Consider the following 52650-nt stretch of genomic DNA (forward strand, 5'->3'; position numbering starts at 1 on the left):
CCTGCCCCCCCCCCGGAAGACCAATCACTCCAATCACATGCAATGCCTCAGATGCCACCTGCGGCTGTCGTGGGGCCGAAATCGGCATAGGATCGTCTTGCTGCTGCCGGTATTGCGCCACGTCTTTACGATAGTCGGCGATCAACTTATGCTCGTGTTCTTGAGCAAAAACTTGCTGTAGTTGCCATTGCTCTATGTCGCTCGTGGCACAGCCTGCCAAGGTCCCGTAATGCACCAGTCGCTCGAAAGGCCAAGCCCGGTTCGGCAACAGGCAGGCGCACGTAGAGAACGCCGCCAGCGCCGCTGCACGTTCATTCAGTTTCCAGAGTGCCTGAGCAAAGAGCTCGTGGGCAAACGGATTGGCGTAATTTACCGACACCACTTGTAAGGCCTCGTCGCGCGCTTCCTCCCAGTGTTCCAGGGCCAAGTGAGCACGGGCTGCAGCCAAACAACGACGTTCCTCTGGCAGCTTTTCCGAATCGCGCTCGATAAGCGAAAGCACGGTGCCCCACTCCTTAAAATACTCATAAATCTGCACCACGCGCAGTTTGTTCGCTACATCGCCGCTGAGGGCTTCGACTTCTGCCAGAAGCTCCAGAGCTTTTGCCCGATCGCCTAATGCAGCGTAGGCAGACGCTAACAGGAGCAAGGGGTCGGGATCATCTGGTGGCGTAGCGTCAACCGCATCTAAAGCGACTTCCAATGCCTCTTCGAAGAGTTCGGCCCGCAATAATATCTCCGCCAGCACCTTGATCATCTCCGTCTGATTGGGATAATCGCGAACCTGCCGCTCCACGATTGGCAATGCCTCCAGATAAGCGCTGTGGCTTACGAATGAACGAAAAAGCGTCAGGTTCCATTCTGCCTTCCAAGCCAACAGTTGTTCATTCGTGAAAAATGCACGCGGATTAATCCCTGGCGGATTGAGCAGATCAAGGCTGGCTAACTCGGCGGCTGTAGGTGCAGGACCAGCCGACGGACTCCATTTGGCACGAAAATAACGGGAGCCAGCTAATGCCTCAGGGCGCAGGATTTCCAAAAGCGCGCGGCCAGGATATTTCAGTTCCGTAAACCCGGCCAGGGACCAGATTGTCGGTGCCAGATCCAGCGCACTAGCTCCACAGGTTTGCCCTGGCTGGAAATCTGGCCCATGAAACAGGACCTTGCCCTTGCTCAAGGGATTCGCCCCCATCGGCAAGCTAGCGAAAATGAGGTTTGTTTCCGTCGACATTGACGCAAGGATCGCCAAGAGCATTTCTTCAAGCACGACCAGCACCTGAGTTTCGACTTCCGCAAAAGCATCGTCGCCTTCACTTTGTGCCGCCAAACGAGCCAATTGCGCGGGCAGGCTTAGGTGAAGCGTCCCTACCTTCCAATCAACTGACTGAATCAGCTCCACAAAGGCCACCTGTCGAGAAATATTTTCCGCTAGAGCCGCTGCGAGCTGACCGAATCGATTGCCTTTGTAAGCTGCTTTTTCGGCAATGCGCGGTACAAGTGCTTGCAGGACTTCTGTGGGCAATTCATGGGGTCTTACCCAAGCCTCGAACAGAGACTCAGCGCCCTTGCCCGAAACGGCGTCTCGAAAAACTGCGGATGGCAGACTGATTTCACTGGAGCCAAAGGCAGCGTCGATTACCTCGACATGGTTGCCTGCTTGTGTGGGCAACGCATAGGGCCAGCCAACTGATACCACAGACTGCCCCTCTAGCGCTAGTCGCTCCCAGAATGTAGGGCGCTGACGGTCATGCCCGCTCGCCGCACGAAAAGTGCCAGCTTCCGAATCATGAATTTGCGGCAATAAAACGCCATGCTGGTCTGGCCAAAGCCCTGTCATAATCGAGGTCAGTGTGGCGGCAGCCTTATCTTGCAGCGGGAAGCTTAAAGGGCCCGAAACAGCGTCTTGGAGACGTTCCGCAAGGGCTCCACCTTCGCGTTCCAGAAGATGCTCCATCTGCCCGGCGGACAAACCAGAAACGTAAACAAACAAAGTCTGACGGCGAGGCATCCCAGTAAACTCGTAAAACGACGCGTTTAAATCAAGCCGACATGCTTCGGGCCATGCGAACACATTGGGCAATTTCGGCACCGCCGAACTGTTGACACATGTAGCGGGTCTCCAAATGAGCGGCCTCATCCCCCTTGAACCGAATATGTCTCACCTCCTGATGACGCTGATAGCCCTCTTGCAGGCTGTGAATCATGAGGCGGGCGTTGACCCAGGAGTTTCGATGGCTCGGGGCGACCCAACGGACTGGGATTTCGCCGTGAGTGCCATGATATACGGCCAAGAAAAAGCCAACCAGCTTCCCGTTTTCAAATGCCAGCGTAGTGCCATGGGGATGAAGTTCCATTGGCGGGCCGGGCGTCATGATCGAGTCTAGGTAGGCCGTGTCGGCCAACGACTCTGCTAAAGCGATCCGCCGCACTTCCGCCCGGCGCTCTGGCTGCCACGAAGTCACCTGCTGCCCTGGCTCAAGAGGCCGTAAGCGATCCAACGCTTTGCCGACACGCTCCAAGCGTTCACAAACTTTCTCCATCGGAATGTCGTAAAAGTAGCCGCTATCGCACACTTGGAAACCGATGCTCTCCAATGCATGACATTCTGGAGAATCTGCGGGCGTCCAGTTTCGCTGGCGAAAATCCCCTGACTCCACTTGCTGAGCCAATTCCATCGCCACGGCTTCACCCTGACGGGCAGAGCGACTGACGGAAAACACCAGAAATGGCGGCTCACCGGTTGCTGGATAAAGCCAAACGACACACCCCAGAATGACATGACGGCCTGGAGTCACTGCCACCCATCCACAATGCACAGCGTCGCCAACGTAAACGCCCGACCATGCGGCGTGCGTTAAAAGCTCCAACCAATGCGGATCAACCGCCTTAATCAGGATACGGTGATCACCCAAAGCTTAGGCCGTCTTCTCCTTCTTACGTGCACGCAAACGGCGCACGCCGAGCAGGCCACCGGTCAATATACCACCCAGGACCATCATGACTTCGGAAGACTCTGGAATTGCGCCAACAGTCACCGCTAGGTCTGGTGTTGTTTCAAAGACAATCGTACCCACATTAACATCGGTCCCATTGTAGGAATACTTAATCCACCCGTAGTAGGTATCACCGAGCAAGGGGGAATACTGCACACCAAGAAAGCCGTTTGGCTTATTCTCCAGCTCAGAGACGGTGTCAAATGTATCACCCGAATCAACAGTATCACCTAGGCTTGTAAGAAGCGTTTGATATGTAAGATTGGTTCTCGCTTCTCCATCCCGAGTCTCAGGAGAGCCAACAATCGGCTTAAACTCATAATTCGGGCTGACCGTCAAAGTATTAAGAGTGGTCGCATTGGTGGTATTAACACGACTATAATTGATCTGTCCAAGGCCTGGATCAAAGCTGATGTTTGCGCGATCTACAGACTGAGAAGAGCCGTCTCCCGCCAAGAAAGAGTCACCCACTGGGGTGTAATTGATTAAAACGCCTTCAGTAACCGCCGTTGTCGCTAACGTTGCCCCGACAGAGTATGCCGTGATCAATGCCTTATTAGTAGTAGTGGACATGCTAATGTATAAATGAATGATCTGACCAGTTGTCGACAAAAATTTTACGCTTTGTTTACCCGCCGAAATGACATACTCAGCCTAAAGACAGCTTCTGTTTCTTGACCGTGAAATAGCATGAGAAAAATTGTCCCCCCCCCCGATAATGCCCGCCAAATCAAGCTTCCAAGGCTCCGGTACCGATGCGTAAGCAGTCCACTGGCAACTTGACATTGCTTTTGACCCCTTAACTCGTTTTACTCAAAACCCAGAGTGGAAGGTCTCCCTAACAATCTACGGATTCCAGATATTTGGCAGCAAGACGCGGTAAATCAACTCCTGGCAGGACGAGATGTCGTGGTCAACGCCCCAACAGGGGCTGGTAAGACCTACATCTTTGAACTTCTTGTTGAGCGTGGGCTGCGAAGTCAGGCAATCTACACGGTGCCCACCCGCGCCCTCGCCAACGACAAGCTATACGAATGGCGTGGCAAGGGGTGGAACGTCGGTCTGTGTACGGGGGACTTCGCCGATAAGCTTGATGCCCCGATTGTGGTCGCCACGCTCGAAACTCAGAAAGCAAAATTTCTCCAAGGCCGAGGCCCGGGCCTGCTCGTTATTGACGAGTATCAGATGCTTGCCGACGCCCGCCGTGGCATTAATTACGAACTCGCGATTGCCCTAGCCCCCCCCGGCACCCAACTACTCCTACTCTCTGGCAGTGTAGCTAACCCAGAAAAACTCGTCGGCTGGCTCCAGCAAATTGGCCGTGACGCCGTGCTCGTCGAGCATACGGAACGTCCAGTGCCGCAAGACGAAATCCAGCTCCAGGCCCTACCAGACGTTGGCTCCAACAATGTGCGCGGCTTTTGGCCGCGCATGATCGCCCGTGCGCTCGCGGAAGATTTTGGCCCAATTCTCGTCTTCGCTCCTCAGCGCCGTGAAGCTGAAAACTTGGCCGCTAAACTCAGCGCTGCCCTGCCCCTCCCAGAGTGGTTGGAGCTGACTGCTGAGCAGCGCGCAATAGCTGGAGACGACCTTGCCAAGTTGCTCCGGAATCGCATCGCCTTCCACCACAGCGGTCTTAATTACCGACAGCGGGCGGGGCTCATTGAACCACTGGCCAAGGCTGGTCAGCTCCGCCTTATCATAGCGACCACGGGCTTGGCGGCGGGCATCAATTTCGCCATGCGCAGCGTGCTCGTCACCGAACGCGAATATCATCACAGCGAGCGTAGTTTCCAAGTCCGGCCCGACGAACTACTCCAGATGTTTGGCCGGGCTGGCCGCCGAGGACTAGACGATAAAGGGTTTGTGCTGGTTGCGCCGGGCAAACCACGTATGGCTGAGGCTCGCCCACTCAGCCTCAAGCGCGCTTCAACCGTCGATTGGCCGAGCTTTTTGGCTGTTATGCATGAGGCTGATAAGGCCAGCGAATGCCCCGTCAAGGCGGCTGACGAGCTAGCCAATCGCCTTTTTACGGATCAACGCTTGCGCTTAGGGCTACGCCGTCTGCCCACGCCGGGTAAGAAACAACCGGCGAAGCCCGCAACAAAGCCCGCTTCCCACCAGCCCCTCCCCACCGCAGAAATCGCGAAAACCAAGGCAGGCGATTCATTTGAGAATGCCTTGGGCGAATTTCATTTCCGCGAACCGGAGGCGAAAAAAATCAAAGAAATGCGCAATGCTGAAGGCGAATGGGAACGCCTGCGCGCCCCAAGTAAAGCCCGCCTTGGTGACGCCTTACTTTACATCAACGGCAACTGGAAACCCGCCCTCGAAACGCCTGAAAGCCTTCAAGGCGTGCAAATCGGCAATCTCTGTCGCCTCAAGGGCAAAGGACGCCGCCTTTACGGTCGTCAAGTGCCATTAGCCACCTTTCCCAATGAAGAACGCAAAGGCCGAGTGTCCCTCGTCAAGTGGTTCCACCGTGCGCTCAAGGATCACTTCCTCAAAGAACGACCGGACGACCGAACTCCCGGCCGTCTGTGCACACTTGAGCGTCTGGAGGAGGTTTATGCGCCGCTACTGCCCTACTTCACTCAGGGAGGACGTCTGGTGGACCTCGTCCCGCAAAACGACACCATTTCGGCGCGCCTTGACTATTCTCAGGCGATGGTTTTTGCTCGGGTGGACGCCAGCGGCGAAGCACTGATCAACCCTCCTCAGCGCGAAGTCGCCCCAGCACCCTTCCCGAGTTTCGCTGAATTCGCGGCTAGTGGCGCAGAGACTGCCAAGCGCACACCAGCGGAAATCTGGCTGCAACTCGGCCTAATAGACAATTACAAACGCCCAACCCGTCGTGGCGTCATTTTCAGTTTTTTCAATCATGGTGAAGGCCTGGCCATCGCCGCTGCACTTGAAGACAAAAGCTACGACCTTTATGATCTGCTTTTCGACGTCGCCAACCTACGCGCTGGCTATCGCTTTGAGCATTTTGATAATACCAGTGGTCGCCTCGGAAATCTGTGTCGTTTGACGTATCGTGGGCTCACGGCCCCAGGTTATCTCGACGGCGGTATGCCGCCCGGCTATGGCAACGGTGCGGCAGAAGTTATTGCTGCGCTAACGGAATCTCCTGAGGCCGCGCACCGCTTTCTGGGCGACGAGCTTCGCCACGGCGACATCGAGCGTGCTTCATTGGAATGGCGCAGCATTCTGAACCACATTGCCTTTGCGCCCGATTTCTATTGGGATCGCTGGATGGACTTCAAGGAGCTCACCCGTCAATATGTCCTTTCGCACTTCGGCATCATTCGTCTTGCTGAAATGCCCGCTCTTACCCCTCAACAGCGCACGCGCTTCGAGGGGTCGCTGGCGGTGTAGATTGACTCGAATTCGATGCTCCACTCATCACGAAGCAACCACAGCACTTTGCTCAACGAGTGAGATGATGCCTGGGAATTGTTTATCAAACTCTTCACTCCGCAGGGAGTTCAGGCATTTGGCACCGTCAACGCGAGTGTAGATCAACCCGGCCTCACGCAGCACCGCCATGTGATGGGTCAGAGTGGCCTTAGCGACCTCTACGGGCAGTTCGTTGCAGGCCAGTTCCTCGTGTTTCAGCAAAGCATGGACAATCGAAATCCGGCAAGGATCTGACAAGGCTTGCATAACGGCCGGCAACGCGACGTCCGACAAATCTGGGTGCTGATAAATCTTCATTCAGTAAAAAATATACGGCAATGTTCGAAAAAATGCGAACACCAATTTGACAGGATCAATACCTCGGCATATTGTTCGATAAATCTAGAACAACTATTTATTATGAGCCAAACAACTACTGAGCGATCGATTCTCCAAACCCCCATTCGCATTGGCGCTTGGGATTTGCCTAACCGCATGATCATGGCACCACTCACGCGCTGCCGCTCCAGCGAAGGCCGTGTGCCGAACGCCCTGATGGCCGAGTATTACGAACAACGCGCCACTGCGGGCCTGATTATTTCGGAGGCAACCTCAGTCGACCCGATGGGCGTGGGCTACCCGGATACGCCCGGCATCTGGACAAACGAGCAAGTAGAGGGTTGGAAGCTCATCACCAAGGCTGTCCACGCCAAGGGTGGACGCATCATACTGCAACTGTGGCATGTCGGTCGCATTTCTGACCCGCTTTACTTGAACGGCAAGCAGCCCGTCGCGCCCAGCGCCATCGCCCCAAAGGGGCACGTGAGCTTAGTGCGGCCATACAAAGACTTTGTCACCCCGCGTGCGCTTGATCTGAAAGAAATTCCAGCCATCGTCGAGGCCTATCGCCGCGGTGCCGAAAACGCCAAGCGCGCTGGCTTTGATGGCGTGGAACTTCACGGAGCTAACGGTTACCTGCTCGACCAATTTCTGCAAGACTCCACGAACCACCGTACGGACGAATACGGCGGTCCAATTGAGAACCGCGCCCGGTTAATGCTGGAAGCCGTGGACGCCGCGATTTCTGTCTGGGGCGCTGATCGCGTGGGCCTGCACATCGCGCCCAAATGCGATACGCACGACATGGGCGACTCCGATCCCGCAGCAACCTTTGGCTACGTCGCCCAAGCAATGCGCGAGCGTGGTATCGCATTCATTTTTGCCCGGGAATCAAGCGATGAGCCTTACCAAACGCCCAAGCTCAAGGAAATCTTCGGCGGGCCATTCATTGCCAACCAGCAACTCGAACAAGCGACCGCCGAATCATTGGTCTCCTCCGGTCAGGTGGACGCCGCTGCTTGGGGCAAGCAGTTCATTGCTAATCCCGACCTTGTCCGCCGTTTCGCTGAAAACCTTCCTCTCAATAAACAGCGCAGTGACACATTCTATGGCAGTGGAGCCGAGGGCTACACCGATTATCCATTCGCAAAATAATCATCACCAGAAACGCACACCCATTATTTAATCCATGAACTTACAACTGGAAAACAAAACCGCACTCGTCTCCGCATCCTCCTCGGGCATCGGCTTGGCCATCGCTCAATCTTTGGCTGCCGAGGGTGCCCGGACCATCATCAACGGTCGCTCCGACGCAACCGTCCAGAAGGCCATTGCAGAAATCAAGCAGGCCGTGCCGTCCGCGCAACTTGAAGCACTGGTGGCCGATAACTCTACCGCCGAGGGCTGCGCTCTGACAATCGCCGCCTGGCCCGAAGTCGATATCCTCGTCAACAATCTGGGCATCTATGAAGCCGTCGGCTTTTTCGATGAAAGTGATGCTGACTGGAACCGGTTATTCGAAACCAACATCATGAGTGGCGTTCGCCTATCGCGGCATTATTTGCAGGGCATGATCAGCCGTCAACAGGGCCGCGTTGTGTTTATTTCGAGCGAATCAGGCGTCAGCCCTGCACCGGAGATGGCTCATTACAGTGCTACGAAAACGATGCAGCTGGGCATTTCTCGATCCTTGGCGGAGCTTACTCAAGGCACGGCAGTAACCGTCAACAGCGTGCTCCCCGGCCCAACCCTGACCGCTAGCGTGGAAGCATTTGTGCAAGATGTTTACCCGACCCTCGAACCGGTAGAAGCGCAGAAGCAGTTCATTAAGAACAATCGACCGACTTCGCTTATTCAACGCTTCATCGACCCGAAGGAAATCGGTAACGTCGTGGCCTTCGTTTGCAGCCCACTGGCCTCAGCGATAAATGGCTCCAACATCCGAGCAGAAGGCGGATTGGTCCGTAGTGCCTTTTAAACGCAATGCCCCGCAGCCAATTCGCTAAATATAATACATCGGCCCGGCGTCGCGGGGCATGAGATCGCGGATGGAAATCTCCTTGGCTCTTTCCTCAAAGGATGCGCCAATTTTATTCAATGCCTCAGCGACAAGAGAGCCGGACTGGCCAGCACGGGAAGGCTCGTTGGCGAAGAGACCTGGGTCGATGACTCGCATTACGTCGAACAGAGACACCGCTTCTGGCTCGTTGGTGAGTGCATAGCCGCCTTGCTTACCGCGTCGGCTGGTGATCACTCCACCATTGCGCAATTCGTTGAGAATCTGCACCAAGTAGTTTGACGGCACATCCTCGGCCTCAGCGAGGTCTTCGATGTGCGCGAGCTGTGGCCCACCATGGTAGCGACCCAGTTGGGCAAGGACACGGAGGGCATATTCGACTTTAAGGGAAAGCTTCAACGTTGCTAAAGTTGAGTTCTTTACCCAACTTTGGCAACGAAAACGATTAGCCATGGACGAAGAAATCAAACAGGTCAGCGAAAGCGCCCAGTACGTAACGCAGTTTTTAATCGATAACGGAGCCAAGATTTTCTCCGCAATCTTCGTATTAGCGCTCGGCTACTGGCTCTCCGGCTGGCTGCGCAATCTACTGCTGCGCATGATGGAAAAGAAGGGGATGGACATCACCTTGGCCAAGTTCGTCTCGGGCTGCGTCCGATTAATCATCCTCATGATGGCCGTACTGTTCGCCATCGCTAAGTTTTACAGCATCTCGCCGCTGGTTGCACTTTTGGGTGCCAGCGCCTTCGGTCTGACCCTAGCCATCCAAGGACCAATCTCCAACTACGGAGCGGGCTTGATGATCATCATCACACGCCCGTTTGTGGTAGGCAATACGCTCACGGTGCAAGGGCAATATGGGCAGGTCAAAGAGATCACCCTCGCCTACACGCAGATGGAAAACGAAGATGGCGAGGTCATCACCATTCCCAACAAACACATCATGGGGGAGATTTTCATCAACTCGCATGAATGCCGCATTGTGGAGGGCGTGATTGGCATCTCTTACGCAAGTGATGCCGATACCTCCATTGAAGCCGTGCTAAAGGCCTGTCAGGGTATTGAAGACGTTACGCAAGATCCACCCCCACAAGTCGGCATTGACGCCTTTGCGGACTCCTCAGTCAATATTGGCTACCGCTGCTGGGTCCCGACTAAAACCTTCCACGCGACCCGCTTTAAGATCAACCGCGCAGTTTATCAGGCAGTTCAGGATTGCGGCGCAGACATACCGTTCCCGCAGCTCGATGTGACGGTGAAGAAGTAGTCTCAGCTTTTTTAAAGAAATATATATGGCAAAACTCGATGCCTTCCCTAAGCCGCGTATTTCGATGGGAACGAACGTCATTCAGAGCGATCCAATAACGTTCACTGCGAGAAAATACCATTCTTCAGCTCTGAAATTGTCAAAACGACGAAAATTGCTGCCAAACCGAACCAATGGAACCAGCCCAGCCAACTGAGCCAATGGAGCCATTGCCAAACACGGAAAACCTTAGTAAAATTGGGCCATGAAACCAACCTCCCCCCCCTTTATAATCACCCCTACGTCCGAGACTGCACTTTTATTACACGACAATGCATGCCTTAGCCTAAAGTCACTAAATACAGTGACGAAACCATCCGTTTGACCTATATATAGTGCTGCAAATGCGTGAATTTTTAGTTGGCCTTCTCCGAAAATACTCTTACTAATCTATAGATTTTATGGCATCGACAAATCCCGACTCTAACTCCCGAAAGAAGCCCACCGAATACACCGAAGATTCGCTCACGAAGCTCGAGGGCATCGAAGCCGTGCGCAAACGCCCCGGCATGTACATTGGTGACGTCACCAACGGCGGCGCGCTCCATCACTGCGTGTTCGAAATCGTTGATAATTCTGTGGACGAGCACCTCGCAGGCTTTTGTTCCCAAATCGACGTAACCATCCACAACGACGGATCTTGCTCTGTTGAGGACGACGGTCGTGGTATCCCCGTTAAAATGACCAAACACGGCAAGTCCGGTGTTGAACTCGTGTTGACCGATCTCCACGCGGGTGGTAAATTTGGCCAAGGTGGCTATAAGGTCTCTGGTGGTCTCCACGGCGTGGGTGCCAGTTGCGTAAATTTCGTCTCTGAGTGGATGGAAGCGGAAGTCCGCCGCGAAGGTGAAATCCACAAGATGTCCTTTGGCCGCGGTCTCGTTACTGAACAGCTCCATGTCGTCGGTGCCTCAAAGAAGACCGGCACGAAAATCTCCTTCCTATTGGATCAGGAAATTTTCGTCACGGAAAACGAATTTAAATACGACATTCTGGCCAAGCGTCTCCGCGAACTGGCCTTCCTGAATCCCGGCATCATTATCAATTTCCGGGATGAGCGCGACGAGAAGGGCGAAACCTTCAAGTTCGACCAAGGTGCCTCGCAATACGTATCCTGGCTCAACCGCAACAAGACCACCCTCACCTCCGAACCCGTCCAATTTACGGGTGAAATCGCTCCAAAGGATGACGAGCCGGATGACGTCATCACGGTCGACGTCGCGCTCCAATACAACGACACCTACAACGAGCAGATTTATCCTTACGCGAACTCGATTTACAACGGCGACGGCGGTTCACACATGTCGGGTTTCCGCACCTCGCTGACCCGCGCCGTCAACACCTACGCCAAGACCAATAACTTGGTGAAGGACAAGGACCCGCAGATTTCAGGTGAAGACGTTCGCGAAGGACTCACCGCAGTTATTTCAGTTAAGCTTTTCAACCCAAGCTTCAATAACCAGACCAAGGACAAGCTGCTCAATCAAGAAGTCGACGGTGTTGTCCAGCGCGTCATGGGCGACAAGCTTCGCTTCTACTTTGATCAGAACCCGCGCGAGGCCAAGCGCATCGTGGACAAGTGCCTCTCAGCGGCCCGCGCCCGCGAAGCCGCCCGCAAAGCCCGTGAAACCGTTCGTAAGAGCGTCATGAGCGGTGGCGGTCTGCCTGGTAATCTCGCTGACTGTTCCGAAAAAGATCCGTCACTGTGCGAAGTGTTTATTGTAGAAGGAGACTCTGCAGGTGGTTCCGCCAAGCAAGGCCGTGACCGTCGTTATCAGGCCATCCTCCCCCTCTTCGGCAAACCGCTGAATGTGGAAAAAGCCCGCTTAGACAAGATGCTTAGCAACAAGAGTCTTCGCCTGCTCATTACGGCGCTCGGCACTGGTATCGGTACCGACGGCGATGGCGCTTTTGACATTTCCAAGGCACGCTACCACAAGATCATCATGATGGCTGACGCGGACGTTGACGGCTCCCACATCATGACGCTCTATCTGACGTTCTTCTATCGTTTCATGCGTCCGTTGGTCGATGCTGGTTACATCTACATCGCGCAGCCCCCCCTCTATAAGATTAAGCGCAAGCGCCGTGAACAATACGTGGATAGCGACGCCGAGATGAACCGCATCCTGCTCGAACTCGGCAGCGAAGACGTCATCTTGACCCGCCTCCGCGACGGCCTCGAGTTCCCCTCCATCAAGGTGGACAAAATGGTCGAAACACTCAGCCGCATGGAAACCCTCCTGCGCGGTGTTACGCGCTACGGTTGCCCAGGCCACCAGTTCCTAGATCACCACGATCCGGAAACCATGGAACTTCCTAAGTTCATGGCCCGTATTCGCACTGGTAATCAGGAAGAATTCAAGTTCCTCAAGGACGACGAAGCGCGCAGCCGTTTCTATGTCGAAGAGAACATCACTGAAGACATGTTTGCCGGAATGGTCGTTCGCGAAACGGAGCTGAACGGCGTAACCATGCAGCAGCGTCTCACGGTGCATGAAATCTTCGAAGCATCGCAAATCACCAAGGTACTCAAGGAATTGGCTAAGACTGGTTTGGAACTCACCCAATTTTCACCAACGGACGAAACGCGCTACACCCTGACCGAAAATAAAGGCCAGAAGAACCAAACTGTTCGTGAAATGAACACGATCTTGGAGCTCGTACAAGCAATCCGCGAGTTTGGTCGCAAGGGCCTAACCATGCAGCGCTATAAGGGCTTGGGTGAAATGAACCCGAAGCAGCTTTACGAAACCACAATGGACCCCGAAAAGCGCCGTTTGCTCAAGGTGGACATCACAGACGCCGCCAAGGCCGACGAAACCTTCTCCATGCTCATGGGCGAAGACGTCCCCTCCCGCCGCGCCTTCATCGAAGACAACGCCCTCAACACCTCCTATCTGGACGTGTAAATTTTGCAGGAACATGCAGAGCTGAGTCAGTCGTTTAGTTAACTCGAACACATACTCCGCTGCCTCCTGTTAAACCCTTTTTAAAGAAACCTCATGTATACCGATAAAGAACGCCTGGAAGCCCGCTCCATCACCGAAATCATGGAGACAGCCTACATCGACTATTCGATGTCGGTTATTGTCTCCCGCGCGCTGCCCGACGCCCGCGACGGCCTCAAGCCCGTCCAGCGCCGCATCCTCTATGCGATGAACCAGATTGGCCTCGCCCACAACCGCCCGCATAAGAAGTGCGCGGCCGTGGTTGGTGAAGTGCTGGGTAAATACCACCCACACGGTGACCAGTCCGTATATGACGCACTCGTGCGCATGGGCCAACGCTGGGTGATGCGCTATCCGCTCATTGATCCGCAAGGTAACTTTGGCTCCGTTGATGGTGACCCACCCGCTGCTTATCGTTATACCGAAAGCCGCCTGACTGCCATTGCCGAAGAGTTGATGCGCGACATCGACAAGGACACCGTCGATTTCGTCCCCAACTATAACGAGGAAACCGTCGAGCCGTCTGTCGTCCCTTGTGGTCTGCCAAACTTGCTCATGAACGGCTCCACTGGAATCGCCGTCGGCATGACGACGAACATTCCGCCGCACAATCTTACCGAACTGACTGCCGCGATTAACCTGATCATCGAAAATCCGAATTGCTCGATCGATGACATCATGGAGGTTCTTCCTGGCCCAGACTTTCCGACCGGCGGCACCATTGGTGGTCGTGCTGGCATCGACCAGTACATGCGCACCGGACGCGGCATTGTTCGCATCAAGGGCACTGCGCACACCGAAGAGCTAAAGAATGGCAAGGAACAGATCGTCATCACGGAAATCCCGTATAACGTCAATCGCGCCAATCTCGTCGTTAAAATTGCGGATCTAGTTCATGACAAAGTCCTCGACGAAGTCAGCGATCTGCGTGACGAGTCCGACGAAAACACACGTATCGTCATTGAGCTCAAGCGCGGCGAGCCAGGCCGCGTGGTCATCAACAAGATCGCCAAGCACACCCCGTTTGAATCCTCCTTTGGTGTCATTCTGCTGGCCCTCGACTCGCGTCGCCCAAAGCAGATGAATATCAAGGAAATGCTCGAATGCTTCATCGAGCACCGCCGCGACGTCATCTATCGCCGGACCCAGTATCTACTGAAAAAAGCCGAAGACCGTGCGCACATTCTTGAAGGTTACAAGATCGCGCTGATGAATCTGGATGACTTCGTGAAGATCATCCGCGCCTCGAAAAACCGCGAAGAGGCCAAAGAGCGGATCATGGAGAAATACCCGCTCACCGAGCGGCAAACCAACGCGATCCTCGACTTGCGACTCTATCAGCTCACGGGCATGGAGCGCGAAAAAATCGAAGAGGAATACCGCGAGCTCATGAAGCTGATTGAATATTTGAAGTCGATTATCGACAACGAATCCATTCTGCTTGGCGTTATCCGCGAAGAACTCAACACCTTGACGGAAAAGTTCGAAAACCCGCGTCGCACACAGCTAATCCCTGCCGAAGGCGAGTTCCGGATGGAAGACGTGATTGCCAACGAAGGTTGCATTATCACCGTTTCGCACAAGGGCTTCGTTAAACGCACACCAGTCAGCAGCTATCGCTCACAAAAGCGTGGCGGCAAGGGTGTGATCGGCACCGGCCAACACGACGAAGATTTTGTCGAGCACCTCTTCACCGCCTCCACTCACGACTACATCATGTTCTTTATGAACAATGGCCGCGTCTATGTGGAGAAGGTTTACGAAATCCCTGAAGGCACGCGCATCTCCAAGGGCCGCTCCATCGTCAATGTACTGCAAATGCAGAAGGACGAAAAGATCGCCTCGATGATCTGCATCAAGGAATTTGCCGAGACACAACACCTCGTGATGTGCACAAAGAAGGGCATCGTTAAAAAGACCAATCTAGCCGAATATCAAAACTACCGCAAGGGCGGCACGATCGGCATTAAGATTGATGAAGACGACGAACTCATTGGTAGCAAGCTAACCAATGGCGACAACGAGCTGGTGCTCGTCACCCGCGAAGGCATGTCGATCCGTTTCCCTGAAACCGATCTGCGTGACCAAGGCCGCGCGACCCGCGGCGTCAAGGGTGTCACTCTGAAAAAGGAAGGTGACTGTGTGAAGGCGATTGAGGTCGTTGACCAAAACACCACACTTCTCATCGCTGGTGAAAACGGCATCGGCAAACGCACCGAATACTCGGAATACCGCACACAGAGCCGTGGTGGCTCAGGTATCATCGCACTCAAAACAGCATCCAAGGTTGCCGGCGCACTCAGCGTCCACGAGGACGACGAGGTGATGATGTTTACCGTTGGTGGCCAGGCAGTCCGTAGCCCAGTCAAGGGCGTGCGCGTCATTGGCCGAAGCACGCAAGGTGTCCGGCTTATCAACCTCGCCAAGGACGACACGCTCGTCGGCATTTGCCGTGTCGTTGAAGTCGAAGACGAGGAAGCGGAAGAAGGCTAAACCTTTTCCAAATCGATTTATTCAAACAGGTCGCCTTGTCGGGCGGCCTGTTTTTTCTCCGCCGACGGCAAACTGTGTTCCAGTAGCCAGCCGATCGATGCATCTTCATAGCCAGGCTCAGCCAACAAACGTAACAGTAGCAGGGCCGAAGCCAATGCATCATATAATGCGCAATGTGCACGTTGACGCTTCTCCGGGCAATGAGACTCGGCCAATGCTGCCAGTTCACTTTGCAATGCAAAGCGTTCGATCAATGCCCCTAACTGATAAGATTCCAAGCCGGGATAAACGACTTCATATAAGCGCCGCGTATCCACCCAAGGCCCCCAATCAGCGACCCTCCCCCCCCCCAGGTAATCTGGAGAGGCCGGCGGATAATTCCATTGCTGTTTGAGCAGTCCCTGCTCCACTGCCGCATGATGTGCGCCAAAGACCCCCCCCCCTCGCCAGTCACGAAAGCGCTCCCATTCATCCGCAAAAGGCGCACAGTCGGAGACATCGCTTTGGGCAATTCCATGCAGACGTGTATCTTGCGAAGTCAGTTCATCACGAGGCCGACAGAGACGGGTACTCGTTGACGCGACCCCCCCCCCTCGCATTTCGACCACACCATATTCCACCACCCCAGTCTTCGGCGCTCCTTCGAAGTCTATAACGTAAACCGGTATGTCGCGCCAACTAGGCATAAAATCAGGCTCCAGCGATACGCGGCATCCACATTGGTTCCTTGCCCATCTCGGCAAAGACCAGTTTTTGCATTAGTTCCGCCTTTAGGTTCGCCGCCTCCGGATCGTTCCAAAGATTGCGATATTCGCCAGGATCTTCCTGTAAATCGAACAGCTCCCCATAAGGTTTGTTGTAGTAGACAGTCAGCTTGTAGCGCTCATTGACGTAGGTCTTTAAGTGAATCGCAGTGGGTTGTTGGCGAAATTCCACCACACAATGATCACGAACCGAGTCCGCTTCTCCACGCCATACGCGTAGCTGATCTACGCCCTGCATATCATTTGGAACTGGTGCCCCAACGGCCTTCAAGAAGGATACAGGGATGTCGACCAAGCTTTGTAACGCGGCGGTCTCGACCCCAGCAGGAATCTGCCCTGGCCAGCTCGCGATCATCGGCACGCGGATTTCATCTTCGTAGTGGAACGGCCCTTTGGCATTGAGTCCATGATGGCCATAGAAATGACCATGGTCGGTCGTAAAGACGATTAACGTATTCTCTCGTTGGCCTGTCTCATCCAGGTAATCCAGCAGCTTACCGATGTAGTGATCCATCATGCTGATCATGCCATAGTAAACAGCGATGTCCTTCGCCAAATCATCACGATCTTGCAAATGACTCCCCATACCATGATTCCAATTTCCTTCTCCTGGCGGATAATCAAAATTCGGCTTTTGCTTCTGCGTTTCCTGAATGTAGGGAGCACTGTTTTCGTGTTCTCCCGGCATTGCTTGTGGCACGGTAACATCGGCTGGATCATACATTGAGGCCCAAGGTTCTGGAACAAGATACGGCGGATGCGGATCAAAGTAACTCGCCCAAACGAAGAAAGGCTTATCATTTTCACGACAATGATCCATACGCGCAATAGACCTCTCGGTGATCCAGTTGTCGTAATGATACTCCTCAGGCAAAGTCCATGCATGACGTTGACTTACATTGGGCTTCCCATCTGTAAAATCAAAAGGACCCCACTTATTCTGGAAGTGATCCTTCCAATCAGGTAAACCTTTCTCCTCCATCCAAAGCGCATAGTGCTGTCCCACATGGGCTTCGTCGCAATGATTGCGCGCTAGTTCCACGTGATTAAATCCATAAAATGGGCCATTGAACCCGCGCCAGAAATCAAGATCACGGAGCAGCGGATAGGACTCTAGCGATGAGTATTCATCAGTGCTTTCCAGAGGTTGGAAATGTGCTTTTCCAATCAGCGATGAATCGTAACCTTCGGCTTGTAGAAGCTCACCTATCGTCGTTGCAGTCTCTGGCAGCTTCGTCCCCAACGCCCAAGCTCCATGTTGACTTGGAAACTGGCCTGTGATCAATGAAGCGCGAGTGGGCGTGCATGTTGGATTAGGGCAATAGGCACGTGTGAACAGCAATCCATCGTTCGCGAGTCGGTCGAGATTCGGCGTTTTGACTTCGGGAAAATGCTTACCGATCGTATTCCAATGCTGCTGATCACTAGTAATGAAGAGGATATTAGGGCGAGTCATGCTGCTAAATTCAGAAGCATGAAACTGAGTTAGTCAAGTCGCAGCATGAGCATAAATTTTACTGGTTTTGAATCTTTAAGCGTGAGTTTTATTCGCTGAAAGCAACACTACTGCCATGGACCTCGCACCATTCAAATCCTTTGCTCAGCAGCTTGCCGATGTCAGCGGCGAACGAATTCGTGGAATTTGGGAGACCGATGACCTCGGACTCGAATTTAAGGAAGACAATACTCCGGTCACTCGCGCAGACCGCGAAGCGGAGGAGCTAATGCGGGCAATGATTAAAAAGCGTTTCCCCGATCATGGTATCATCGCCGAAGAGTTCGGTAATGAAAACGAAGATGCAGAATTTGTGTGGATACTTGATCCTATCGATGGCACGAAATCCTTTATGTCACATGTGCCGTTATTTGGCACATTGATTGGTCTGCTTCGCAACGGTGAACCCATCTTGGGCCTCATCAATCAACCGATCCTAAGGCAATGCCTAATCGGTGACAACGAGACAACCACTCTCAACGGAAAAATCGTTAAGGCCCGTCCTCAACTAGAGATTGAAAAATCAATCCTCCTAACCACAGACCCCAATCTGATTGAGATGACCGACGACATTCCTGGCCTAAAAAAGCTGGTCCAGTCGGTTTATCTACGCCGAACATGGGGCGATTGCTACGGCTATTTACTCGTAGCCACTGGTCGGGCAGATATCATGATTGATCCCATACTCGCACCTTGGGACTTACTTCCTCTAGTCCCTGTCATCCGAGGTGCAGGAGCCATGATCACTGACTGGCAAGGGCAAGCTCCCAACTTGCACAATGTAACATCTGCCGTTGCCGCGCATCCTTATCTGCATCAGGAAGTCATCCACGCACTACGGAAAAGCTGATAATAGTCGCCTAAAAACGCCGATCAATAATACGAGTTTCTGTCTTCGTATAGACCATTTTTCCCTCTGGTAAGTAACCACCAAAAGGCATGCTGGGCATGACCACCGCCTTGCGACCGAGAACTGTCCCTGGTTGCAGAACGGCATTACAGCCCGCCTCAGCGTGATCACCAAAGATTGCGCCGAACTTGCGTAAACCGCTATCCATAGAGCCTGTAGGCAGCCTCACGGGCACGTTTGCTTGGTCGAGACGTAAATTTGCGAGAATCACTCCAGCTCCCAAATGTGCTCCTTCACCCAAGATCGAGTCACCAACGTAATTGAAATGAGGGACCTGAGCTCCATCGAGTAGCAAACTATTTTTTAGTTCACAGGCATTTCCCACGACACAGTTCTGGCCAATAATCACTCTGCCTCGAATATATGCGTTTGGCCGAATTTCTGTTCCTGCTCCAATCCATGTCGGGCCTTCAATCACCGCCATCGGAGGCAACTTAACGGACGGATGAATATAGACTTTACCCTTAACATGAATGCCCTTTGGTATCGCCGCATGTCCCTGCGCGCGTAACCAGTCAAAGGACGCGAGTGCAGGCTCTATTTGCGGAATCCAACTCCACGGAGTTCCATCAAGTGGAAAGTAATCGGCAAAGACGGCTAATGACTCGGGAAAGGTCAGTAAATCTGAGGCAATCATGAATGCATTTTGAAAGAGTTCGTTCAAGCTGTCGAGTCTTCGTATGTTCAGTTAGACATCAAAAATGAGCTTGCTAGTGAGAATCAATTTATTGAGAAAAAACTCCAATCAACGGGCTGTAGCGCAGTCTGGTAGCGCGCGTCGTTCGGGACGACGAGGTCCAGGGTTCGAATCCCTGCAGCCCGACCATGATCGTAGGATCGCTGAAGACTACCAAGAGATGGGCGTGAATGAGCAGGTTAGGAGGCATGATCAACATCACCGATTGTAATAGCAGATTAGCGATATATGCGCTTGACCTAATGTGACGCAAAGGTTACAAAAGTAACATGGTTTTAACATTAAGCTTGGTTCACGTTATTTATGGTATCGCTGCATTTGTTTTTGGTGTTCTAGCGCTAGATTTGTGGTTTGACCTCAGTTGGAGTCGTAAAGCACAGACAATGCACGCTAAACGCCGTCGATAAGGTAAAGGCCAACAGAGAAATCTACTGACTAAAGACCCGAGGGCTTAGTATCTCGCATAGGCGAGGATTTTGGCACGGGTATCAGCCCTCGATTTTGCTTACGAGCCATAGCTCTTTGCAAAATACGATTACATTCCTCCGAGCTAATTTCTGCTCCAAAGAAGCGAGCCAACCAACTGTAGACGTGTGGCGCTTCCTGAGGTTCAATTCTTGATGGAGTTTCAAGGACACGATCAAATGCGTCAATGACAGCTTGAGCAATAACACGAACCATTGTGTGTGCCACTTCCGAACTACGCTCTTCAATCAAGACGTCTTCCGCCGCACTCATTGGGAATTCCTCGAACACATTCTGGTAAATCGCGGATGCATTGAGTACTTCAACCTCGGTACGAGGAAAAAAGTGCATCATGAGGCTCCATGGATGTTGCTCACCTTCATCCTGACCTCGAGAATCAGTCCTCAGAATGACAGTGGGAATATCTGCAAACTTGGCCGTCATAAACTCCACGACTGCACCTGCCTCGATTTCGGCCCCATCAAAATTAAACAAAGCCAAATCGCACTCAAGCAAGGTCAACAGCTTGTCGTCGCGAACTCGGTGCAGAGACTTTTTACCCTCGGGAAAATTTTGTGGTAACACACTGCAAAAACGGTGATCTGAAATGTCAGAAATCGCCTCTGCTAATAATGCATTGCCCATCAAATCTTTATGGGTGAACTGATCTCCCGCAAAATATATATTAAGCGTGGGTTCGCTGGACATGAATAGGCAAAGGTTTAAAGTTCCACGTTGGAATCAACCACAATGGAAAATGAGGTAATTATTGTATTATCGACGTTCTTTAGTCCCTGATTAAGGAAAAACATAGACACTTCGAGCTAAAAGAACGATTCTAAACTATGCTAAATCGCAGACGTTTTATCCAAACCATAGGAGTATCCAGTAGCGTCCTTACGCTCGGCTTTGGTGGATTGCAAAAACTGATGGCTCAAGGGCCGAGTCAATCGGCGGCAGGCTTTGGCCCCCTCATGCGCGATTCAGCTTCAGTAGTAGAACTACCAGCAGGATTTAGTTACCAAATTATTTCCCAAACTGGGCAGACGATGGCCGATGGGCTACTCTCGCCTGGGCGTCAAGATGGTATGGCTGCGTTCCCTGGCCCTGATGGCCGTGTGATTCTCATTCGAAACCACGAAAACGAGTATCCTTGGCGAGCGATGGGGCCCTTTGGCCTACTAAATGAGCGGTATGGCCAAATCGATCCAGCGCTGCTTTATGACGCTCGCACCGACTCGATGCCATGCCTTGGCGGCTGCACTGTATTGATTTATAATCCAGAAACCAAACAGGTAGAGAAAGAGTTCTTGCGATTAATTGGGACTGAGCGCAACTGTGCTGGAGGACCAACTCCTTGGGGAACATGGATCACTTGTGAAGAATCCACAGTCGCCGTCAAAGACGGATACGGCGAGGATCACGGTTTTGCCTTTGAAGTTACGCCAACAACGGATCCCGCAATTGAGCCCCCCTCCCCCCTGAAGGCCATGGGACGATTTCGCCGCGAAGCCGTTGCGATTGATCCGCAAACGGGCATTGTCTATCAGACTGAGGACATGGGCGACGGCTGCTTCTATAGGTTCATTCCTGACCAACCCGGCAAACTTGACTCTGGCAAACTGCAGGCGCTCGTGATCAAGGACGGACCAACCGACACGCGTAACAATCCGGGGGCTACATCAGAATTCCCGCTCAATAAATCATATGCTCTCGATTGGGTGGATCTGGATGAAGTTGAGGCCCCTGAAAATGATCTGCGACACCGCGCACACGCGAAGGGCGCTGCTGTATTCGCACGTACTGAAGGAATCTGGATGGGAAGTGATGAGCTTTACTTTGCATGCACAACTGGCGGCCCAAAGCTTTTTGGCCAAATTTTCCGCTTTAATCCAAGTCGAGACGATCGCCCAGATCAGCTCGAGCTTTTTATCGAATCTCTCGATTCAAGCCTAATGCAGAACGCCGATAATTTGGTGATTGCTCCGTGGGGTGATGTTTTACTCTGCGAGGATTCCAATGCCCCTCATAAGCGTCTGGTAGGCGTTACGCCGACTGGAGAAATCTACCATTTTGCTCGATGTGTCTACAATAGCTCAGAAATTGCAGGGGCCTGTTTTTCGCCAGATGGGCAAACGCTCTTTTTTAATGTCCAAAACAACCCAGGCTTTACGGTCGCGGTAACGGGTCCCTGGCCAAAGTCATAGGCGTAATCAGTTGACGGCTTTGCCTGCGTCGAGTTCATTTTCGCCCTGCGGGTAAAGCAATAGGCGATCGTGCACAAGTAGCACGATATCTTGAAGCCCGTCGTTGGTGAAATCGCCAAGAATGACCTCACGTGGCTCTAATGGAGCGCCTTTTCGGCCACCATAATGAAGGTCTTCTTCAAATACATTGAAATGAAGGGCGCTTTTCCAACCATCTGGTGGCGTGCGCTTGATGATTTCCAAAACGTTATTTTGGCCATCGATGAGGATGAACTCTGCACCTGAAGTCTGGTTTAATTCTGCGATCGCAATTTGGTTGTAAACAATATCGTCAAGATCGGATTCATAGGTCGTCACGGTGCGTAGTGCTTCCCACGTTCCACCAAGTGGAGACCGGACCAATGCCGTTTTCCCCAGCAAAACCATGTCTTGATTGCCCTCCCCCATATCCATGAGTGCGATTGGATTGAAATCACCAAATTTCACCGTGCGCGTATAGCGGTAAATGCCCGCATCATCCCGCCGTAATACTTGGAAGCTCTTATCGCGCTGATCAAAGATCAGTAGTTCGGTAACTCCATCTCCATCAATGTCTCTCAAATGTGGTATCGATAGATGGTCGTTGCCTGAACGTGAATTAAACTGATCAAGCACTGTCCGACGCTTATCGGTGTCCAAATAAATAGCGCGCACAAAACCATCGGAAGCCACAAGCAGTTCCTCTAAACCATCATCGTTGATGTCGCCTAATCCGACATTGGAAAGATCAATCTCTCGCAAACCGTCTATCTCAAATATAGCTTCATTTACTCGATCGTCTGGCAAGCCATCAACCATAGCTAAATCGACATACCTAGCTCCATCACGCGGGATAGTGATCAACAGATCTTGTGAGCCATTTTGGTCTAGGTCGGCCAGCAGAATTCCCGAGGGCTCCCGACGCACATCCGGCAGAGTAAACTGCTTTTCAATTGTCCAGCCGTTGTCTGTTTGAGCGAGAAATGCCAATTGCTGATCGCTCTTTTGACTAGTCAGCGCGACTAATTGTTGTTTCTCGGGCAACCAGAGAATTTTCTTAGGATCGCCCGACAAACCAATTGCCTGAGGGAAGACAAAGCGATCACCATTCCATCGCGTCAGACCAATAATTGTTTCGTTTTTACTGAGGACAAAAAGCTCGGACTGTCCATCGCCATCAATGTCCGCAGCCGCCAGAGACTCTACTCCTTGAAAGGACGGATAAGATCGGGGGGCTTTCCATCCCCCATCAGGATTGCCTTCCAGCCACCAAATCTGAGCGTTAGCAGCATCTGCCACCGCAAGATCGTCTATACCATCACCGTTGTAGTCGCCTCGTGCATAGGCTTCAGGGAAATCGGTTTCAGCGCCGGTTGAGTAATACTCAAGTGGCCAATCCTCGCCCGAATCAGGTGAAGATTTCTCCAACCGTTCGATACGAAGACGCCCTGTCCGCGGTTCAATAAGAACTAATTCGGGGTCCGTGGCTGCAGGGTCAATCCATGCAATACTTGGCGAGGTCGCATCAAGAGAGAAGGCAAGCTCAGCGCCTGGCCCATTCTCCGGGTCCCATTCAATAATACGCAAGGCACGAACTGAACCAGGTACTCGGTAGGAAAAACGCAGCGGCTTATCTCCTTTCGCCGGAAGAACATCCAAGTCCATGCCAGTACTATCCATGCGATAGGTTTCATAAAGTTTAACTGGATCGGCATTCTCATCAAAAGCGAAAACCACTAGACGGTTCTTTGTCAGTGCAACGAGTTCAAGCCCCGGATAGACATCGCTCAACTCCACAAGCTTCATTGTGCTGTTCCATGGCAAAGCTTCCAGGCCATCATATTCCCGCTTCTCCGCCCATACGCCTTTTTCCAACTGCGCCACTGCGACGAGCGGTTCATCTTTACTCGTGTAGACCACATCAGGAAGACCATCTCCAGTTATATCGCCCATCTCCAAATCATACATAGCAATACCGCTAGCAACGCCTTCCATCTCGAATCGCGAGTCTTCGAGGACGGGCTCCCAACGGTTTCGCTTCAGGCTGCGACCATGTGTGCTGATCTCGCCGGGGGGGCGTTGATAATAGATTTCGACGCGTGCACGATCGTTATTGATAACGCCAATATCTTCCCGGCCATCTTGATCCACATCCGCCTTTGCCAGTGCACGAACGCCCCAATCAAGTTTCATGACTTCGGGACCAGTCAATTGAACCGCAGCATTGTCGGCAAACAGCGTGCTAGCTAAGAGAAAATAGATGAATAAAATACGCATCGCTTTACGGTTTCTTGGGTAAGATGCGGGCCCGGGTCAGTTGAGCACCTTCAATAATATAGCCAGTCGAAATCATGTAATACGGCAGCTCGACTTCCGAAAAGTCGGGCATATCGAAGTCGAAATCGTCACTGAGTTCGTTTTGATATAGTTTGAATATTTCTTCCAAAACGGTGCCCAGATTAAAGTAGTTACTTTCGACAGGATTCGGGGGAAATTGCCTCAATGCATCAACGATATAAGATTGATTCCAAAGTCCCTCACTAGACTCGCGCACATGGTAGAGCGTGCGCTCAAGCAAATCCACAGAGCCGATCGCAAGAAACAAATAACCATCTGCCAGCGCATAGCCAAATGGGGCGTCTTCCATGCCGTGATTGGCTGGAGTGATGATGATCAGATCGAGGAATTCCCTTTCAGTGAGCACTTCGGTGCCTGGCATGAATATTTCGGTGAGGCCCTTGATTGCGTTTTGAAAGGCTTGGGGATCACGCACAGGAATTGCGATAATCTTTTGCTCATTGTCTATTGCGACTGCAACATCTTCTTCTAACTCCTTCCAGACCGTAAATGATATAAATTGGTCACCGAAATTGTTCATCAGCGACTCACGCATATCGATATCCGATTGTTCACGGAAATTATCCAGCTGCAGTTGGAACATGGAGCCGAAATTCGGACTCATAATATTCATCACCGATTCAAAGGCCGCGAAGACTTCCGGAAAATCAATCATCGAAACGGTTGACGCCACTGCGTCCTTGGGAACCCAATGTGGATAGCGGACAGGGTCTTGACTATATGCCAACATGCTTAAGAGCCCAGCTCGCTCCTGATACAATAGTCCAAAAACGCTCTCCATATCCTGACTTTCGTAATCGAAAGAGACAAAAACCGCATCCATTGAATCGAGCGCCAAACTGGTCCATAAGCTATCGCTTGTGACCGCAAGAGGATTCATGGGGAGGTCACCTATATCACTGTCAAGAAACTCGCGAAAAATGGCAGTACCAGACTTCAAATTAACAAATCCGCGCATTTGAGCGTCAGACGAAAGGTCTATCGCACGTAGGAACGCGGGGGTATTCCCCAACCCCTCATTTCTCGAATCAATAACTGCATCAACTGTGTTTTTAAGTAGATCTAGGGATGTTGCCTCGATTGCAATGCCGTCCACTAAAGTCCAATATTCCGCCATCCATTCATCATTGGGAAGGCCGACGATTTCCTCGGTAAATAACGTTATTCCTGCATACTCCTCTTCAACCAAGAGAACTTCGTCTGAGCTCTCATCTCTATCTGAGATTTGAAGAAATTTTAACGCATCTATTTCTCCCGCGAAATCAGCCATAAGGACGATCGCAGGCTCCATCTCATTTTCCGCATCCAAGGAAACAACTGCCACGCAAATCCGCCCACTAAGCAGTTCGTTCAAATTACTCATAGAAACTTCTTCGCCATTAGGCAGCTTAAAACGCTTACCATCCCCTATTTCAAGAGGCTCCTTAATATCTTCCAGCCAAGTCTCCTTCTGATCTTCTGAAACAAGCTTGCTTAACTCGCCATTCTCAAGCGCAGCGACTAAAGACGTCGAATCATCCAGCGAAAAACTGAAAAGTGTCGTTTCGGGGAGGTAATCCTCCAGATAATTCTTAGCCGTTGCCACTCCTGCAAAACAGGAGAGCGCGAGCGCGATGAACAAACTGGTTCTAATCATGCGATGAATCGTTGACTACAGCCGACGGAGGGGAGTTATAGCGGAAGCCGGTGTTGGGATTACGCGGGTCGAAGGCGAAGGCATCTCTGTTTTCCAAGAAAAACTTGAGCACATTAGCCGGGATTGCAAAGGCCAAGCCTTCAGCTCCCATCGCAACGACCTTCATGTTGTTTACTCCAACAACCTCACCACGCAGATTAAAGAGCGGCCCTCCAGAGTTCCCTGGGCTAATTTCGGTTGTCGTTTGAATGAAAACGCGGCCATCGATCGGGCGATTACGATTGCTGACAATCCCTTGAGAGACTGTGCGGTCCAGGCCCAGCGGTGCGCCGATTGCAAACACCGACTGCCCCTGCTTTAAATCATTGGATTCTCCGAGCGGCACCGCAGTCAGTTTTTCATTGTCTAGCAGATCGATTTTGAGCAAGGCCAAGTCAGCCCCTGGGTTGCTCGCGACTATTTTTACGTTATCAAACTGCACTCGCTCCAGCGAATTGTCTTTCTGTTTGAAAACGGTAACTGAGATATCGTGCTCACCTGCAATGACATGGTCATTTGTTATGAGATAGCCATCTGGGTTAATCACGAAACCACTACCAAGCCCGGTTGGGGTTCTGATCAGCACAACTGCCTCTCCATAACGATCAACCCAATCCCCAATCGGCATAGCCTGCCGATCAGTAAGCGTTTGGAAAAGGCCATGATTAACAACGGTGGATACGTCTCCACCAGCAGCAGTGCCTTCCATATCGATACCAACGATACTAGCTCGAGGGATCTCGAGCACCGTAAAACCAAGATCAACGTAAATACTGGTCGGGCGCTCGTGAACAAGAGAGCCACTGATTGTGTTGCCTTCACTCAAGGTGATTACCGCACGTTCAGCAAAAACTGGCAGCGTCACAATCGCGATAATTGAAAGGAAAATAAATTTCACGAAGGAAATCATACTAGTGTTTGTGAACAGCGCAAGCGTGGGTTGTTTCCTTATTTTTTGAAACAACCTGCAATCATGCACTATTCGATGCTTGGGATGCCGTTTATTCGTCCAAAGTGAAGCCGACTTTGATCGTCACTTGCCAATGTGCGACCTTTCCCCCTTCAATATGACCACGGGTCTCTACGACTTCAAACCATCGCATATTTCGAATGGAACTTGAGGCGCGAGTAATTGCATTACGGACAGCTTCATCGGTGGAAATCGGTGAAGAACCCGTTAATTCGATTTTCTTGTAGATGTGTTCGCTCATGCCTATAACTTAGCCAGTTCTCTCACAGAACCCAATAATTAAATTACCGATGCCACACATATCGATATGGAGCAGAAAGCCATGGCTCAGATGCATAACCGATTCCAATCCGAGGAGTGGTCTCAATCTCATGATCCGGAATTTCCTTAGCTGACTCAAACCACAACCCAGTCGATTTCTGTGCAGGCTTTTGATTCTGAATACGATCAATCGCCAACGACTTTGTCACCCTTCCTGGCCCAATTACCTCCCCTGCCCCGCGAATCAATACAGCAGCCGGAAAACCCACCGGCCCAGTTACGACATTAAGCATCCAGTGCACGCCGTAGCAGAGATAAACGTAAAACACTCCTGGCGGGCCGAACATCACAGCATTACGTGGCGTCTGTCCCTTCCAAGCATGACATGCGCGATCTTCTGGACCGTCATAAGCTTCAACTTCGGTTAATTTCCAACGTCGAATTTCACCATCTGACATTTGCCGACAGAGATATTTACCAATCAATTCCCGTGAAACCACGAGGGTGTTCCGGGCAAAAAATGAGGCCTCAAGGACGGTTGATGCCGTCACTCGAATTTAACCTCCAAAAATACCACGCTGAAAAAGCCCCATGAGCACAGTAATGACGACCAGCAGGCCTAATGTAAGCTTATGGATAATTCCAACGGCACCCGGCATTGGATAGCTTGGGCGGGCTTCATCACCTGGCAGTGCAGGCTTGATAAAGAACGCTTCACGCATCCATCCAAAGTAATAGTAGACCGAAATGACCACGCCGATAATCGCGGCACCAAGCAACGTGTAGAGTTCAGCTTGAAACGCAGCAATGAACAGCAAAAGCTTACCAATAAATCCAGCCAGTGGCGGTATACCAGCGAGCGACCCTAAGCCGATTGCAAGCACTCCGGCCAAGAATGGCTGGCGCTCCGCCAATTTCTGATAATGATCGATTTCTTGGATTTCGTCTTCGACGCCTGCAAGATGCACCATCACTCCAAAAACCGCAAAGGACGCAAACAAGTAGGCAAATAGATAGAAGATGATCGCCCAAGGTGCCAATGCCACTCCGACCGCCATCGCGACAACACCAACGAGCAAATAGCCTGCATGCGCGATACCGGACAAGCCGATGACGCGCTTCACGTTTCGTTGCCCCAACGCAGTGATATTCCCAAAGAGAATCGTGATAATTGCGATCGCTGAAAGCAGTGGCACCGTTAGCTTTGACAACGCAGCAAAAGGACCGGCGACTAGATTCATCAGTACCAGAAATCCAGCGGCTTTCGAGGAAACAGCAAGAAATGCAGTCACGGGAGTCGGTGCCCCTTGATAGACATCAGGCACCCAAATTTGGAAAGGCACAGCGCCAATCTTGAAGCAGATTCCACAAAGAACGAGAACCGCCCCCACAAGCACCAATGGCTCCTCGGGCGTCGCTGCTATGAATTTCCCCAATGCGGCGAAATTCATACTATCGGTAGTCGACTGCGCAAGGGCTGGATTACTTGCCGCTCCGTAGAGAAGGACAATGCCAAAGAGCAGGATAGCCGAGCTCAAGGCACCAAGGATCAAATACTTCAGTCCTGCTTCCAGCGAAAACGGGCTATATCGGCAATACGAAACCAACACATAGAAGCCGATGGTGACTGTCTCCAGAGACACAAACAACATCACGAAATTGCTCGACTGGACTAGGAGCATCATTGCCCCGCTGACGAAGATAGTGAGCAGGTAAAACTCTGAGCGTGGCAAATTCTGACGAGAAAGGTAAGAGACTCCTAAATAACAAACCAATGTCGAACTGAGCACAAAGAAGGCGCGCATGTAAGGTGTGTATGGCCCACTCTCAATCATCCCGCCAAATAATGGCCCAGTTGATTCGGTCGCGCAGCCACATCCCATAACCAAGACCGCCAGCAGTGCCAACTGTCCGAAGATTGCGACGAGAGGAATCAATCGCTTACGCGATGACGGCAGAAATAGATCGAGGCAAAGCACCAGCAATCCGATGCCGGCCATGCTTAATTCGGGCCAAATCGCGCTCCATTGATTGGTCGCAGCAAGCTCTTGAAAACCGTTGTAATTCATAGCGATTGCCCTCCTGGTAACGAGGCCTCTGTGTCCGCAATATTGATAGCTGGAGCGTTATCCCTTTCAGCAAGCTTGGCGGGGGCGTGTGTGTAAACCGGATCAGCTTCCACTGCCTTTTGGATCGATTGGGAAATCCCCATCGGCCACAAACCAATAAATGCCAATGTTACCAGCAGGATCGTTGCAGGAGCGCGCTCAGCCAACGTGATGTCGCCAATCTCCCGATGTCCGAGTGAATCCGTGAATGCTTTGGTTTGCGAACCAAAGAAAATATTAGACGCCGCTCTCAGGCCATAGATGGCGGAGATCACCACGCCAAACACCGCTGGAGCCACCGCCCAAGGATGGTTTTCCCAAAGTGCAATAAAGATAGTAAACTCACCCCAAAAATTAGCGAAACCAGGTAATCCGATTGAGGCCATGCTTGCGGCCACAAAGAAGCCAGCCAGAACCGGTGCCTTCGGCCCCAGCCCCCCAATGGCTTTCATGTCATACGTGCCCGTTCGATTAAACACTGCAGTAGCCAACACAAACATCAGTGCGACAGAGATACCGTGCGCAAACATAAGCATAACTGCGCCGCCAATGCCCACCACTGACATGGTGGCAATCCCGAGGAAGATGTAGCCCATGTGCATGACCGAGCTATAGCCAATCATTAGCTTCAGATCACTCTGGGCAATCGTCACGAAACCGATGATTAGGATGTTGCCTAGTGCAAGCCAGACAATCCAATCGTTCCAAGCCAATGCCCCATGTGGAATAAGCGGTGCAGCGATTTGAACAAGGCCGTAAAGCCCAAATTTCTTCAACACGCCAGCATGCAGCATTGCATTAGCCGTAGGTGCATTGGCATAGCCACGCGGTGCCCAAGAGTGAAATGGGAATAGAGAAACCAGGATACCAAAGCCGAAGAGTAACAACGCAAAGATGTTACTTTCCACCGCCTCACTAATCGTGTGATGAGCGAAGTAATCCCGGAGTCCAATCAAGCTGAAGCCAGTGGCCGTATCCCAACCAGTTTGACCATAAAGAGCAATTAAGCCCAATAGCGACAACATGGCACCAAGGGTCAGGTAAACGGTCATTTCCATCGCGGCGGCCCGGCGGCCCTCCCCCCCCCAGAGACCAATCATGATGAAAGTCGGGATCAGCGCGAGTTCGTGGAAGAAGTAGAAAAAGAAGATGTCGATCGAGCAGAAGACACCCATTAACCCTGCTTGCATCACTAAGAGTAATCCCATGTAGAGATGCAGGCGCTCAGCCTGAGAATACATAGCATGGATGCCAGCAGCGAGTCCTACAATACCTGCCAATAGGAACAGTGGCATAGAAATACCATTGAGACCGAGCAGAAGTGTGATGCCCACGCTTTCGCGCAGCCCAAGGTCACAGCCCCCCACATAGGCAAAGCCATCAATGAGATTCTCCTGTGCGTTAAACTTCATCCACAGGTAGACAGCAATTCCGGCAGGCAGCATGAAGCCTATGGCCGAAATCAGCCGGACTCCGGAGTTGCCCAAGGATTTACCAAAAAAGAGCACCACCGCGGCGGACAGCGGAATGAATATCGAAAGAAGCAGTAATGTGAAGTCGCTAAACATGAGTTAGAGCATTCCAAGAGCGAAAGCGCCAAAGAAGAGAACTCCGGCCAAAAACCAATAAACGTAGCCGTGGATGTTGCCCACGTGTAACGAGCGGGAAACCATGCCGAACAAGCCAGCAACGCCCGCCGTTCCACGAACGAGAAGGCCGGAAATTAACAGTTGATCGAGAGTCGCAAGGATATTAGCGAAGCGTTCCTGCACCTCCGCCACATACCAATCGTAAATGTCGTCGAACCAACCATGCTTGGCCAAAGCGTTGTAAAGCCCAGGCAGCTGGGTTTGTAGTTTATCCTTTGAAGGGCCGAGACCGTAATAGAAGAAGGTAAAGATGAATCCAAGTAACATCATTGCAAAGGACGAACCTTCCAGCATCGTTTTCTGGCCAGATGCGTCAATGGCGTGATGGGCAGCTGTGAACCCGCCACCATAGCCGTGATGAGGCTTATCGACATGATGGGCAGTATCTCCTGCATGTGATCCATCCTCGGCTACGTCATAGCCATCCATCATGAAGGTGGTCGCATCTGTCGGCAACATCGCCGTCATTTCTCCATTTGCCCACTTGAAGTCGAGTGTACTGCTTGCAAACCAACCTGCGCCCAGAGAAAGGAAAATACCCAATACGATCAGCGGAACAGTCATCCACAAATTAGACTCATGGGCATGCTCTGCTTTTTCACTGTTAGGCTTACCAAGGAAGACCACATAGAACATGCGGCCCATGTAAAGTGAAGTCGTCAGCGCCGCAATCAACACCAGTGCCCAAACTCCGTAATAGGCGCTATTACCCGTCTCAGCCCCAACGCCGAAGGCTGCGCCGATAATCGTATCCTTACTGTAATAACCAGCAAACATCGGTACCGCGGCGATAGACAGAGTTGCGAACAGGAACGCGGTGCCAGTGATTGGCATTTTCTTCCAGAGGCCACCCATCTTGAACATGTCCTGTTCATGGTGGCACGCGTGAATAACAGACCCCGAGCAGAGAAAGAGTGTTGCTTTGAAACAAGCGTGCATCGCCATGTGCATGATTGCCAAGCCGGGGAATCCGAGGCCGAGCGCCGTGCCCATATATCCGAGGTGCGAGAGCGTGGAATAGGCCAGAGATTTCTTAATATCACTCTGCCCAAGTGCCCAAAAACCAGCAAGCATCGCCATTGCAGCGCAAATCCACATGATGACTTCCAGCACATCCGGCGTCAGCAAGAAGAAGATGCGCACCATGAAGTAGACACCAGCCGCGACCATCGTTGCTGCGTGAATGAGCGCAGACACTGGAGTCGGGCCTGCCATGGCGTCTGTTAGCCAGACTTGCAGAGGAAATTGCGCGCTCTTGCCAAGGAAGCCGCACATCAACAGTAATCCAATACCGGTCACTGCATGCTTTTCACCACTTGCGATTAGTGCATTGATCTCAGCAAAATCCGCTGTGCCGAAGTAATGGTAGGCCCAAGCAATACCAACGAGAAAACCGAAGTCTCCAATGCGGTTTACAATGAATGCTTTTTTCGATGCGGCGGCAGCAAAGTCTTTATCCCAGTAGTGTGCGATCAGCATATAGGAGCTGAAACCAACCAACTCCCAAAAGATGAAAATCATGAACAAGTTGCTCGCTAAGACGATGCCAAGCATTGAGAACATGAAGATCGAAAGCCCGCCAAAGAAACGTCCCTTATTCTGGTCGTCATCCATGTATCCGACGCTGAAAACGTGGATGAAAAAACCGACAAAGGCGACCACCGCGAGCATTGTCGCACTCTCGTAGGTAAAGTAATAGCCCAGATTAATCTGATAAGTTCCAAACTCCAACCATGTGTAGCTATAATGATCACCGCCGAGTGGCTCACCGTTCCACCCGAAGAGGATCATGAACGAAACCACGGCGATGCCGAGCGCAGCGAGAACGGAAACCCCTGCCGCCACAATACCACCGCGGCGTAAGAACAGCGCAATAATGCCCGCCGAAACCAGCGGGATAAACAAAAGAATATTAAAGAGAGCGAGCGTATCCATCGTCAGCAGCGTAAGCTAATCAGTTCCGCAGTTCGGCGAGTTCTTCGACCATCACGGTCTGGCGTTTTCGGTAAAGGGCAACAATGATTGCTAGCCCGACTGCGACCTCCGCCGCAGCTACCGCAATGATGAAGAAGACGAACAGATTGCCGTCCATTGAATTATGATAGCGGGAAAAAGCAACCAGTGCAAGATTCACCGCGTTGAGCATTAGCTCTAGGCTCATATAAATCACCAGGGTATTACGGCGAAACAATACGCCAAAGAACCCGATAATAAACAACAGGCCAGAGACAAAAAGGTAGTCGTTAAGCTCAATGTTCATGACTTGGCGATCCTTGGTTTCGCAGGCTCATCACCCGATGAATCGATTCTCTTACTAAGCACAATCACCCCAATCATGGCGATCAGCAGAAGGAAGCCTGTTACCTGAAATGGCAACATATACTTGGTAAACAAACCATAGCCAAATGAGCGCGAAGAAGTCGTGAACGGTATATTCGTCGCCGTCGCGTTTTCTGGCAATTCTGTGATTACCGGTAATGGCGTAGAAGGTGCCGCGCCACTGTCAAAAGTGATGTAGATCAATCCAGAAATTAACAGCAGGCCTCCAATACACGCTGCCGCCGTGGTTAAACGATCTGGGCGAACTGTTCGGCCTTTGCCAGCGTCGAGTAGCATGATGATGAACAAGAACAACACCATGACTGCGCCAGCATAAACCAGCACTTGCAGTGCGGCTAAGAAATAGGCCTCGAGTAAAACAAACAGTGCAGCCATGCCTACGAAGCTCACGATCATATACATCGCACCATTGACGGCATTACGACTCACGGTGACCAAAAAGGCCGACAGCACTGTGAGTGCGGAAAACAGATAGAAAAGAAAGTCAGGCATGAGCAAATCAGGTAACTAAAAAGAAGCACCGAACCTTGGAAAGCGTAAAGCTCGGAATTCTAATGATGACCTCCTGCAGCGGCTTTTTCCGCTGCTTCTTTTTTTCGGTCCCACTTGTAGTGCTGGTCCGGAAGCGTGCCGCCGAGTTCGTAGAGCTTGGCCTTGTGATAGACCAATTCTTCGCGTGAATAGCCAGAAACAGAATACGTGTCTTGCAGAAAAATTGCCTCTTCCGGGCAAACCTCCTGACACATGCCACAGTAAATACAGCGCAGCATGTTGATCTCAAAATCCTTAGGGCGTTTTTCAACGTGCGCAGCTTCGTCATCCTCACTGATTTCGCCTGGAGTAATTCGAATTGCCTTAGGTGGGCAAACAAACTCGCAAAGCTGACAGGATACGCATTTCTCACGCCCGTTTGGATCGCGAACCAGCGTGGGCACGCCACGATAGTGGTTCGGTATGACGGGGCGCTCTTCTGGATACTGAAGCGTAATCTTGGGCTTCAACATCTGGTCCAGAGTGATTTTAAGCCCCCCCAGCACTTGGGGCAAATAGGTCTTTTCCCAAAGATTTAAAGGTGAGCGATCTACTACTTTTACGGCCATGACGTTTCCTGGTTTTACTGGACGATTGCCGGGGTTTCCTCAACAGCAAATGCAATGTCGATGAGGCCGATGATGAGTGCATAGATGAATATGCAGGCTAGTGCCGCTGGCACCAGATACTTCCAGCCCAGATTCATAACCTGGTCGTAGCGGAAACGTGGCAGCGTCCAGCGGACCCACATAAAGAAGAAGACAAAGAACATCGTCTTAGCGATGAAATACAGCACGCTGAGCACACTACCGAACCAGCCCATTCGCGACCAAGGGTCGGATAGCCATTCCAAGCCATCGATACCGAAGTCAGGTAGGAAATTCCAACCACCGAGGAAGAGAATTGTGAATACTGCTGAGCCAATTACCATGTGGGCATATTCACCCACGAAAAAGAGACCAAACTTGAAAGAGCCATACTCGGTGTGAAAACCACCAACGAGCTCGGTTTCACTTTCGGGCATGTCGAATGGCAAGCGGTTCGTTTCAGCAAAAAGTGCTGTCAGGAAGATGAAAGCCGGCACTGGCATCCACACGCCAAGCCACATAGCCTGCTGGGACGTCACAACATTGAATAGAGACAGCCCACCGAGTCCAGGTTCAGTTCCGTTTGCCCACATGAAAACTGGCAGGATACTCATCCCCATCGCCAACTCGTAGGAAATCATCTGAGCCGAGGAGCGAATACCACCGAAATACGGGTATTTTGAATTGGCAGCCCATCCGCCGATCACGATGCCATAAACACCAAGCGAGCTAACCGCCAAAATGAAGAGAATGCCGATATCGATATTCGCCAGAACAATCGGGTGGGCAATGCCATCCACTGTATATTGTCCAACCGGCAACACGACCATGGTGGTCAAGGCAGGGATCAGTGCAATCGCAGGTGCCAGACAATAGTATAGTTTGTTGACGTGGCCGGGGATCGGGTCCTCTTTGAACAAGAACTTAACACCATCTGCTAGCGGCTGCCAAATGCCCATTTTGACCAGATGTGGGCCAATGACCGGAATTGCTGAAAGACCTGGTAGGGCCGTACGGTTTGGCCCCACACGTCCTTGAATCCATGAAGCGACCTTGCGCTCCGCAAGCACGGAATACGCTGCGAAGGTCATGATCACCACGACGAAAATTACGGCGAACAGGACTTTCCAGAGAATGTCAGCTATTAGTTCAGGCGGCATGGCTTAGTGGTGCGAGCTTTGGGCTCCAGCGGGTTCAGCGACAGGCTCAAAATGCCATCCTTTTTCCTCAACAAAGGGAAGTGTGGCAAAGGCAGAGCTATCAAGTTCGAGTCCAGTGGTAGGAATTTTCGCGAATTCCACTCCAGAAAATTGAGGCACGGCGGCGGCGATCTCACGCCACATTTGCGGATTGCTTGGCGCAGTCGCTGGCTGACCTGTTATCTCACCGATTAATCGAGCAAGTAACGCAGTTGTCGGCAACAGACCAGCTGGGCCTGGGACAATCTGAGAGAATTTTTGCAGACGGAACTGCTGATTGACGAACGAGCCAGAGCGCTCGAATACAGTCAATGCAGGCAACAGCACCTTGGCGTAGTCGGTGCAATCATCGCGGAGAGCGCCGAAGTATACAAGATTGGCCTTCTTGATGAGCTCTGGGGATATGCCAGCCTTTACAATATCTTCGCCAAAAGAAACGATCGTCTTTATCTCACCCGCTTCTAGCTTATCACGCAGGCTGTGCAGGTGGGCGTCAGGAATTCCCTTGATCAGTCCCGTTAACAGCCCCCCCCGCAAGTTCGGTGTCTTGTCCTTGGAAATTAAGCGACCATCACCCTCCCCTGTATGATAGACAAAATGGATGGCACCGGGCTCCGCTTCGGCAAGCTTACGCAACATCCACTGGTCTTCGACGCTCATGTGGCCCGAAGCAACATAGGCCACCGGGCCAACTGTAAGCAATTCACGAACGCGCTGAACGGCTTCGCCAAGGCTGGCTTTATTGCCATCCACACGGAAGCTTTTCATCCGATTTTCTGCTTCGACCTGTTGGTAGAGCGAACGTCCGGAGTCCGTCATCCAAGTATCATTTACGGCGTCATTGCGACGTGGCGTAATGCGGTAAATCTTACCTTCGCGGGTCCAAACTTCGGTGTTCACTCCGACACTGGACTCGGTGCAAATGCTGGGGGTTGGCTTAAGGAACCAAACACGCATTTTGAAGCGGAAATCGGTGCTGGTTAGAGCTCCAACCGGGCAAATGTCCACTGTGTTGAGCGAGTAATTGCTGTCTAGTTGTTTGCCTGGAAAGCAAGATAAGGTCGAATGGCTACCGCGCTCAGTGAAACCGAGGACTGGATTCTCATCAATTTCCTCGCAAAAGCGGACACAGCGTGAACAGAGGATGCATCGCTCGTCGTCCAATATGACACGTGGCCCGAGCTTAGTTCGCTTAGGTTTAACGTTCTTTTCTTCGACAAAACGGCTGAATCCGCGTCCGTAATCGGTGGCAAATTCTTGGAGTCGGCATTCACCAGCCTGATCGCAAATTGGGCAGTCCAGTGGATGGTTGACCAAAAGGAACTCCATCACGCCTTCGCGACACTCCTTTGTGAGGTCAGACTTGGTCTTGATGTGGAGCCCTGGCATGGCCTTGGAGGCACACGCAATCGCAGGCTTCGGCATCCAGCCAATTTTGGGTGCACCGGCATCGTCCAGCACAGGCTCACCAGTTGCGCGGTCGCGCATTGGCATGCCCATTTCGACGAGGCACATACGGCAGTTGCCTGCCACGGAAAGTTTAGGATGGTAGCAGTAGTGCGGGATCTCTACCCCGACGCCTTCACACGCGTCGACGAGATTCAGCCCGTCCGGCACGCGATGTTCGACGCCGTCGATATTGATCGTAACCTGCTTGGTTTCGCTGTCAGCCATGAGAAATAGTTCAGATCAGTGGGAAGCCTGCGGGGTTATAGCGTTCACCGTTAGCTTGTTTCTTAATCTTGTCGAGATATTCGTCTTTAAACTTGGGAACGGCGCTCTGTACCGGCCAAGCGGCCGCCTCACCGTGAGCGCAAATAGTGCGGCCTGCAATTTGGTCGGCGATGTCCAAGAGCAAAGGCACGTCCTGTTCGCGTCCATGGCCAGAGGTCATGCGCGTGGAAAGTTTGTTCATCCACAATGAACCTTCGCGGCAAGGAGTACACTGACCACAGGACTCATGCGCGTAAAAAGCGTTGATGTTAGCCATCGCTTCAAGCATGTCCACGGAGTCATCCATGATGATTGCTCCGCCAGTGCTTAGTGCTGTGCCACAGAGGCCCATACTGATGGAATCCAGCGGGATGTCCTCGACGCCCCAATCAAAGTCTTCGCCTGTGTTTGGATGCTTGCCTTTAAAGCGTTCGCCCCATTTGAGAATTTTCATGGATAAGCCGCCTGGGATGACCGCCTTAAACTTTCGTCCGGGCAGTGGCCCGCCGCAGCCATCATAGAGGAGCTCGCCAAAGGTGCAGGCTCCAGCTTCGATCTCAAAGTAACCAGGTTTCTGAACTAGGCCGCTAACGCCCATAATGTGGGTGCCGCTATCGCCCTTGACGCCGATCTTGGAAAACTCCTCGCCACCCATGTCGATGATATGCTTCACCTGACAGAGTGTTTCGACGTTATTCACGATCGTCGGGCACATGTAGAGGCCCAATGCCGCCGGAAAATACGGTGGCTTAATACGTGGGTAGCCGCGTTTGCCTTCGAGTGATTCGATGAGGCCAGTTTCTTCACCGCAAATGTAGGCACCAGCGCCTCGGTGGACAATCAGATCGCAAGAATAATCGCTGCCCAAGATGTTGTCGCCGACCAGATTTTTCGCACGGGCTTCCTCAATGGCCGCCTCCAAAATGCGTGCGCCGTTAATAAATTCGCCGCGAATGTAAATGAAGGACTGCTTAGCACCGATTGCGAAGGCGCTGATCATCATGCCCTCAATCAATTGATGTGGGTCTTGATAAAGTAGTTGGCGATCCTTGTAAGTGCCGGGTTCAGATTCGTCGGCATTACAGACCAGATAAATTGGTTTGCCAGATTTGAAGTCGAGAAACTTCCACTTCATGCCGGTTGGGAAGCCTGCTCCACCGCGACCACGTAAGCCACTGTTGAGCACTTCCTGGCGCAGGTCTTCAGGCTTGGCCTCAAAGGCTTTTTTCTGAACCTCATAACCGCCATTTTTTATATAGCAGTCAATGTCGTTCGAATAGCCTTCTTCGTCGACGTGCTTGTAAACAATTCTGCGTTCCTTGATGGCCATTAAAAAATTAGTAGGAAAGTTCGAAAGAGTGGATTAGCCCATAAAGGCGGGGTGTTTAACACCCTCAGGAGTTTCGTCAACCGATTCCCCTTCTGCCATGCGTTTAATCTTTTCGATGAGTTCGTCGGTTTTGCCGTCGGGAGTCACCTTTTCGTAAAGCTTGTCGTCAACCTGAACTACTGGAGCGTAACCGCAGTCAGCAATACATTCCACGAATTCGATGGTGAATTTGCCATCGTGCGATGTTTCACCTCGTTTGCAACCAAGTGCTTGTTCGAGTTTTTCGCAGGTCTTGTATGAGCCGCGCAGAGCGCAGGAAAGCGTGCGGCAGACCTTCACATGCACCTTGCCAATAGGTTCCCGACGATACATCGGATAAAATGTGACCACCTCCCAGACTTGCATCGGTTGCAGGTCGAGCTTCGCGGCGATCCACTCAACGGATTCCTTGGAGAGATAGCCCTTTTCCTCCTGAATCAGGTGGCACAGCGGCAGCGTCGCACTCCGTTTGTCCGGATAGCGCGGAATCAGCTTGTCGATTTTTTCGGTCAGTTCGAGAGACAGGTCCATGGCTGGAAAATTATTAGCGGTCCGCTTCGCCCATAACGAAGTCTAAGCTGCCCAAGAGCACTGGTACGTCGCTCATCATGTGACCTGGGCAAATGTGTGCAAGAATACTGAGCGAACTGAAGGACGGGCCGCGGATTTTCAGGCGATACGGTACACCACCGCCCTTGCTGTGAATGAAGAATCCAAGCACGCCCTTCGGGTTTTCGGCTTCAAAGTAAACTTCGCCAGCGGGGATCTGCGGGCCTTCAGTCACGATCATGAAGTTCTGAATCAGTTCTTCCATGCTCGTTAGGACCTTTTCCTTGCGCGGAGCGAAAATCTTTTTGGCTTCTTCGGCATACCAAGGACCATCGGGCATCTTAGTGATCGCTTGCTGGACGATACGTAGGCTTTGGCGAAGCTCTTCCATCCGGACCAAATAGCGGTCATATGAGTCCCCTGCCGAGCCAATCGGTACATCGAAATCATAGTTTTCGTAGCCGCTGTATGGCTGTGCCTTGCGGACATCATACTCAGCACCAGATGCGCGCAAATTGGCTCCAGTCAGCCCCCACGCCAGCGCATCTTCTTTACTGATGACGCCAATGTCTCGGGTGCGATCAACGAAGATGCGGTTACGGGTCAGAAGTTTGTCGAGTTCATCGACCACGGGAACCAATTGGTTACAAAAATTATTTACGCGGCCCATCCAGCCCTCTGGCATGTCGCGGGTGAGACCGCCGATGCGTGTGTAGCTGGTCGTGAAACGGGCCCCTGTCAGTTCTTCAAAGAGAGTGTATAGCTTCTCACGCTCAGTGAAAGTATACATGAACGTAGTCAGCGCACCGGTATCCATACCGTAAACCCCGAGACCGAGCAGGTGGGAGGAAATACGGGCCAGCTCACAACAAATGACGCGAATCGCCTCACAGCGTGGTGGCACTTGGATGCCCGCCAAACGCTCTACTGCAATGGCGTAGGTTACATTATTTGCCAATGGTGCAAGATAGTCTAACCGGTCCGTGTAGGGCACGAACTGGTTATACGTCATATTCTCAGCAATTTTTTCGTCACCACGGTGCAGGTATCCAATAACGGGCTCACAGCCCGAGATAATATCGCCGTCAAGCTTCAGCTTGAGACGTAGCACGCCATGAGTCGCCGGGTGTGATGGCCCCATGTTGAGGAGCATCTCTTCGCCATGAAGCTCGTCCCGTTCATATTGGGCGGCACGGTTGGCGGTATCGCCCAAGGAAAATTCGGTTTCGCTCGCCATGAGATTAGTTTTTCGGCTTGGGTTTGGCTTCGGTCCAGCTTTCGTCAGCAGCCCGAGGTTCGCGCTTGGACATGGCCCCAGTCTGTGGTGAATGAAATGGGCCGCCCATCATCGGGGCTGCAATCACCTTGGCCTGAGTGGCTTCTGCCACGTCAGCCGCTGGAAGTTCAGTTTCGATACCAGCCAATGGAAATTCTTTGCGTAGTGGGTGATAGGGATACGCCTCCCACATGAGGATGCGCCGCATGTCTGGATGACCTTGGTATTTAATACCCATCAGGTCAAAGTTTTCGCGTTCATGCCAATCAGCAGCCGGATAAATTTTTGACAAGCTCGGCAGCTCTGGTTCGACATCGTCCAAACAATCAGCAGCAATCCGGACGTACTCATGCTTCATCGAATTGGCGAAGTGGTAAACGCCCGTGAAACGAGGTGAAGCATCCTCTGAAAAGTCGATCGAAGTGACGTCCATCAACATATCAAACCCCTTTGCGTCGCGCAGCCATTGGGCGACGCTTGTCAGGAGGTCCGCCGGCACATTGGCCGCCGGATGATCAATGGAAGCACGAGGACTCGAGCCTTCAAATTTCGATACAATTTCTTCGACTAGCGCAGATTCCATAATCGCAGTCAGCAAGTTAGGGACCACTAAGCGTGAGCGGTCGCCGGCGTGGATTTCTTTTCGGGTGCCTGGTGCATGTCCCGGTTCATCAGATTTTTCACTGATGGTTCGCGTTGAATTTTATCCTGAAGTTTAATCATGCCGTCAAGCAGAGCTTCGGGTCGAGGTGGGCAGCCACTGATATAAACGTCGACCGGCACAATGCGATCCACGCCTTGGAGAACAGCATATGAGCGATACATGCCACCAGTCGAGGCGCAAGCGCCCATAGCCACCACCCACTTGGGCTCAGCCATCTGGTCATAAATTCGTCGGACGACCTCAGCCATCTTATAGGTTACGGTCCCCGAAACGATCATGCAATCAGCCTGACGGGGTGAAAAACGCATCACCTCCATGCCGAAACGGCTGATATCAAAACGTGAGGCACCAACGGCCATTAGCTCAATCGCACAGCAAGCTAAGCCCATTGGCATCGGCCATACTGAATGTTTGCGAATCCAATTGATTGCACTATCCAGTTTGGTGACGACAAGGTCTCCTTCGATCTTGCTGTTGTAAGCGTAGTTGTTCTCCGTAGCCATAGTCGTGAGTGGTTAAAGATGGGTTATCGGCGAGACGCAAACGAAAATACGACGAGATCGATTCTCAAATGTAGCTCAACTCAAATGAAGCTACCATTAGGCCATATCGCAAGGGCGATAGCGGATTTTTTTATTACGTAAAAGAATTTGAATTCGTAATGGAATTCATCAGCAGACTAAATTTGGCATTGCCTGCCCCAAAGAAGCCACCAGAGCTAATGGCATGTCTGATACCTTCGACAACATCACCATCGTTAAAAAAGCCAACGTCTATTTCGACGGCAAAGTAACTAGCCGCACAATCGTGTTTGCTGACGGCTCAAAAAAGACGCTCGGGTTCATGCAAGCTGGCGATTACGAATTCGGCACTGAAGCACCTGAGCTAATGGAAATGCTTGGCGGAGAAATGGATGTAAAACTGGCAGGCGCTGATGAGTGGATCACTTACACCGCTGGCCAATCCTTCAACGTGCCCGGCAGTTCGAAGTTCGCACTCAAGGTCAAAGCTGGCGGCGCAGACTATTGCTGCTCTTATCTCGTGTAGCGAGTCACGCGCCCCGCACAGCGCTTATCGCGTTGGAAGCCTTTGCGATTGGCTGTTTAACTGCAATTCCACGTATTCAGCTCTGTATTTCTGCGCAATTTTGCCAAGCCTGATGGAAGTTTCCCATCAGGCTTTTGAGCATTAGGCACAGGCAGCAAATATTTTCGGCCCCGCAGGCCTTAACTCTCCTCTTTCTTTCGGTCCAAATGGCCGAGATCGCGTTCAGGGTCCAATAGGTCGCGGACACGCTGCTTGAGCTCTTTCACGTCCGGGAAACCACCATCACGCCGACGCTCCCAAACCAACTCCTCGTTGTAAAGAATCTCAAAGCGACCGGACTCCTCCGCAGGCTCCAGAGTGACACTCGCAAGGTCGTCCTGAAAGGTGCTCAGGAGCTCTTGCGACATCCAGGCTGAACGAAGTAGCCAATGGCATTTCGGGCAGTAACGAATGATAATCTTCGGTTTGGACATGAAAAAACCTTAGCAGGTCAATCAATGCATCCGCAAGTAATTCAGCACGCATAAACGGTTTTCATACGACTGATTCGATCAGTCACGCACCAGACCAAATAAAGTGAAAATAAAAACACTATTTCATTGCAACGGCCGGGCCAATTGAAGTATATTTATTAACACTAATCCACAAGCCTACCGCTATCTCCATCGATCCGCCAATCACAAGTTGGTCAGCACTATTTTTGTTCCGTGAAAAACCCAATTCCAATATCAGCGTCCCCCCCCCCTCTGAGTTGAGTCAGGCATCCCTCCCCTCCTTTTTTTTTGGAGGCGACGGATGTGTCAAAGTCATCAATACCCCCCCCCTCAGCCTCAAAGCAAAGACTGTAAAAAAACGCCGGTACGTAGCATCACCTGAACCATCGACTCAGTATTATCGCCAATGATGCCATGACCGATGTTGTCAAATTCGTAATACTCAGCATGGGCACTCACAGACTTCCAGGCCGCAACGCCAAGTAGTCCCTGTCGCTTATGGACAGTCGTGTCCTGAATTCCGTAAATAAAGACCGCTGGCGGCAGCCCAGGCTTCACATGAGCCAAAGCGCTAGCCTCATGAAAAAGAGTCGGATTTTCGGGATAATTACATCCCAACAAATTCAGCTCTCCGCCTGACTTCTCGCCATTATCAAACCAGCGGCAAATGAAGTCCAGCGGCCCCCAATATTCCACGAGTCCCCGACAGTTCGGCAGCATGCCTTTGGTTAGCGAAAGAGCGGACAATGTCCCCCCCGCTGAACTTCCGCCAACGAACATTTTGCCCGCATCCAAGTTCCACTCAGCGGCATGATTTCGCGCCCACTCCCAGGCAAAAGCGATGTCTTCCAACGGTGCGGGATATGTTGGAGTCTCTGGCGCGCCAAGGCGATAGCTGGGCGAAATCGTGGTTATCCCGAAATGCAGCGCGAGGTAACGTGCAATCGGTGTTTGGGAGATCGGGTCGCCTATGCAAAAACCACCGCCATGCACGAGAACCAGCGTAGGGCGTGGGCCCTTGCACGGCTGTTCAGGCTCGTAAATGTAGACAATTTGCTCCCAACCATCATGCTCACGAATAACATGCCGGCGCGTTGTCATCACTCCAGGGCACTCATCAAGACTATCGACGGCGCGGATTGCTTCCGGAGTCAGCATAACCATGCAATGTGCGTTATTGGAAACGAGGTGCCAGCTTGGCGTAGGCCTCACGCAGACAGCTTTCCGTATCCTCCCAGCCGAGACAGGGATCAGTGATGGAAACACCGTAGGTGAGCTCTTCCAACGGCTGCGGAAACTTCTGAGCGCCATGTTGTAAATTGCTTTCGACCATGGCCCCAATCATCGCGGTATTCCCGTCGAGTATTTGTTGGACTGCTTCCTCGAGAATGGCGGGCGATTTAGCCGGATCCTTGCCACTATTGTCGTGTGCGCAATCAACCATAATCGCTGGAATCAGGCCCTTGGCCTTAAGCTGCTTGGCGTAATCCTTGACCTGATCGGCGCTGTAGTTCGGGCCAGACTTACCGCCACGCAAAACAAGGTGACAGTTTGGATTGCCCTTCGTCGTGACGGCGGAGGCTCGACCATTGTCGGCGATACCGAGGAATGTCTGTTGCTGACTCGCAGCTTTGATGGCGTTAATTGCCGCTTCGATGCTACCGTCGGTGCTGTTTTTGAAGCCAAGAGGCATCGAGAGGCCAGAAGCCATCTGCCGATGCGTTTGACTCTCCGTTGTGCGCGCGCCAATCGCCGTCCAACAAATGAGGTCAGCAATGTATTGCGGCGTAATCGGATCAAGCAACTCGGTGGCCGTAGGTAAACCGATGTCGATCACCTCACGCAGGAAGCAGCGCGCAATCTTCAAGCCCTCGGGAATATCGCATTCGCCATTGAGCTGCGGGTCCATGATTAGGCCCTTCCAGCCGACCGTGGTGCGCGGTTTCTCAAAATACACGCGCATAACTATGTAAATGCGGTCCTTGAGTTCCTCAGCCAGTTTAACCAAGCGACGAGCGTATTCGCGGCCAGCTTCAAGATCATGGATCGAGCAAGGGCCGACCACGACGAGCAGGCGCGGATCATCACCGAAAATTATCCGATGGATATTATTGCGCGCCTTAGTGACGAAGTCCGCTTGGGCGTCGGTCTTGGGAATGGACGTGAGAAGTTCTTCCGGGCTTGGTAGCTCGCGGAAAGATTCAATGTTGATGTCGGTCGTGGTGATCACGGGCAAAACTTGCATGTTGACTGAGGCCGAAATTAGGCTTGGAAAAAGCGGGCATCAACGCGCAACTAAGCGCTGGATTCAAGGCTAAAAAACCTGACAGACCCCCTGCCCTGTGCTATCAGTTTAGAATTCAATGGGTAATTTATACGCATATCAATCGACACCCTGTGTCCTTTCGGTCACGGGCGAAGACGCCTTCAGCTACCTGCAAAGTCAGTTCTCCAACGACTTGCGCCGCACGGATGCACGCCCCGTGACCTATGGTCTCTTTCTTGACCGCAAAGGCAAAGTCCAAGCCGACTCATTTGCCCTACAACTCAATCCGGAAAGATTCTTGCTAGTAAGCTACCATGCCGAACCTGCCGCCTTGATCAACAAGGTTGAGGCCAATATCATCGCCGACGAAGTTGAGCTTGAAGACGTCTCCGCCCAGTACCGACTTGTCACGCTCTGGGGCAATGAAACGCAACTGAGCGGGTTGTTAGCCGATGTTGGTACTTATATAGAGCAAACAGGCACCCTGATTTATCGCGGACGCCAAATGACGCAGCCTCATATCGACTGCCTCATCCCTGCAGACGCCATCTTCAGCCTCCCCAACGCCGCCCAAGCCAGCGTAACTGAACTGCTCGCGGCCCGCATTGACTCCGGCATCCCGGCCATCCCGCAGGACATCGGACTGAACGACCTTCCACACGAAGGCGGTGACCTATCGAAATCGGCTGTAAGCTACACGAAAGGCTGCTATCTGGGACAAGAAGTTATGGCGAGACTCCACGCCATGGGACGCCCCCAACGAGCACTCTATCAAGTCAGCTTTTCAGCACAAAATCCGCCAGAACGCATTCCCGTTTATTCTGAGGAAAAAGCGGTTGGCGAAATCACGTCAAACAGCGCTGGCAAAGGTCTCGCCTTGATTAAACGACGCTACGTGAGTGAAAAAAGTAAACTTTTTGGCGAACAACCAGGCGGATTCCCGGTCCACGTAATTGGCGAAATCACGACATGAGAATGGAAGAAGACGCCAATCAAAACGAAAATAGTTTAACCGTACTCTGCCAACGGTTGGGCGCACCAGAAGCTCAGGCGCGCACCATGGCACGCCAACTCATGAAACGCTCTGAGCAAATCTCCCGAGAACGCGGTATCAAGCGGGTTGAGGCACTGGACCATCTCTTAAGCCTTTTAATTAGCGGCAGTCAAGGGATTAATCCGCCAGAATTCCCACCCCGACAAGGATAGAGCTCGTTAGTTTTTTGGAAAAAATCATTTCTATACTGCTAATTTCGTTGACGAGATGAGGTTTGTCACGCCATAAGGGCAGAGGTTAATTCAACCTAACTAACGCAAATCCAAATATTAGAAATATGAATAAAGCAGAACTTGTCATCGAAGTACAAAAGAATCTCGGCAAAGAAGCCACCAAAGCATCCGCTGAGCGCGCTGTTGAAGCCGTTCTGGAAGCAGTTAAAAAGGGCGTAAAGAAGGATAAGGCGGGCGTTCAGCTCATCGGCTTCGGCACCTTCAGCGTAGCAAAACGTGCAGCCCGCACAGGCGTTAACCCAAAGACTGGTGAAAAGATTAAAATCAAGGCCTCCAAAACAGTTAAGTTCAAGCCAGGCACTGGCCTAAAGGCGCTTGTTCAATAATTGCCCAAGTCATTAAATACCCTAAAACCCGCGTCTTAATGGCGCGGGTTTTTTTACGTAACTAACGTATTTAGTTTGCAGCGCGAGGCCGTGCTTTTAGGCATTGTGACGTGATCAAACAGCTTTTTACCCAAAAATTTGGACACGAACCAGCAATCTGCTCGCAAGCACCCGGGCGATTGGAATTTATCGGTAATCACACCGACTACAATGGCGGTCCAGTATTAGGAGCCGCTGTTGATCGCCGTGTGAGCGTGGCCATGGCCCCTCGGAAAGATCGCCAAGCACAGCTCTGGAGTGCTTCCATGGACGACGAGGTCACAGTAAATATCGACAGTCTCGCTCCATTGACTGGTAGTGATTCCTGGGCCAACTATGCTTTGGGAGTCTTAAAAGAGCTGATAGCCGCTGGAATGACCGCTCCCCACGGGTTCGATATGGCCGTGGATAGCGATTTGCCTGCTGGCGCTGGGATGAGCAGCAGCGCCGCTTTCGAGCTAGCCAGCGGTTACGCTTTTTGCGAGCTGTATCATTTCAACCTTGATCGCGCAGATATGGCTCGAGTCGGACGTCGGGCGGAAAATAACTTTGTGGGTGTGCCCTGTGGGATTCTCGACCAAGGTGTCTCCGCCTTCGGCGAAGTCAATCACTTGGTCAAAATCGACTGCCAGCAGGAGATATTCAATCGCTTGCCGCTCCCCACAGATGTACACTTTTGGGTGTTTAATACCGCCAAGAAACATGCACTCATCGATTCTCTTTATGCCACCAGACACAGCGAATGTATGGAGGCGCTTAAGCATCTGCAGGAAGACTATCCCAACATCAAGTGCCTCGCCGAGTTCACATCAGAGCAGTTGGAGGCCAGCCAAAGCTCACTGGGCGACGTGCTTTACCGCCGCGCACGACACATCGTTGGCGAATGCGAACGCGTCCGCGCAGTTGAAGCAGCACTCGGGCAAGGCGATATTGCGCAAGTGGGTCGACAGCTTTTTGCTTCCCACAACAGCTCACGGACAGATTTTGAGAACAGCATACCGGAACTCGATTATCTAGTCGACCGATTGCGCGAAGAGCCAACCGTTTGGGGAGCACGTTTGACGGGCGGCGGCTTTGGCGGTGCGGTAATGGGCGTAACATCGAGCAAATTTGATCAGTCAGCTGCCGATAAAGTCACCCAAGCCTATCAAAAATATTTTGGCCAGCCCGCAACCGTGTTTCACACAAAGACAGGACCAGGCGCAGGCGCACAGTAGTTACATCTGCGATTTGGCGGTATCGCGTTGGATCGCAATCTTACGCAGAATGAGTCTCACATTGCGTGCAATGATCGGCTTGCCTATTGATTCCACACTGCTGCGCGCAAGCGATGTCGCGCCTTCCTTATTCTGTGGCCCATGCTCACTAAGGAGAACGATCTGGGACGATTGATTCTCTAGCCCTGCTTGGCCCGCATTAATAATTTCCACCATCTCGCTGATCGAAAATTCCTTTAAATCGTCATCCACCAAGATGATGTCGTAGCAGTTGTCCTGCATGTGACTAATGGCCTCGATCGCATCGTAATGAAGAGTAAGTTCGTAACCGAGGTTAGCCAAGATTCGCTCAATGATTTCCCCAGCGGACACCGCTGAACAAAGCAGAATGATCCTCATTGGAAAGATTTGCGCAAAACGCAGATCCTCAATTTCTTCATACAGAGGATTTATCGGATAATCTTGTGCCTCTTGGGCGTTTTCTTGGGTCGGCAATGTGAAATAAAATGTGGAGCCTTCGTTGAGATTGCTCTCGGCCCAAATACGCCCTTGCCAAAGCTCAACGATCCGCCGGCAAATCGCCAAGCCCAAGCCAGTCCCGCCAAAACGACGCGTGGACGACGAATCCAGCTGGGTAAATGACTGAAATAGCTTGTCCTGGTCGCAATCCTCGATGCCGATACCGGTATCCTTTACTGCGAAAAGCAACTCACAGCGTAAAGGAGGACCCTGTGGCATGGGCTTGGCGCTAACGATGACCTTTACCCCCCCCTCTCGCGTAAATTTAAGGGCATTGGCCGTTAAGTTCAGTAGCACCTGCCGCAGTTCCGTGTAATCCGAGAAAATGTGGCGCGGGGTCGCAGGCATTAGCTCCACTTCAAACGTTAAATCCTTCTCTTGTGCTTCGGCCTGAGTAACTTCCTGGATTTCGTGGAGCAGCGCCATGATGTCCGTCTCCTGTTCTTTTAAAGACACTTGCCCGGCCTCTAGGCGGCTGTAGTTGAGGACGTTGCTAATCAGTTCGAGTAGATTAAATGCATTGGCCTTGATAATATTGACCAGCTCCGTTTGCTCATCATCCTCCAGCGACTCCATGAGCAAATCGGCAAATCCAATGATGGAATTCATCGGTGTGCGTACCTCATGGCTCATCACCGCAAGAAATTCGTCCTTACTGCGATTAGCCGCATGTGCAGATTCCCGCGACTGCTTAAGCTCCTCTTCGATTTGGATTTGTTCGGTGATATCTTCAATAATCGAAGCAAACCCAACAACATTCCCCTTTTCGTCAATCAGCGACGTATTGTTCCAATCGCACACGATCGAACGTCCGTCTCGGGTAATGTTTCGATTACTACTACGATTTCCTCCCTTACGCTCACGCATTAGGCTAAACATCCGACGACACTCATCAATGAAATCATGTTGGATGAGGATCGTAAACGGTTGGCCGATGGCCTCTTTTTGACTAAAACCGAAAATGTCCTCCGCTGATTTATTCCATGCGCGGATATTGCCATCCAATCCCCATTCAACAAAGCCTAACGGCATCCGCTCGATAAAGAAAGTCAGCCGCTGATAGGCCTCACGTTTTTCGCCCTCGACCCGACGACGCAGGCTGATGTCTCGGCAACAACAGATCACTCCAATAATATCATTCTGACCATTTTTTTCCAAGCTGAGTGAAAGATGTATCGGCAAAAACGTCCCATCTCGGCGTTTTATATCTGTCTCAAATTGATGGCGATCATGGATCAAGAGCGGCTCCAACATCTTATGTAGATGGAAATCATTAGCTGTGCCTTGCTGAAAAATTAAGGTCAATGGTTGCCCAATGGCTTCGTCTTGATTGAAACCAAACATTGACTCAGCTCGCTGATTCCAAGCTTTGATGGAACCGTTCAAATCCGTAACGATGATCGCCATGGAGACCTGATCGAGCATACGCATTTGCTGCCCCAGCGCATTCTCCTCAATTTGCAGTCTGCGCCGAGTCGCTGTTAGCTGGCTTAACGCAGAAAAAGCAGGTGCCATAGCAGACGTCTGTTCGTCTTTGATCAGGCAATCACAGATTTCTACAACCACTGGCGAATCTGAGCCATGCGAAAGACCAAGTATTGCTGTTGAAAAGCGAGCTTTCTGCAGTTCCTTCAGCAATGCTTCGGGCAAATCATTGCATTGGAGCAACACGATAACTGGTGCTCCATTTTGTTCGCACCTCATCGCTTGCGAGAGGCTCATCGAATCTGCTGGGCACCTCTGGCAATCACAAGACTTACAGCCACAAAGGCATAGCGCCTCTAACCATTCCCCAACCAGTATTAGCTTCGGAGAGTTGCCTTTAGTTGCTTCGCCCATATCTAGGCAATTCACTCTATTGTAAAAAAAATGTTTGTCGATGCTCAATCTGTCCTAGGATGATGCTCAATATGAATACATTTCCAGAAGCCAGCAAGAGTTGGCACGTGAGGTGCTGAATATCATTCGAAGGCGGCTTCGCTACTGCGATAGCCACCAATTGTAAAAGGGGTCGACGTTTCGGGGTTTCCGTCGGCCCCTTCTTACTATTCAAATAGATCTGCTACACCTAAACTTGGTCTTGAATACACGGTATGAGGCGTCCCACGTAATGCTTGAAGCACACTAGGTTAGCTGTCTTCGGAAAGCATTAGCGTTGCCGAGGCAGAAGCACCCGATAACCAAAGCTTAAAGCTATACTTCGTCGCCCCCGCAGGCACATCAAGTGATCCAGCGTCGACGACTTCGGATCTAGCTGTCGTAATATCCTGAAGAATATCTACGTGACCTAGGTAGGAACCGCTGTCAGACCAGAAAATCATTTGTAGAGAAAAAGCGCTGCTGGGTGCAACATCCTCTATATCTATTTTCAGACGGGAAGCATCCTTCAGGCTAAATCGCTTCTGAGTCAATATGCTGCTCGTTTGCCCTGAACCAGCTTGCTCTAGAATCAGACTACCACTTTCCAACTGGCTAACTGAAATAGTATCACTGCTTTCAAAATCATCTTTGGTGAGAAACGGTAGGTTTTGTACCCCACGAATGATCTTGATGGATTCAATACTCAAGCTTGGCATGTCCGCCTCAATCCAAATTTTCAGCTCGTACTGCGGACCAGCTTCCTTAACCTTATCACTGCAACTAACGCGAAAAATTGCCTCATTCTTGGCAGATGTCGCTTTGCCTATAGTGGTTGTTTCAAGAAAATCGCCAGATGCATCAAACCAGTTGAGTTGAAAGACTAGGTTACCTCCACGAAGCACATAACGGATATCCAAAACATCGCCATCCTCATAGCGGATACGCTCCTGCGGAACAAGCCAAACGCTACTGGCCAATGATTTGACCCGAAGCTCACCATCTGCCTTGCCAAGCTTTGCCTCCCGCGCGACATCCCATTTATCAATTGCTAACGGAATCGTAATTGATTCTGCGGAACATACTGTAGCGGTTAGTAGTGTAAAAACAAGAAAGGCTAATAAATGTGCGGGCGTAGTTTTCATTGGTTTCAGATTAAGGTTTCCATTTCCAGGGGTCTTTGGGATCACCGTTGTAATCAGTATCCGCCCGGTAGTGGTCGATTTCTTCCTTGCTCATAAAGGCGACACTGCCGTCGGCCATGCAGTAGTGTGCCCCAGTATTACGGTAAAAATTATAGGTTTCGGCATTCAGTCCTTCGAATTCAGCGACTCCAGTTACGGCCCCTGAATTCTCAATCGCACCTCCGAAATTCTCCCCGACAAGCATTACCGTTGGTGGCACCATCATAGCGGTGCTCGGCTGTTCGGTACGATTCTTGGGCCACGGGCTGTGGTATCCGTTCTGAAGAAATGTGTAAGTCGCCGAATTAACGGCGTAACTGCGGGGTGTGCCTTCCAAGCGCCGCTCAAAATCATCTGCTGGCGCATGAAAAATTTCTTTGGGTAAAAACTCGTCCTCAATCAGCACCCCACTCCAGTCAAGATTGCGCTCAGCGTCGTACTGTTGAGGCAAAAGGCCGCTATTGCTCTGTGAATAAAGATGCAGGCCCATTACGATCTGGCGGATATTACTCGCGGAAACTGTCTTATCCCGTGCAAGGCCAACTCCACTCAGTGCAACTAGGGCAATAGTGCCCAATATCCCGATAACAGCTACGCAAACAAGTAACTCAACCAATGAAAAAGCAGGGCTGAAGGTTTTTTTAAATCGTTCAGATTTTTTATACATAGGGATGAGGGTTTTTATGCCATTATAACCAAAATACTATGAAAATCAAAGTTATGAGGCAAACTACGAGCTAAAGTTTAATTATCTGATTTCAGACTACTCCTTCCAGCAGCAACAGAAAAGCATGCCACAACTTTACGTAAAGTTTCTGTTAACACATGTGCTCCATGGTCTAGGCAAGTCAGTACATTTTGAATGGGGAGTTTTCCTGAGATGGTGAATCCGACATAGCTCACATCGTTCTCGCGCCAAGTGGCAGAAACGTAACGACTTGCTACTGCACAGGCGTTCCATTCGGATTTGCATAAAATACATGAAGCCAGCCTGAAGGTTTCTCAGAGGGCGTCTAAAAATTCTTCTTGTTTGGGATTCGTTTGATCATGAGTCGCGTCATGGCGATATGAATCATCGCCACAGACGAGTCGGTGTTTGTTTCGTAGTCCT

At 51.5% G+C, this 52650-nt stretch carries 46 protein-coding genes, 1 tRNA gene and 1 pseudogene; 14 read left to right on the forward strand and 34 right to left on the reverse strand.

Going from position 1 to position 52650, the window contains the following annotated elements; genetic code table 11:
* The 3 genes from IE065_RS16440 to IE065_RS16450 form a co-directional block, all read right to left on the reverse strand.
* A partial coding sequence (locus IE065_RS16440; protein WP_189517110.1) for an alkaline phosphatase family protein occupies positions 1–2008 on the reverse strand: 2008 nt, incomplete at its 3' end.
* A 31-nt stretch (positions 2009–2039) separates the two neighbouring features.
* The gene (locus IE065_RS16445; RefSeq protein WP_189517112.1) at positions 2040–2912 is read right to left on the reverse strand and encodes a hypothetical protein; all 873 of its coding nucleotides are present in this window, start codon (positions 2910–2912) and stop codon (positions 2040–2042) included.
* Positions 2913–2915: 3 nt separating this feature from the next.
* Positions 2916–3566 (reverse strand): hypothetical protein, encoded by a 651-nt coding sequence (locus IE065_RS16450; RefSeq protein WP_189517114.1) that lies wholly within the window; start codon positions 3564–3566, stop codon positions 2916–2918.
* 252 nt (positions 3567–3818) lie between these two features.
* Between IE065_RS16450 and IE065_RS16455 the strand changes: the two genes are divergently transcribed.
* Positions 3819–6371, forward strand: coding sequence for a DEAD/DEAH box helicase (locus IE065_RS16455; RefSeq protein WP_189517116.1), 2553 nt, complete (start codon positions 3819–3821; stop codon positions 6369–6371).
* Between the two features lie 27 nt (positions 6372–6398).
* Here the strand turns inward: IE065_RS16455 and IE065_RS16460 are convergent, their stop codons facing one another.
* Entirely contained in the window at positions 6399–6710 is a 312-nt protein-coding gene (locus tag IE065_RS16460; protein WP_189517118.1) for an ArsR/SmtB family transcription factor, read from the reverse strand.
* A 102-nt stretch (positions 6711–6812) separates the two neighbouring features.
* On the opposite strand from IE065_RS16460, the gene IE065_RS16465 reads away from it, so the two are divergent.
* Positions 6813–7886 carry an alkene reductase gene (locus tag IE065_RS16465; protein ID WP_189517120.1) on the forward strand — a complete coding sequence of 358 codons (1074 nt, stop codon included), beginning with the start codon at positions 6813–6815 and terminating at the stop codon, positions 7884–7886.
* A 34-nt stretch (positions 7887–7920) separates the two neighbouring features.
* Complete coding sequence (locus tag IE065_RS16470; protein ID WP_189517122.1) at positions 7921–8709, forward strand: SDR family NAD(P)-dependent oxidoreductase; 789 nt, start codon at positions 7921–7923, stop codon at positions 8707–8709.
* 24 nt (positions 8710–8733) lie between these two features.
* Here the strand turns inward: IE065_RS16470 and IE065_RS16475 are convergent, their stop codons facing one another.
* Complete coding sequence (locus IE065_RS16475) at positions 8734–9147, reverse strand: RrF2 family transcriptional regulator (RefSeq protein WP_189517124.1); 414 nt, start codon at positions 9145–9147, stop codon at positions 8734–8736.
* A gap of 52 nt (positions 9148–9199) precedes the next feature.
* Here IE065_RS16475 and IE065_RS16480 point away from each other — a divergent pair, with 52 nt between their 5' ends.
* The 3 genes from IE065_RS16480 to gyrA all read left to right on the forward strand — a co-directional run bounded on the left by IE065_RS16480 (position 9200) and on the right by gyrA (position 15498).
* Positions 9200–10015 (forward strand): mechanosensitive ion channel family protein, encoded by an 816-nt coding sequence (locus IE065_RS16480; protein WP_189517126.1) that lies wholly within the window; start codon positions 9200–9202, stop codon positions 10013–10015.
* Positions 10016–10455: 440 nt separating this feature from the next.
* On the forward strand, positions 10456–12966 hold the full coding sequence (locus IE065_RS16485; RefSeq protein WP_189517128.1) for a DNA gyrase subunit B: 2511 nt from the start codon (positions 10456–10458) through the stop codon (positions 12964–12966).
* Between the two features lie 93 nt (positions 12967–13059).
* Positions 13060–15498 (forward strand): DNA gyrase subunit A, encoded by a 2439-nt coding sequence (gene gyrA, locus IE065_RS16490; RefSeq protein WP_189517130.1) that lies wholly within the window; start codon positions 13060–13062, stop codon positions 15496–15498.
* A gap of 17 nt (positions 15499–15515) precedes the next feature.
* Here gyrA and IE065_RS16495 read toward each other — a convergent pair whose 3' ends face one another.
* Complete coding sequence (locus tag IE065_RS16495; RefSeq protein ID WP_189517131.1) at positions 15516–16184, reverse strand: 3'-5' exonuclease; 669 nt, start codon at positions 16182–16184, stop codon at positions 15516–15518.
* Between the two features lie 4 nt (positions 16185–16188).
* Positions 16189–17718, reverse strand: a complete 1530-nt coding sequence (locus IE065_RS16500; protein WP_189517132.1) for a sulfatase family protein — start codon at positions 17716–17718, stop codon at positions 16189–16191.
* A gap of 115 nt (positions 17719–17833) precedes the next feature.
* Here IE065_RS16500 and hisN point away from each other — a divergent pair, with 115 nt between their 5' ends.
* A complete protein-coding gene (gene hisN / locus IE065_RS16505) occupies positions 17834–18607 on the forward strand; it encodes a histidinol-phosphatase (protein ID WP_189517133.1) in 774 nt (257 codons plus the stop codon).
* Positions 18608–18617: 10 nt separating this feature from the next.
* On the opposite strand, the gene IE065_RS16510 is transcribed toward hisN, so the two are convergent.
* Positions 18618–19304: an acyltransferase gene (locus tag IE065_RS16510; RefSeq protein WP_189517134.1), complete on the reverse strand. Its 687-nt coding sequence runs from the start codon at positions 19302–19304 to the stop codon at positions 18618–18620.
* A gap of 112 nt (positions 19305–19416) precedes the next feature.
* Here IE065_RS16510 and IE065_RS16515 point away from each other — a divergent pair.
* Positions 19417–19493 (forward strand) — tRNA-Pro (locus tag IE065_RS16515).
* A 306-nt stretch (positions 19494–19799) separates the two neighbouring features.
* Here the strand turns inward: IE065_RS16515 and IE065_RS16520 are convergent.
* Positions 19800–20537: a hypothetical protein gene (locus tag IE065_RS16520; RefSeq protein ID WP_189517135.1), complete on the reverse strand. Its 738-nt coding sequence runs from the start codon at positions 20535–20537 to the stop codon at positions 19800–19802.
* Positions 20538–20674: 137 nt separating this feature from the next.
* Here IE065_RS16520 and IE065_RS16525 point away from each other — a divergent pair, with 137 nt between their 5' ends.
* Complete coding sequence (locus IE065_RS16525) at positions 20675–22036, forward strand: alkaline phosphatase PhoX (RefSeq protein ID WP_189517137.1); 1362 nt, start codon at positions 20675–20677, stop codon at positions 22034–22036.
* Positions 22037–22042: 6 nt separating this feature from the next.
* Here the strand turns inward: IE065_RS16525 and IE065_RS16530 are convergent, their stop codons facing one another.
* The 18 genes from IE065_RS16530 to nuoB all read right to left on the reverse strand — a co-directional run bounded on the left by IE065_RS16530 (position 22043) and on the right by nuoB (position 41806).
* Positions 22043–24331 carry an FG-GAP repeat domain-containing protein gene (locus tag IE065_RS16530; RefSeq protein WP_189517139.1) on the reverse strand — a complete coding sequence of 763 codons (2289 nt, stop codon included), beginning with the start codon at positions 24329–24331 and terminating at the stop codon, positions 22043–22045.
* A 4-nt stretch (positions 24332–24335) separates the two neighbouring features.
* Positions 24336–26048: a hypothetical protein gene (locus tag IE065_RS16535; protein ID WP_189517141.1), complete on the reverse strand. Its 1713-nt coding sequence runs from the start codon at positions 26046–26048 to the stop codon at positions 24336–24338.
* On the reverse strand, positions 26041–26997 hold the full coding sequence (locus tag IE065_RS16540) for a S1C family serine protease (protein ID WP_189517143.1): 957 nt from the start codon (positions 26995–26997) through the stop codon (positions 26041–26043). Before IE065_RS16540 ends, IE065_RS16535 begins: the two co-directional genes overlap by 8 nt.
* 91 nt (positions 26998–27088) lie before the next feature.
* Positions 27089–27298, reverse strand: a complete 210-nt coding sequence (locus IE065_RS16545) for a dodecin (protein ID WP_189517145.1) — start codon at positions 27296–27298, stop codon at positions 27089–27091.
* Between the two features lie 43 nt (positions 27299–27341).
* Positions 27342–27869, reverse strand: a complete 528-nt coding sequence (locus IE065_RS16550; protein ID WP_189517147.1) for a DNA-3-methyladenine glycosylase — start codon at positions 27867–27869, stop codon at positions 27342–27344.
* A 6-nt stretch (positions 27870–27875) separates the two neighbouring features.
* A complete protein-coding gene (locus tag IE065_RS16555) occupies positions 27876–29387 on the reverse strand; it encodes an NADH-quinone oxidoreductase subunit N (RefSeq protein WP_189517149.1) in 1512 nt (503 codons plus the stop codon).
* The gene (locus tag IE065_RS16560) at positions 29384–30994 is read right to left on the reverse strand and encodes a complex I subunit 4 family protein (protein WP_189517151.1); all 1611 of its coding nucleotides are present in this window, start codon (positions 30992–30994) and stop codon (positions 29384–29386) included. Before IE065_RS16560 ends, IE065_RS16555 begins: the two co-directional genes overlap by 4 nt.
* A 3-nt stretch (positions 30995–30997) precedes the next feature.
* Positions 30998–33010 (reverse strand): NADH-quinone oxidoreductase subunit 5 family protein, encoded by a 2013-nt coding sequence (locus tag IE065_RS16565; protein ID WP_189517153.1) that lies wholly within the window; start codon positions 33008–33010, stop codon positions 30998–31000.
* A gap of 19 nt (positions 33011–33029) precedes the next feature.
* Positions 33030–33335, reverse strand: a complete 306-nt coding sequence (gene nuoK, locus IE065_RS16570) for an NADH-quinone oxidoreductase subunit NuoK (protein ID WP_200163123.1) — start codon at positions 33333–33335, stop codon at positions 33030–33032.
* Positions 33332–33907 (reverse strand): NADH-quinone oxidoreductase subunit J family protein, encoded by a 576-nt coding sequence (locus IE065_RS16575; protein ID WP_189517155.1) that lies wholly within the window; start codon positions 33905–33907, stop codon positions 33332–33334. Before IE065_RS16575 ends, nuoK begins: the two co-directional genes overlap by 4 nt.
* 59 nt (positions 33908–33966) lie before the next feature.
* The gene (locus IE065_RS16580; protein WP_189517157.1) at positions 33967–34515 is read right to left on the reverse strand and encodes a NuoI/complex I 23 kDa subunit family protein; all 549 of its coding nucleotides are present in this window, start codon (positions 34513–34515) and stop codon (positions 33967–33969) included.
* A gap of 14 nt (positions 34516–34529) precedes the next feature.
* Positions 34530–35693, reverse strand: coding sequence for a complex I subunit 1/NuoH family protein (locus IE065_RS16585; protein ID WP_189517159.1), 1164 nt, complete (start codon positions 35691–35693; stop codon positions 34530–34532).
* Positions 35694–35696: 3 nt separating this feature from the next.
* Positions 35697–37406 (reverse strand): NADH-quinone oxidoreductase subunit G, encoded by a 1710-nt coding sequence (locus IE065_RS16590; protein WP_189517161.1) that lies wholly within the window; start codon positions 37404–37406, stop codon positions 35697–35699.
* 10 nt (positions 37407–37416) lie between these two features.
* Positions 37417–38775: an NADH-quinone oxidoreductase subunit NuoF gene (nuoF, locus tag IE065_RS16595; RefSeq protein WP_189517163.1), complete on the reverse strand. Its 1359-nt coding sequence runs from the start codon at positions 38773–38775 to the stop codon at positions 37417–37419.
* Positions 38776–38808: 33 nt separating this feature from the next.
* On the reverse strand, positions 38809–39345 hold the full coding sequence (locus IE065_RS16600) for an NADH-quinone oxidoreductase subunit NuoE family protein (protein WP_189517165.1): 537 nt from the start codon (positions 39343–39345) through the stop codon (positions 38809–38811).
* Positions 39346–39358: 13 nt separating this feature from the next.
* Positions 39359–40600 (reverse strand): NADH dehydrogenase (quinone) subunit D, encoded by a 1242-nt coding sequence (gene nuoD, locus IE065_RS16605; protein WP_189517167.1) that lies wholly within the window; start codon positions 40598–40600, stop codon positions 39359–39361.
* Between the two features lie 4 nt (positions 40601–40604).
* A complete protein-coding gene (locus IE065_RS16610) occupies positions 40605–41222 on the reverse strand; it encodes an NADH-quinone oxidoreductase subunit C (protein WP_200163122.1) in 618 nt (205 codons plus the stop codon).
* Between the two features lie 26 nt (positions 41223–41248).
* Positions 41249–41806 (reverse strand): NADH-quinone oxidoreductase subunit NuoB, encoded by a 558-nt coding sequence (gene nuoB / locus IE065_RS16615; protein ID WP_189517169.1) that lies wholly within the window; start codon positions 41804–41806, stop codon positions 41249–41251.
* Positions 41807–42029: 223 nt separating this feature from the next.
* On the opposite strand from nuoB, the gene ppnP reads away from it, so the two are divergent.
* On the forward strand, positions 42030–42350 hold the full coding sequence (gene ppnP, locus IE065_RS16620; protein ID WP_189517171.1) for a pyrimidine/purine nucleoside phosphorylase: 321 nt from the start codon (positions 42030–42032) through the stop codon (positions 42348–42350).
* Between the two features lie 179 nt (positions 42351–42529).
* Here ppnP and IE065_RS16625 read toward each other — a convergent pair whose 3' ends face one another.
* The 3 genes from IE065_RS16625 to IE065_RS16635 all read right to left on the reverse strand — a co-directional run bounded on the left by IE065_RS16625 (position 42530) and on the right by IE065_RS16635 (position 45089).
* Positions 42530–42823 (reverse strand): Rdx family protein, encoded by a 294-nt coding sequence (locus tag IE065_RS16625; RefSeq protein ID WP_189517173.1) that lies wholly within the window; start codon positions 42821–42823, stop codon positions 42530–42532.
* 357 nt (positions 42824–43180) lie between these two features.
* A complete protein-coding gene (locus tag IE065_RS16630) occupies positions 43181–44008 on the reverse strand; it encodes an alpha/beta hydrolase (protein WP_189517175.1) in 828 nt (275 codons plus the stop codon).
* Positions 44009–44018: 10 nt separating this feature from the next.
* Positions 44019–45089: a 3-deoxy-7-phosphoheptulonate synthase gene (locus IE065_RS16635; protein ID WP_189517177.1), complete on the reverse strand. Its 1071-nt coding sequence runs from the start codon at positions 45087–45089 to the stop codon at positions 44019–44021.
* 118 nt (positions 45090–45207) lie between these two features.
* On the opposite strand from IE065_RS16635, the gene ygfZ reads away from it, so the two are divergent.
* From ygfZ to galK, 4 genes are all read left to right on the forward strand, one after another.
* A complete protein-coding gene (ygfZ, locus tag IE065_RS16640) occupies positions 45208–46083 on the forward strand; it encodes a CAF17-like 4Fe-4S cluster assembly/insertion protein YgfZ (RefSeq protein ID WP_189517178.1) in 876 nt (291 codons plus the stop codon).
* A complete protein-coding gene (locus IE065_RS16645; RefSeq protein WP_200163459.1) occupies positions 46080–46316 on the forward strand; it encodes a hypothetical protein in 237 nt (78 codons plus the stop codon). The genes ygfZ and IE065_RS16645 overlap by 4 nt, the downstream gene beginning before the upstream one ends.
* A 125-nt stretch (positions 46317–46441) precedes the next feature.
* Positions 46442–46723, forward strand: coding sequence for an HU family DNA-binding protein (locus tag IE065_RS16650; protein ID WP_189517180.1), 282 nt, complete (start codon positions 46442–46444; stop codon positions 46721–46723).
* 110 nt (positions 46724–46833) lie between these two features.
* On the forward strand, positions 46834–47979 hold the full coding sequence (galK, locus tag IE065_RS16655) for a galactokinase (protein ID WP_189517182.1): 1146 nt from the start codon (positions 46834–46836) through the stop codon (positions 47977–47979).
* Here galK and IE065_RS16660 read toward each other — a convergent pair whose 3' ends face one another.
* The 4 genes and pseudogenes from IE065_RS16660 to IE065_RS18320 form a co-directional block, all read right to left on the reverse strand.
* The gene (locus IE065_RS16660; protein WP_189517184.1) at positions 47980–50220 is read right to left on the reverse strand and encodes a PAS domain-containing hybrid sensor histidine kinase/response regulator; all 2241 of its coding nucleotides are present in this window, start codon (positions 50218–50220) and stop codon (positions 47980–47982) included.
* A gap of 407 nt (positions 50221–50627) precedes the next feature.
* Positions 50628–51500 (reverse strand): hypothetical protein, encoded by an 873-nt coding sequence (locus tag IE065_RS16665; protein WP_189517186.1) that lies wholly within the window; start codon positions 51498–51500, stop codon positions 50628–50630.
* Between the two features lie 10 nt (positions 51501–51510).
* On the reverse strand, positions 51511–52206 hold the full coding sequence (locus IE065_RS16670) for a type II secretion system protein (protein ID WP_189517188.1): 696 nt from the start codon (positions 52204–52206) through the stop codon (positions 51511–51513).
* A gap of 346 nt (positions 52207–52552) precedes the next feature.
* Positions 52553–52650 (reverse strand): annotated as a pseudogene (locus IE065_RS18320) (IS5/IS1182 family transposase); the annotation flags it as partial.

Source organism: Cerasicoccus arenae, from assembly GCF_014651635.1.
Classification (GTDB): Bacteria; Verrucomicrobiota; Verrucomicrobiia; order Opitutales; family Cerasicoccaceae; genus Cerasicoccus; species Cerasicoccus arenae.

Bases quoted from the DNA above. Each gene is read 5' to 3' on its own strand.
- IE065_RS16600 (WP_189517165.1), bottom strand. From the start codon at position 39,345: ATGGACCTGTCTCTCGAACTGACCGAAAAAATCGACAAGCTGATTCCG.
- IE065_RS16510 (WP_189517134.1), bottom strand. From the start codon at position 19,304: ATGATTGCCTCAGATTTACTGACCTTTCCCGAGTCATTAGCCGTCTTT.
- gyrA (WP_189517130.1), top strand. From the start codon at position 13,060: ATGTATACCGATAAAGAACGCCTGGAAGCCCGCTCCATCACCGAAATC.
- IE065_RS16470 (WP_189517122.1), top strand. From the start codon at position 7,921: ATGAACTTACAACTGGAAAACAAAACCGCACTCGTCTCCGCATCCTCC.
- IE065_RS16560 (WP_189517151.1), bottom strand. From the start codon at position 30,994: ATGTTTAGCGACTTCACATTACTGCTTCTTTCGATATTCATTCCGCTG.
- IE065_RS16500 (WP_189517132.1), bottom strand. From the start codon at position 17,718: ATGACTCGCCCTAATATCCTCTTCATTACTAGTGATCAGCAGCATTGG.
- nuoK (WP_200163123.1), bottom strand. From the start codon at position 33,335: ATGAACATTGAGCTTAACGACTACCTTTTTGTCTCTGGCCTGTTGTTT.
- IE065_RS16650 (WP_189517180.1), top strand. From the start codon at position 46,442: ATGAATAAAGCAGAACTTGTCATCGAAGTACAAAAGAATCTCGGCAAA.
- IE065_RS16545 (WP_189517145.1), bottom strand. From the start codon at position 27,298: ATGAGCGAACACATCTACAAGAAAATCGAATTAACGGGTTCTTCACCG.
- IE065_RS16580 (WP_189517157.1), bottom strand. From the start codon at position 34,515: ATGGCCGTAAAAGTAGTAGATCGCTCACCTTTAAATCTTTGGGAAAAG.
- IE065_RS16670 (WP_189517188.1), bottom strand. From the start codon at position 52,206: ATGTATAAAAAATCTGAACGATTTAAAAAAACCTTCAGCCCTGCTTTT.
- IE065_RS16520 (WP_189517135.1), bottom strand. From the start codon at position 20,537: ATGTCCAGCGAACCCACGCTTAATATATATTTTGCGGGAGATCAGTTC.
- IE065_RS16525 (WP_189517137.1), top strand. From the start codon at position 20,675: ATGCTAAATCGCAGACGTTTTATCCAAACCATAGGAGTATCCAGTAGC.
- IE065_RS16540 (WP_189517143.1), bottom strand. From the start codon at position 26,997: ATGATTTCCTTCGTGAAATTTATTTTCCTTTCAATTATCGCGATTGTG.
- nuoF (WP_189517163.1), bottom strand. From the start codon at position 38,775: ATGGCCATCAAGGAACGCAGAATTGTTTACAAGCACGTCGACGAAGAA.
- IE065_RS16590 (WP_189517161.1), bottom strand. From the start codon at position 37,406: ATGGCTGACAGCGAAACCAAGCAGGTTACGATCAATATCGACGGCGTC.
- IE065_RS16530 (WP_189517139.1), bottom strand. From the start codon at position 24,331: ATGCGTATTTTATTCATCTATTTTCTCTTAGCTAGCACGCTGTTTGCC.
- IE065_RS16635 (WP_189517177.1), bottom strand. From the start codon at position 45,089: ATGCAAGTTTTGCCCGTGATCACCACGACCGACATCAACATTGAATCT.
- IE065_RS16460 (WP_189517118.1), bottom strand. From the start codon at position 6,710: ATGAAGATTTATCAGCACCCAGATTTGTCGGACGTCGCGTTGCCGGCC.
- IE065_RS16535 (WP_189517141.1), bottom strand. From the start codon at position 26,048: ATGATTAGAACCAGTTTGTTCATCGCGCTCGCGCTCTCCTGTTTTGCA.
- IE065_RS16665 (WP_189517186.1), bottom strand. From the start codon at position 51,500: ATGAAAACTACGCCCGCACATTTATTAGCCTTTCTTGTTTTTACACTA.
- IE065_RS16565 (WP_189517153.1), bottom strand. From the start codon at position 33,010: ATGGATACGCTCGCTCTCTTTAATATTCTTTTGTTTATCCCGCTGGTT.
- IE065_RS16625 (WP_189517173.1), bottom strand. From the start codon at position 42,823: ATGTCCAAACCGAAGATTATCATTCGTTACTGCCCGAAATGCCATTGG.
- IE065_RS16485 (WP_189517128.1), top strand. From the start codon at position 10,456: ATGGCATCGACAAATCCCGACTCTAACTCCCGAAAGAAGCCCACCGAA.
- ppnP (WP_189517171.1), top strand. From the start codon at position 42,030: ATGTCTGATACCTTCGACAACATCACCATCGTTAAAAAAGCCAACGTC.
- IE065_RS16575 (WP_189517155.1), bottom strand. From the start codon at position 33,907: ATGCCTGACTTTCTTTTCTATCTGTTTTCCGCACTCACAGTGCTGTCG.
- IE065_RS16555 (WP_189517149.1), bottom strand. From the start codon at position 29,387: ATGAATTACAACGGTTTTCAAGAGCTTGCTGCGACCAATCAATGGAGC.
- IE065_RS16630 (WP_189517175.1), bottom strand. From the start codon at position 44,008: ATGGTTATGCTGACTCCGGAAGCAATCCGCGCCGTCGATAGTCTTGAT.
- IE065_RS16645 (WP_200163459.1), top strand. From the start codon at position 46,080: ATGAGAATGGAAGAAGACGCCAATCAAAACGAAAATAGTTTAACCGTA.
- IE065_RS16660 (WP_189517184.1), bottom strand. From the start codon at position 50,220: ATGAGCCTCTCGCAAGCGATGAGGTGCGAACAAAATGGAGCACCAGTT.
- IE065_RS16450 (WP_189517114.1), bottom strand. From the start codon at position 3,566: ATGTCCACTACTACTAATAAGGCATTGATCACGGCATACTCTGTCGGG.
- nuoD (WP_189517167.1), bottom strand. From the start codon at position 40,600: ATGGCGAGCGAAACCGAATTTTCCTTGGGCGATACCGCCAACCGTGCC.
- IE065_RS16465 (WP_189517120.1), top strand. From the start codon at position 6,813: ATGAGCCAAACAACTACTGAGCGATCGATTCTCCAAACCCCCATTCGC.
- nuoB (WP_189517169.1), bottom strand. From the start codon at position 41,806: ATGGCTACGGAGAACAACTACGCTTACAACAGCAAGATCGAAGGAGAC.
- IE065_RS16610 (WP_200163122.1), bottom strand. From the start codon at position 41,222: ATGGAATCTGCGCTAGTCGAAGAAATTGTATCGAAATTTGAAGGCTCG.
- ygfZ (WP_189517178.1), top strand. From the start codon at position 45,208: ATGGGTAATTTATACGCATATCAATCGACACCCTGTGTCCTTTCGGTC.
- IE065_RS16495 (WP_189517131.1), bottom strand. From the start codon at position 16,184: ATGCCTAGTTGGCGCGACATACCGGTTTACGTTATAGACTTCGAAGGA.
- IE065_RS16585 (WP_189517159.1), bottom strand. From the start codon at position 35,693: ATGCCGCCTGAACTAATAGCTGACATTCTCTGGAAAGTCCTGTTCGCC.
- hisN (WP_189517133.1), top strand. From the start codon at position 17,834: ATGGACCTCGCACCATTCAAATCCTTTGCTCAGCAGCTTGCCGATGTC.
- IE065_RS16480 (WP_189517126.1), top strand. From the start codon at position 9,200: ATGGACGAAGAAATCAAACAGGTCAGCGAAAGCGCCCAGTACGTAACG.